Annotated in this window: 55 protein-coding genes and 2 pseudogenes (1 of these 57 running past the window's edge); 38 read left to right on the forward strand and 19 right to left on the reverse strand. The window is 71.0% G+C overall.

The annotated features are described in order from the left end of the window. The 7 genes from E6G06_03340 to E6G06_03370 all read right to left on the reverse strand — a co-directional run. Positions 1–248 (reverse strand): hypothetical protein (locus E6G06_03340; GenBank protein ID TML93097.1); only part of this gene is annotated, 248 nt, incomplete at its 3' end. Beyond that, positions 245–805 carry a gluconate 2-dehydrogenase subunit 3 family protein gene (locus tag E6G06_03345; GenBank protein TML93098.1) on the reverse strand — a complete coding sequence of 187 codons (561 nt, stop codon included), beginning with the start codon at positions 803–805 and terminating at the stop codon, positions 245–247. The genes E6G06_03340 and E6G06_03345, both read right to left, overlap by 4 nt. A 12-nt stretch (positions 806–817) precedes the next feature. Beyond that, the gene (locus E6G06_03350; protein ID TML93154.1) at positions 818–1,609 is read right to left on the reverse strand and encodes an enoyl-CoA hydratase/isomerase family protein; all 792 of its coding nucleotides are present in this window, start codon (positions 1,607–1,609) and stop codon (positions 818–820) included. Next, positions 1,609–2,787: a thiolase domain-containing protein gene (locus E6G06_03355; protein TML93099.1), complete on the reverse strand. Its 1,179-nt coding sequence runs from the start codon at positions 2,785–2,787 to the stop codon at positions 1,609–1,611. Before E6G06_03355 ends, E6G06_03350 begins: the two co-directional genes overlap by 1 nt. Beyond that, complete coding sequence (locus E6G06_03360) at positions 2,784–4,211, reverse strand: hypothetical protein (protein ID TML93100.1); 1,428 nt, start codon at positions 4,209–4,211, stop codon at positions 2,784–2,786. The genes E6G06_03355 and E6G06_03360 overlap by 4 nt, the downstream gene beginning before the upstream one ends. A 44-nt stretch (positions 4,212–4,255) precedes the next feature. Continuing rightward, positions 4,256–5,695: a nickel-dependent lactate racemase gene (larA, locus tag E6G06_03365; GenBank protein TML93101.1), complete on the reverse strand. Its 1,440-nt coding sequence runs from the start codon at positions 5,693–5,695 to the stop codon at positions 4,256–4,258. Beyond that, a complete protein-coding gene (locus E6G06_03370) occupies positions 5,509–7,536 on the reverse strand; it encodes a hypothetical protein (GenBank protein ID TML93102.1) in 2,028 nt (675 codons plus the stop codon). The genes larA and E6G06_03370 overlap by 187 nt, the downstream gene beginning before the upstream one ends. Between E6G06_03370 and E6G06_03375 the strand changes: the two are divergent. From E6G06_03375 to E6G06_03385, 3 genes and pseudogenes are all read left to right on the forward strand, one after another. Further along, positions 7,385–7,687, forward strand: a pseudogene (locus E6G06_03375) (hypothetical protein). The gene E6G06_03370 and the pseudogene E6G06_03375 sit on opposite strands and share 152 nt — an antisense overlap. 1,697 nt (positions 7,688–9,384) lie before the next feature. Then, entirely contained in the window at positions 9,385–9,912 is a 528-nt protein-coding gene (locus E6G06_03380) for a DUF1003 domain-containing protein (protein ID TML93103.1), read from the forward strand. 53 nt (positions 9,913–9,965) lie between these two features. Continuing rightward, the gene (locus tag E6G06_03385) at positions 9,966–12,536 is read left to right on the forward strand and encodes a hypothetical protein (GenBank protein TML93104.1); all 2,571 of its coding nucleotides are present in this window, start codon (positions 9,966–9,968) and stop codon (positions 12,534–12,536) included. On the opposite strand, the gene E6G06_03390 is transcribed toward E6G06_03385, so the two are convergent. From E6G06_03390 to E6G06_03415, 6 genes are read right to left on the reverse strand one after another with little or no spacing between them, the layout of a single operon-like run. After that, the gene (locus E6G06_03390) at positions 12,520–13,491 is read right to left on the reverse strand and encodes an NAD(P)-dependent oxidoreductase (protein ID TML93105.1); all 972 of its coding nucleotides are present in this window, start codon (positions 13,489–13,491) and stop codon (positions 12,520–12,522) included. The genes E6G06_03385 and E6G06_03390 overlap by 17 nt on opposite strands. Positions 13,492–13,546: 55 nt before the next feature. Next, on the reverse strand, positions 13,547–14,224 hold the full coding sequence (locus E6G06_03395) for a 5-deoxy-glucuronate isomerase (protein TML93106.1): 678 nt from the start codon (positions 14,222–14,224) through the stop codon (positions 13,547–13,549). Further along, a complete protein-coding gene (locus E6G06_03400) occupies positions 14,221–14,667 on the reverse strand; it encodes a hypothetical protein (GenBank protein ID TML93155.1) in 447 nt (148 codons plus the stop codon). Before E6G06_03400 ends, E6G06_03395 begins: the two co-directional genes overlap by 4 nt. A gap of 23 nt (positions 14,668–14,690) precedes the next feature. Next, positions 14,691–15,848: a lipid-transfer protein gene (locus tag E6G06_03405; protein TML93156.1), complete on the reverse strand. Its 1,158-nt coding sequence runs from the start codon at positions 15,846–15,848 to the stop codon at positions 14,691–14,693. A 24-nt stretch (positions 15,849–15,872) separates the two neighbouring features. Further along, positions 15,873–16,712 (reverse strand): enoyl-CoA hydratase/isomerase family protein, encoded by an 840-nt coding sequence (locus E6G06_03410; GenBank protein ID TML93107.1) that lies wholly within the window; start codon positions 16,710–16,712, stop codon positions 15,873–15,875. A 17-nt stretch (positions 16,713–16,729) separates the two neighbouring features. Continuing rightward, complete coding sequence (locus tag E6G06_03415; GenBank protein ID TML93108.1) at positions 16,730–18,880, reverse strand: acetate--CoA ligase family protein; 2,151 nt, start codon at positions 18,878–18,880, stop codon at positions 16,730–16,732. Between the two features lie 26 nt (positions 18,881–18,906). On the opposite strand from E6G06_03415, the gene E6G06_03420 reads away from it, so the two are divergent. After that, positions 18,907–19,308 (forward strand): hypothetical protein, encoded by a 402-nt coding sequence (locus E6G06_03420; protein ID TML93109.1) that lies wholly within the window; start codon positions 18,907–18,909, stop codon positions 19,306–19,308. A gap of 249 nt (positions 19,309–19,557) precedes the next feature. On the opposite strand, the gene E6G06_03425 is transcribed toward E6G06_03420, so the two are convergent. Genes E6G06_03425 through E6G06_03435 form a run of 3 tightly spaced genes read right to left on the reverse strand, consistent with a single transcriptional unit; the run spans position 19,558 to position 21,566 of the window. Further along, positions 19,558–20,295, reverse strand: a complete 738-nt coding sequence (locus tag E6G06_03425) for an HAD family hydrolase (protein ID TML93110.1) — start codon at positions 20,293–20,295, stop codon at positions 19,558–19,560. After that, entirely contained in the window at positions 20,252–21,184 is a 933-nt protein-coding gene (locus E6G06_03430) for an LLM class F420-dependent oxidoreductase (protein TML93111.1), read from the reverse strand. The genes E6G06_03425 and E6G06_03430 overlap by 44 nt, the downstream gene beginning before the upstream one ends. 1 nt (position 21,185) lies before the next feature. Then, the gene (locus E6G06_03435; GenBank protein ID TML93112.1) at positions 21,186–21,566 is read right to left on the reverse strand and encodes a DUF4440 domain-containing protein; all 381 of its coding nucleotides are present in this window, start codon (positions 21,564–21,566) and stop codon (positions 21,186–21,188) included. A 45-nt stretch (positions 21,567–21,611) separates the two neighbouring features. Between E6G06_03435 and E6G06_03440 the strand changes: the two are divergent. The 8 genes and pseudogenes from E6G06_03440 to E6G06_03475 all read left to right on the forward strand — a co-directional run bounded on the left by E6G06_03440 (position 21,612) and on the right by E6G06_03475 (position 29,821). Beyond that, positions 21,612–22,861, forward strand: a pseudogene (locus E6G06_03440) (phosphotransferase family protein). Continuing rightward, on the forward strand, positions 22,858–23,613 hold the full coding sequence (locus tag E6G06_03445) for a hypothetical protein (GenBank protein ID TML93113.1): 756 nt from the start codon (positions 22,858–22,860) through the stop codon (positions 23,611–23,613). The pseudogene E6G06_03440 and the gene E6G06_03445 overlap by 4 nt, the downstream one beginning before the upstream one ends. Before the next feature lie 43 nt (positions 23,614–23,656). After that, positions 23,657–24,313 (forward strand): NADPH-dependent F420 reductase, encoded by a 657-nt coding sequence (gene npdG / locus E6G06_03450; GenBank protein ID TML93114.1) that lies wholly within the window; start codon positions 23,657–23,659, stop codon positions 24,311–24,313. A 10-nt stretch (positions 24,314–24,323) separates the two neighbouring features. Next, positions 24,324–25,436 carry a cysteine--tRNA ligase gene (locus E6G06_03455; GenBank protein TML93157.1) on the forward strand — a complete coding sequence of 371 codons (1,113 nt, stop codon included), beginning with the start codon at positions 24,324–24,326 and terminating at the stop codon, positions 25,434–25,436. A 115-nt stretch (positions 25,437–25,551) separates the two neighbouring features. Further along, positions 25,552–26,787 carry a hypothetical protein gene (locus E6G06_03460; protein TML93115.1) on the forward strand — a complete coding sequence of 412 codons (1,236 nt, stop codon included), beginning with the start codon at positions 25,552–25,554 and terminating at the stop codon, positions 26,785–26,787. 22 nt (positions 26,788–26,809) lie between these two features. Continuing rightward, positions 26,810–28,783, forward strand: coding sequence for a threonine--tRNA ligase (thrS, locus tag E6G06_03465; protein ID TML93116.1), 1,974 nt, complete (start codon positions 26,810–26,812; stop codon positions 28,781–28,783). Then, positions 28,698–29,327, forward strand: a complete 630-nt coding sequence (locus E6G06_03470) for an HIT domain-containing protein (protein TML93117.1) — start codon at positions 28,698–28,700, stop codon at positions 29,325–29,327. The genes thrS and E6G06_03470 overlap by 86 nt, the downstream gene beginning before the upstream one ends. Beyond that, complete coding sequence (locus E6G06_03475) at positions 29,324–29,821, forward strand: hypothetical protein (protein ID TML93118.1); 498 nt, start codon at positions 29,324–29,326, stop codon at positions 29,819–29,821. Before E6G06_03470 ends, E6G06_03475 begins: the two co-directional genes overlap by 4 nt. A 1-nt stretch (position 29,822) precedes the next feature. Here the strand turns inward: E6G06_03475 and E6G06_03480 are convergent, their stop codons facing one another. The 3 genes from E6G06_03480 to fusA are packed head-to-tail and all read right to left on the reverse strand — an operon-like array spanning position 29,823 to position 33,018. After that, positions 29,823–30,449 carry a DinB family protein gene (locus E6G06_03480; protein TML93119.1) on the reverse strand — a complete coding sequence of 209 codons (627 nt, stop codon included), beginning with the start codon at positions 30,447–30,449 and terminating at the stop codon, positions 29,823–29,825. Next, entirely contained in the window at positions 30,379–30,915 is a 537-nt protein-coding gene (locus tag E6G06_03485; protein TML93120.1) for a DinB family protein, read from the reverse strand. Before E6G06_03485 ends, E6G06_03480 begins: the two co-directional genes overlap by 71 nt. A gap of 18 nt (positions 30,916–30,933) precedes the next feature. Further along, the gene (gene fusA, locus E6G06_03490; protein TML93121.1) at positions 30,934–33,018 is read right to left on the reverse strand and encodes an elongation factor G; all 2,085 of its coding nucleotides are present in this window, start codon (positions 33,016–33,018) and stop codon (positions 30,934–30,936) included. Positions 33,019–33,138: 120 nt separating this feature from the next. Here fusA and E6G06_03495 point away from each other — a divergent pair, with 120 nt between their 5' ends. The 26 genes from E6G06_03495 to E6G06_03620 form a co-directional block, all read left to right on the forward strand. Continuing rightward, positions 33,139–33,876 (forward strand): CDP-alcohol phosphatidyltransferase family protein, encoded by a 738-nt coding sequence (locus tag E6G06_03495; protein ID TML93122.1) that lies wholly within the window; start codon positions 33,139–33,141, stop codon positions 33,874–33,876. Next, a complete protein-coding gene (locus tag E6G06_03500) occupies positions 33,444–34,763 on the forward strand; it encodes a phosphatidylinositol mannoside acyltransferase (GenBank protein TML93123.1) in 1,320 nt (439 codons plus the stop codon). Before E6G06_03495 ends, E6G06_03500 begins: the two co-directional genes overlap by 433 nt. A gap of 483 nt (positions 34,764–35,246) precedes the next feature. Further along, positions 35,247–36,053, forward strand: a complete 807-nt coding sequence (locus tag E6G06_03505) for a protocatechuate dioxygenase (protein TML93124.1) — start codon at positions 35,247–35,249, stop codon at positions 36,051–36,053. A 156-nt stretch (positions 36,054–36,209) separates the two neighbouring features. After that, the gene (locus E6G06_03510; GenBank protein TML93125.1) at positions 36,210–37,877 is read left to right on the forward strand and encodes an ABC transporter substrate-binding protein; all 1,668 of its coding nucleotides are present in this window, start codon (positions 36,210–36,212) and stop codon (positions 37,875–37,877) included. A 7-nt stretch (positions 37,878–37,884) separates the two neighbouring features. After that, positions 37,885–38,817: an ABC transporter permease gene (locus tag E6G06_03515; GenBank protein TML93126.1), complete on the forward strand. Its 933-nt coding sequence runs from the start codon at positions 37,885–37,887 to the stop codon at positions 38,815–38,817. Then, positions 38,657–39,715: an ABC transporter permease gene (locus tag E6G06_03520; GenBank protein ID TML93127.1), complete on the forward strand. Its 1,059-nt coding sequence runs from the start codon at positions 38,657–38,659 to the stop codon at positions 39,713–39,715. Before E6G06_03515 ends, E6G06_03520 begins: the two co-directional genes overlap by 161 nt. A gap of 25 nt (positions 39,716–39,740) precedes the next feature. Then, the gene (locus tag E6G06_03525) at positions 39,741–40,199 is read left to right on the forward strand and encodes an Rrf2 family transcriptional regulator (protein TML93128.1); all 459 of its coding nucleotides are present in this window, start codon (positions 39,741–39,743) and stop codon (positions 40,197–40,199) included. Positions 40,200–40,257: 58 nt separating this feature from the next. After that, on the forward strand, positions 40,258–41,343 hold the full coding sequence (locus E6G06_03530; GenBank protein ID TML93129.1) for a glycosyltransferase family 4 protein: 1,086 nt from the start codon (positions 40,258–40,260) through the stop codon (positions 41,341–41,343). 105 nt (positions 41,344–41,448) lie between these two features. Then, entirely contained in the window at positions 41,449–42,000 is a 552-nt protein-coding gene (locus tag E6G06_03535; protein TML93130.1) for a LemA family protein, read from the forward strand. A gap of 19 nt (positions 42,001–42,019) precedes the next feature. After that, on the forward strand, positions 42,020–42,931 hold the full coding sequence (locus E6G06_03540; protein ID TML93131.1) for a zinc metalloprotease HtpX: 912 nt from the start codon (positions 42,020–42,022) through the stop codon (positions 42,929–42,931). Next, positions 42,547–43,959, forward strand: coding sequence for a DUF3048 domain-containing protein (locus E6G06_03545; protein ID TML93132.1), 1,413 nt, complete (start codon positions 42,547–42,549; stop codon positions 43,957–43,959). The genes E6G06_03540 and E6G06_03545 overlap by 385 nt, the downstream gene beginning before the upstream one ends. Positions 43,960–44,008: 49 nt before the next feature. Continuing rightward, positions 44,009–44,899 (forward strand): pyridoxal 5'-phosphate synthase lyase subunit PdxS, encoded by an 891-nt coding sequence (gene pdxS / locus E6G06_03550; protein TML93133.1) that lies wholly within the window; start codon positions 44,009–44,011, stop codon positions 44,897–44,899. A gap of 63 nt (positions 44,900–44,962) precedes the next feature. Further along, the gene (gene pdxT / locus E6G06_03555; GenBank protein TML93158.1) at positions 44,963–45,526 is read left to right on the forward strand and encodes a pyridoxal 5'-phosphate synthase glutaminase subunit PdxT; all 564 of its coding nucleotides are present in this window, start codon (positions 44,963–44,965) and stop codon (positions 45,524–45,526) included. 1 nt (position 45,527) lies between these two features. Then, positions 45,528–46,277 (forward strand): YebC/PmpR family DNA-binding transcriptional regulator, encoded by a 750-nt coding sequence (locus tag E6G06_03560; protein ID TML93134.1) that lies wholly within the window; start codon positions 45,528–45,530, stop codon positions 46,275–46,277. After that, the gene (locus E6G06_03565) at positions 46,274–46,729 is read left to right on the forward strand and encodes a redoxin domain-containing protein (protein ID TML93135.1); all 456 of its coding nucleotides are present in this window, start codon (positions 46,274–46,276) and stop codon (positions 46,727–46,729) included. Before E6G06_03560 ends, E6G06_03565 begins: the two co-directional genes overlap by 4 nt. Positions 46,730–46,783: 54 nt before the next feature. Then, positions 46,784–47,356 carry a crossover junction endodeoxyribonuclease RuvC gene (gene ruvC, locus E6G06_03570; protein ID TML93136.1) on the forward strand — a complete coding sequence of 191 codons (573 nt, stop codon included), beginning with the start codon at positions 46,784–46,786 and terminating at the stop codon, positions 47,354–47,356. After that, positions 47,287–47,949, forward strand: coding sequence for a Holliday junction branch migration protein RuvA (gene ruvA / locus E6G06_03575; GenBank protein ID TML93137.1), 663 nt, complete (start codon positions 47,287–47,289; stop codon positions 47,947–47,949). The genes ruvC and ruvA overlap by 70 nt, the downstream gene beginning before the upstream one ends. Positions 47,950–47,985: 36 nt before the next feature. Further along, positions 47,986–49,140 carry a Holliday junction branch migration DNA helicase RuvB gene (ruvB, locus tag E6G06_03580; protein ID TML93138.1) on the forward strand — a complete coding sequence of 385 codons (1,155 nt, stop codon included), beginning with the start codon at positions 47,986–47,988 and terminating at the stop codon, positions 49,138–49,140. Positions 49,141–49,157: 17 nt separating this feature from the next. After that, positions 49,158–50,174: a tRNA preQ1(34) S-adenosylmethionine ribosyltransferase-isomerase QueA gene (gene queA, locus E6G06_03585; protein TML93139.1), complete on the forward strand. Its 1,017-nt coding sequence runs from the start codon at positions 49,158–49,160 to the stop codon at positions 50,172–50,174. Further along, on the forward strand, positions 50,171–51,274 hold the full coding sequence (gene tgt, locus E6G06_03590; protein ID TML93140.1) for a tRNA guanosine(34) transglycosylase Tgt: 1,104 nt from the start codon (positions 50,171–50,173) through the stop codon (positions 51,272–51,274). The genes queA and tgt overlap by 4 nt, the downstream gene beginning before the upstream one ends. Before the next feature lie 126 nt (positions 51,275–51,400). Beyond that, positions 51,401–51,745 carry a preprotein translocase subunit YajC gene (gene yajC, locus E6G06_03595; protein ID TML93141.1) on the forward strand — a complete coding sequence of 115 codons (345 nt, stop codon included), beginning with the start codon at positions 51,401–51,403 and terminating at the stop codon, positions 51,743–51,745. Between the two features lie 19 nt (positions 51,746–51,764). Beyond that, positions 51,765–53,231, forward strand: a complete 1,467-nt coding sequence (gene secD, locus E6G06_03600) for a protein translocase subunit SecD (protein TML93142.1) — start codon at positions 51,765–51,767, stop codon at positions 53,229–53,231. A 31-nt stretch (positions 53,232–53,262) separates the two neighbouring features. Further along, positions 53,263–54,450: a protein translocase subunit SecF gene (secF, locus tag E6G06_03605; GenBank protein ID TML93143.1), complete on the forward strand. Its 1,188-nt coding sequence runs from the start codon at positions 53,263–53,265 to the stop codon at positions 54,448–54,450. A gap of 52 nt (positions 54,451–54,502) precedes the next feature. After that, positions 54,503–55,033 carry an adenine phosphoribosyltransferase gene (locus E6G06_03610; GenBank protein TML93144.1) on the forward strand — a complete coding sequence of 177 codons (531 nt, stop codon included), beginning with the start codon at positions 54,503–54,505 and terminating at the stop codon, positions 55,031–55,033. Positions 55,034–55,040: 7 nt separating this feature from the next. Further along, positions 55,041–57,254 (forward strand): bifunctional (p)ppGpp synthetase/guanosine-3',5'-bis(diphosphate) 3'-pyrophosphohydrolase, encoded by a 2,214-nt coding sequence (locus E6G06_03615; GenBank protein ID TML93145.1) that lies wholly within the window; start codon positions 55,041–55,043, stop codon positions 57,252–57,254. 213 nt (positions 57,255–57,467) lie between these two features. Beyond that, on the forward strand, positions 57,468–57,671 hold the 5' portion of the coding sequence (locus tag E6G06_03620; GenBank protein TML93146.1) for a calcium-binding protein. 588 nt of this gene lie beyond the right edge of the window; only the first 204 of its 792 coding nucleotides appear in the window; its start codon is at positions 57,468–57,470; its stop codon lies off the right edge, out of view.

Here is a 57,671-nt window from a genome sequence, read left to right on the forward strand (position 1 = left end):
CTGTCGTCGCGGCGGAACGTGCGCGGCTCGAGCAGAGGGTCGGGCCCGAGGAACCACCGGCTCATGAACTTCAGCTCGTCGTTGCTGTAGTCCGCCATCAGGCGATGCGGGTCGTCGAGGTCGATGAGGTGGTTGCGTCCCTTCTCGACGATGACGACGCTCCACCCCGCGGCGGTGAGCACGTCGGCCGCGGTGGAGCCCCCGGGCCCGGACCCGACGATGACCGCATCGAGGTCGCTCGCGCTCATGCCCGCTCCACCTCCTCATCGGTGTAGCCGCGCGGCTGCACGTCGCCCTCGTAGCCGATGTAGCGCCAGCCCACCAGGCCCTGGTTGCCCCCGTACTCGGGCGCGCCGTACATGCCTTCGCACGCGTGCTCGTAGAGCAGCGCGGTGAACTCGGGGGTCCGCTCGAGGCGCGCGCGTCGCTCCTCGTCGGTGACGGCGGCGAAGTCGGGGCCGAGCGCGGCGACGCCGGCGCGGTAGCGCTCCTGCAGGCCGACGACGGGGCCGTTGATCTCGCGCTCCGGACGGCCGCGCGATCCCTCGATGCGGGTGCGCCAGGCGAGCTCGTCGAGCGGAGTCAGGCGGTGGAAACGCACGAAGCCCTGCGCACCACCGTGGCGCCCAGAGAACGGCCCGCCGGCCCAGATGCGCGGAGGGTCGAAGCTGAACGCGCCGAGCAGACCGTCGATGTAGTCGACGACGCGTGCCTCGGTGGCGCCGGGGTCGTCATCGGTGGGGATGAGCATCGCGCACGCGGCGTCGACGACGGCGTACTCGTCGTCGGTGAAGAAGACGGGCATGACGCCGGTGCGCTACTCGCCCGTGAAGCGCGGGTCGCGCTTCTCTCTGAACGCGGCCATGCCCTCGGCCAGGTCGCCGCTCGTGGTCGCGAGCGACTGGTACGCGCCCTCGAGGTCGAGCGCGGCCGCCAGGTCGGTCTCGAAGGTGCGGTTGAGCAACCGCTTCGAGAGCCCGAGCGAGCGGGTCGGGCCCGCGGCCAGGCGCGCCGCGAGCTCGTGGGCGGTGGCGTCGAGCTCGTCGCTGGGCACGCACTTGTAGGCCAGCCCGTCGCGTACCGCGTCCTCTCCGGTCGCGCCGTCTCCCAGCAGCACCATGGCCTTGGCGCGCGGAAGCCCGACCAGACGGGGGAGCAGGTATGCCCCGCCCGCATCGACCACGAGCCCCCAGCGTGCGAACGACCAGAGAAAGCGGGTGCGCTCGTGCACGAGCACGAAGTCGCACGCCAGCGCCAAGTGGGCGCCGGGGCCGACGGCGGTGCCGTTCACCGCCGCGACGGTCGGCTTGTCGAGCTCCCACAGCTCGCGGATCATCGCCTGCACGCCGACGCGCAGCGCCTCCGACGTCGAGCGGGTGTCGAAGCCCTCGGCGCCGGCCCGGGCCACGGTCGACGCGCCGAGGTCCATGCCGGCGCAGAACGCGTCGCCCGTGCCCGTGATCAGCAACGCCCGCACGTCGGTGTCGGCCCGCGCCCGGCGGAGCGCGGCGACGAGGTCGTCGCGCATCTGCACGCTCAGGGCGTTCTTGGCCTCGGGCCGGTCGAGCGTGACGCAGGCGACGTGATCGTCGCCGACATGGACGCGAATCACGAGGCGTTGGTGGTCAGGATGTTGACGACGCTGACGCCCGAGCCCCGGCCACCGACGTTGTGCTGCAGCGCGAAGCCGTTGCGGATCGCGACCTGACGGCCGTCTGCCTCGCCGCGCAGCTGCCACCAGCACTCGGTGAGCTGGGCGACGCCGCTCGCCCCGATGGGGTGGCCCTTCGCCAGCAGCCCGCCGGACGGGTTGACGGGTATGCGGCCGGTCAGGGAGGTCTCCCCCTCGATGGACACGATGCCGCCCTTGCCCTTCTCGCAGAAGCCGAGGTCCTCGATGTCGAGGATCTCGGTGATGGTGAAGCAGTCGTGCACCTCGGCCAGGTCGAGGTCGGCCGGGCCGATGCCGGCCATCGCGTACGCGCGCGCGGCCGCCTTCACGGTGGCAGGGAGCCCGGTGAACGTCGTCTTCTCGTGCAGGTACGGATGGTCGGTCGCGACGCCGAAACCGGCGACGTAGACAGGTTTGTCGGTGAACTCGCGTGCGCGCTCGGCGTTGACGAGGATGGTCGCCGCCGCGCCGTCGGTCTGCGGGCAGCAGTCGAGCAGGTGCAGCGGGTGACACACGGGCGGTGCCTTCAGCACCTGGTCGACCGTGACCTCGCTCTGGAAGTGCGCGTACGGGTCGAGGGTGCCGTTGTGGTGGTTCTTCACCGCGACTGATGCGAGCATCTCGCGGGTGGTGCCGAACTCGTGCATGTGGCGGGTGGCGAACGGCGCGAAGAGCACCGGCGCGCTCTCGCCTCGGGTGTACACGGGATGGCCGCTCGCGGCGCGCGCGAGCAGACCCTCGTCGGTGGACTTGTCGCGCATCTTCTCGACGCCGATCACGAGCACGACGTCGTGCACACCGCTCGCCACCGCCATGGCGCCGATGCGGAACGCGTCGGATCCCGAGGGACAGGCGTTCTCGATGCGCGTGCACGGGATGCCGGCGATCCCGAGCGCGGTCGGGACCGTGTTGCCGCCGATGCCCTCCTGTCCCCAGAGCGTGCCCCGCTGGGTTGCGACCATCGCCGCCTCGACCTGGACGGGCTCGAACCCCTTGTCGACGCTCGCCATGGCGGCGGCGAACGCGCCCGCCGCCATCTGCTCGTAGCTCTGGTCGAAGAGCTCCCCGAATTTGATGAGCCCCGCGCCCACGACCGCCACCCGGTCCCAGCTCATGATCTCTCGACTTCCTCCGACCTCTCGGCCTTCTGCACCTTGAACCCGTACACCGGTACGCCCCGCTCGACCGTATAGCGGCGCAGGACGAGCTCGACGCGGTCGTCGATGGCGAGCGTGGCCGCGTCGTCGGACGTGCCCTGCAACATGATCCGCGCGCCATCGTCGAGGTCGACGACCACGAGCGGGAGGGGCGCGACGAACGGCGCAGGCATGGTGTGGTTGACGACGAAGGTGTGCACCGTTCCCGTCCGGGCGAGCGCGACCTCCTCCAGCTTGGCTCCGCCGCATCCCGTGCACGCGGGATGCACCGACGGAGGAGTGCTGATCGTCGCGCAGTCGATGCACCGGGCGCCGAGCAGGCCGATCATCTCGAGCCCGCCGCGCACGAACGCGGCGCTGCCCGGGGGCACGGCCATCTCGACCGTCTCCCCGGACGGCACCAGCTCGCCGCGGGCGCGCAGCACCTCGGCGTACGAAGCGGGACGGCCGGCCGCGAGGGCTCGAGCGAGGTCGGCCGCACCGGGCACCGCCGCCCCGACCTCGATCGTCACGCCCGACATCCGACCGCCGCCGTAACCGACCATGGCCACCACGCCCGGCGCCGCCAGCGCGCCCACCGCCCCGAGGAGCGGCGCCGCGGAGCCCGTGTCGCCCGCCGCCGCGTAGGCGTCGGCGGACGCGACGGACGACGCACCCACCCGTCGCGCCGCCGCGGCACCCAGGCGGCCATCGGGGTCGGGGAGCGACCAGGTGTCGACGCCGTCGCTCAGTGCGGCCGCGATGCCGTCGACGAGCGGCAGGAAGATCTCCTCGCGGAAGAGACGCGGGTCGTAGAGGTCGCGGGTCGCCGGCTCACGATCGCCGCGGTAGCGGTCGAGGACGGGCCGCCCGCGTGTCGCCCGGTGGGCGAGCGCGGCCGGGCCGTCGCCGGCGCGGAGTACGAACGCGGCCGCGCCGGCTCCGGCCCAGGCTTCGAACGCGGTGCCGAGCCCGGGTCGCAACGCGTCGGCCCCGACGACGAGGGAGACGCGAGAAGAACCGGCGGCGACGGCATCCCACGCGCTCAGCAACGCGTCGATGCCCGCGAGGGTCGAGCCGCTGTTGAGCGCGCCGGCGATGTCGTCGCGCAGCCCGAGCGCGGCGGCGAGCATCGAGAGGCTCGGCCCCTCCGCGAACGGCGGCCGGCTGGTGCCCCACCACAGGCCGTCGACGTCGGTGGGCTCTACACCCCCGGCGGCGAGCGCGCGCGCCGCGGCATGCCACGACACCGTCAGGACGTCTTCGTCGGGCGCGCACACCGCGGTGGTGCCGCGCCGTGGCCCGGCGCCCCACGTCGCGGTGACGTCGGCGGCGGTGAGGCGCAGCGACGGCAGGGCCGCGCCGACGGCGACGATCTTCACGGTGGGGACCGCGGCGGCCACGAACCTGACTCTAGCGTCAGCCTCGACGCATCAGGCTCAACCCGTCAGGCGCGCCCGACGGGCGTGGCGACCGTGAGCGGGCCGAGGGGCAGCACGCACACAGAAGCGCGCGGGCCGGCGGCGTGCACCGCGCGGGCGACGGCCTCGGTCACGTCCGCCACCGGCTCGAGGTGCGCGGCTCGCACCTCGTCGTCGGAAAGGCCGTCGGTGCGGAGTTGCACCCGCGCACGCTGCAGGACGCGCCCGAGCACCTGCGCCTCCCAGCGGTCGAGCTCCGGCGTGGCGTGCGGCGAGACGAGGTCGTCGGGCGAGCGCGCCTCCGCGAGCAGTCGGCCGAAGCCGCCCTCGGCCGGCAGCCCGTCGGCGCACGCCGCGGCCATGACGATCGTGCCACCCCGGGCAACGACGCGTTCGGCCGCGGCCATGCCCTTGACGGCCTGGTAGAGGTTGCGGTCAAGGGGATGGCCGCTGTTGGTCGACAACACCACATCGAACCGGTGGGGCACCCGTTGCACGGCGGTCCGCTCGACGAACGCGCACGCGGCGCGGTGCGCGTCAGGAAGGGTGCCCGCGAACACGGCCGTCACCTGGCGCGCGTTGTTGATCGCCACGTCGAGCGAGAGCGCGGGCGGTGCGAGTGCGGTGGCGGCTCGCACGAAGTCGTGCACCGGGTTGCCTTCGGTGACGGTCCAGGTGGCGCGCGGATCGGCGATGCGGCGCGGGCTGTGCGCCTCGAGGATGGTCTCCAGCGCCGCGAGGCCCGGGCAGACGGCCTTGGGCCCACCGCTGAAGCCCGCGAAGAAGTGCGGTTCCACGAACCCGGTGACGATGCGGACGTCGGCCTCGACGTAGCGGCGGTCGATGCGCACGGGCACACCGTCGACCCGTCCGACGTCGACGTGATCGGGATCGGTGGCGGCATGGTCGTGCACCCGATAGCGGCTCACCAGGTCGGGGCCGATGAGCGCAGCCATCTCGTCGGACGTCGCCAGCCGGTGGCTGCCGTTGGCGCACAGGAGGCTGACTCGGTCGGGGCCCACGCCGAGGCGCGTCAGCTCGTCGAGGAGCGGGGGCAGCACGGTGCGGTTCGGCATGGGCCGCGTGATGTCGGGGAACACGACTGCGACCCGACACGTCGCGTCGATGATCTTCCCGAGCGGAGGGCCCGCGTGCGGGGCCCGGAGCGCCTGGGTGATCGCATCGCGCTCGTCGTCGAGCCCGGGCAGGTCGGTGGGCAGGACGACGTGGGCGTCGTCGGGCACCGTCGCCACCAGCCCGCCCGACCCGTAGGCGAGGGTCACGTCCACCCCGCGCTCCATTCGCTGAGGTCGAGCCCGAGCACGCCGTCGGCGACACGGTCGACGAGCGGTCGGATCTCGCGGTAGCGCTTCGCCAGGGACGGGTCCGGCCGGGCCGTCGTCACGACCGGGTTGATGCGGTCGAGCTCGAGCGGCATGCCGACCGCTCGACCCGCGAGCAGACATGCACCGGCCGACGCCGCCTCGCCGGAGCGCCGCAGCACCACGGGCCGGCCGGTGACGGCCGCGAGCAGCTGCACCCAGAGCGGCCCGGCGACACCCCCGCCCGTCGCCGCGACGGTCGCGATGTCGGCTGCGGTCGAGAGCGCCTCCAGGCTCCGTGCCACGTCGAAGGCGACCGCTTCGTACAACGCCCGGGCGAGGTCACCGGGTCCGTGGGCCGGCGTGAGGTTGAGGAACGCGGCCCGCGCGCCCGGCCGCCACCAGGGCGCGCGGGCGCCGTTGAGCCAAGGCAGCGCGACGACGCCGCGGGCGCCGGGCTCGGCTGCGGCGGCGGCATCGACGAGCGCGAGCTGGTCGAGACCGGTCAGCTGCTGCAACCAGGCGAGCGCGGCGCCGCTCGCCGAGAGCCCTGCCTCGAGCAGGTGGCCATCGATCGCGGCCCGCGACGCGACGAATCCCGGAGGCAGCGGGCTCGGCAGCGTCGACCTCGGGAGTGAGACGTTGGCGGTCGTCCCCCAGGAGACCACGGGGGTGGTCTCGGACGCGCCGGCACCCAGCACCTCGCACGGGCGGTCACCCGCACCGAGCACCACGGAGATGCCCGCGGGGAGGCCCGCGCCCTCGCCCGCGAGCCCGACCGACGTGGTCGGCGCCATCACGGGCGGCAGCAGACCCTCGATCCCGGCCGCGGTCTCGGGTGCGACCGTGCCGTCGCGGGCGTAGAAGCCGCTGCGGCTGGCGAGGGTCGCGTCGGTGGCCACCTCGCCGGTCAGCCGCCAGAAGACGAGGTCGCGCGGGCCGAGGAGCCAGCGCGCGCCCAGCAGACGGTCGGGTTGGTGGGTGTGCAGCCACGCCGCCTTGGCGACGGTCGAGCCGGCATCGACCACGATGCCGATCCGGTCGCGCAGCGCATCGACCCCGCCCGCCGACGCGACGAGCTGCGCCGCCTCGGCCCGCGCGCGCCGGTCCGACCACACGAGCGCGCGTCCGAGCACCTGACCGTCCGCACGGACGGGCACGAACGTCTCGCGTGCGGTCGCGAACCCGATCGCGGACACCTCGCCGAAGCGCCGCTCGTCCTGGGCTCGCACCTGCGCGCACGCGTCGAGCGTCGACGACCACCAGTCGTCGGGGTCCTGTTCGGCCCAACCCGGCTCGGGGTGGAAGGTGGGCACCTCGGCCCGGCCCATCGCGACCGGGCCGTCATGGTCCCAGAGCACCGCTTTGGTCGCGCTGGTGCCGAGGTCGACCGTGAGGAGCACCCCTCCAGCTAAGCCGCTTGCGGTCAGCCGATCTTGATGCTCGCCTCGTCGAGCGAGCCCTGGAAGAACTCGGAGCCGGGGCGGGCGCCGATCACGACGGCCTCGCTGTTGGCGATCGAGCCGACGTTGGCGGCCTGCGTGAAGGTCTGTCCGTCGACCACGACCTTGATCGCCGACGACGTCTTCACGCACTGCACCGTGTGCCAGCGACCATCCTTGAGTGACGGTCCGGCGATCAGCTCGCTGTAGCCCGATGATCCTTTGAAGCCGCACGACGCCTGGCCCGAGGGCTGGTACTCCATCTTGAACTCGCCACCGCTCGTCGTGTAGAGGCCCTTGCGGATGAGATCCCAGTCGGGCGACGCCGGCGCGCTCGTCGTCTTGAGATGGATGGTGATGGTGATGTCCTTGCTGCCGGGGTTCAGGTCGGCGGCCGACGGGACGGAGACGTAGCCCGACCCGCCGAACCCGTAGGCAGTGCCGAGGTACCCCGGCTGGCCCACCTGGACGGAGTGGAGCGTGCCGGTGTGGCTCCCGACCGCGTCGTTCATCGAGGTGCCCGAGGTCTCGTCCATGTGCCACAGCGCGGCCAGCCCGGCCGTGGATGCTTGCACGACCGCGGTGGGGTTGGAGGTGGCCGTGCCGTTCGGCGCCACACCGTTGGCGGCGGTCACCACCACGCGCATCCTGTGATCGACGTCCGCACCGGTCAGCGCGTAGGTCCCGGTGGTGACACCGATCGACGCGCAGTTGGCGCCGGCGCTGTCGCAGCGCTGCCAAAGGTAGCTGTAGGTGATCGGCGCGGTGCCGGTCCAGGTGCCGGGCGCGGCGGTGAGGGTCTGGCCGGCCTGAGCCGTGCCCGAGATGGTCGGGGGCGACGTGTTCACCGGGGCCGTGCCCGACGTGCCGGACACCGCTGCGGTCGGGAGCGACCCGAGGGTCGCGGAGCCGCCCGCGTTGCTCGCGGTCACGAAGACCCGAAGGGCGTGCCCGACGTCGCCCGGTCCGGGCACGTAGGTTGTCGCCGTCTGACCCACGATGTCGACGCAGCTCGCGCCGGTGCTCGTGCACTGGCGCCACTGGTACGCGTAGGTGATCGGCTGCGTCCCGCTCCACGAACCCGGGTTGGCGGTGAGCGTCTGACCCTGCTGGGCGGTCCCGCTGACCGAGGGACGCACGGTGTTGGTCGGGGCCGTGGCCGACGTGCCCGAAACGGCAGCGGTCGGCAGCGAGCCGAGGGTCGTGGACCCGACCGTGTTGCTCGCGGTCACGAACACCCGAAGGGCGTGCCCGACGTCGGCCGGTCCGGGCACGTAGGTCGTCGCCGTCGCACCCACGATGTCGACGCAGCTCGCGCCGGTGCTGGTGCACTGGCGCCACTGGTACGCGTAATTGATCGGCTGCGTGCCGCTCCACGAACCCGGGTCGGCGGTGAGCGTCTGACCCTGCTGGGCGGTCCCGCTGACCGAGGGACGCACGGTGTTCGTGGGAGCCGTGGCCGACGTGCCGTCGGCCACGACGATGTTGTCGGCGATGATCGTGAACGTCTGTGACGACGTGTTGTTACCGATCTGCACCGAGGCGATTCCCGCCGAGGAGATGGTGGCCGTCGACGCGTGGTACACGGAGGTGCCGTTCAGCGAGACGTCGACCGTGCCCGTCGCCGCGCCCGTCACGACCACGTGGACCTGCAGCTGCGCCCAGGTGTTGAGGGGGAGGTTGGCGAAGGTGGCGTTGTAGGTGTTGTCGTACCAGACCCAGATGCCGCCGCTCCCGCCGTTCTGGCGGTAGAGGCTGACCACCTTGGTGCTGGTCGGGTCGAACAGCCGGAAGATGGGCACGTTGCCACCGCCGGGTCCCTCGGCCTGCACCTGGAAGTCACCCGTCACGGTGAGGTCGGTCTGCGCGCTCGTCAGCGACTTGCGGGCGTAGGCGAAGGAGCCGGCCGCGGCGGTGGCCGAGAGGCGCGCCGCTTCGGTGCCCGTCTTCACGACCGCGCTCTGCACGGTGGCCGACCCGTCCGCGCCGGTCTGGACCGTCGTCCACGCCGAATAGTCGCCCGACTCGAACCCGTCGCTGAAGGTGGTGGCGGCACTCGCGGCACCGGCTCCCGCCACGAGCGTGACGGCAAGGGCGACGCTCACCGCCGCCATTCCCGAGAAGGCTCGCCTCGTGGCCGCTCCGCAACGATGTCGCGAGCGACGCACCCGTGTGGTCGCAAACGACTGCTGATGTCGCACCTGGCTCCCCCGCTGTTCCGCGAAACGCTATGCCGCACGCGCGGAGACACCTATGGGCCGCTCGACTCATTTGTCGACCTGCTTCGCAAACGGTTCGTGGTATTACGCGGCCGCCGTACACGAAGTGTGGCGACGCGTGCCGAGTCGAGGGTGACGGGCGATGGCGCGTCGGGCGTGCCACCGTTGGCCCATGGCTACAACCGATTCACCGCTCAGCTGTCCCGCCTGTCGGATCATCGACCAGGCGGACGGGGTCGAGGACGGCAACCTCTTCAAGGTGGAGCACTACCAGACGCGCAACGAGCGGAAGCTGGTCGGTGCCCTCATGCGGGCCCAGGACAAGGCCGCCGACCGGATCACGGCCTTCGCCGGCTCGCTCAACTTCGTGTACATCCACTCCGTCTGGTTCGGCATCTGGGTCCTCCTGAACATCGGGGTGCTCGGGGCATCGCTGAAGTTCGACAAGTTCCCCTTCGGCCTCCTAACGATGATCGTGAGCCTGGAGGCGATCTTCCTCTCGACCTTCGTCATGGTCAGCCAGAACCGGCAGGCGGCGAGGGCCGACATCCGCAGCGAGCTCGACTTCGAGACGAACCTCCGGTCGGAGATCTGGTCGGTGCACATCGGCCAGGCCCTCGGGGTCGACCCCAGCCATGTCGAAGACGTCGTGCGCCAGGCGATCGAGGGCTCGCGCACCCAGCTGGACACCGGGAGCTGACGCAGGGGCATCGACTGGTTCCGCGTGCGAGACTCTGCGTGGGAGGGTGACCAATGCGCAGGTTGAGGAATCGCTTCGGTCTCGGGGCGCTCCTGGCGCTGATCCTCGGGGCCACGCTCGCCCTGATCGCGCCGCCGCCCGCGGGAGCCACCGGGCCTCTCGCCACCGTCCGGCAGCTGGCGGGGACGATCCCGATCCCCTACGACGAGCCTCGGGGCGTCGTGCCGGTCGGGGGCGTGCTGTTCGTCACCGACCGCAACGCGATCGACCGCGTCGACGGCACTGCGTCGACCCTGACGATCCTCGCCGGGGTGCGGACGGTGACGGGGTCGAGCGACGGCGCCGCCGGCGCGGCCCGGTTCAACGACCTCCAGGGCATTGCCACCGACGGCACCAACCTCTACGTCGCCGACTCCGGCAACCACACGATCCGCCGTGTCGTGATCGCGACCGGCGCGGTCACGACGGTCGCCGGGACCGCGGGTGTCCCTGGGAGCACGGACGGCACCGGGGCGGCGGCGCTCTTCAACCAGCCATACGGGCTGAGCCTCGCCGGTGGCGACCTGTGGGTCACCGACCGGGGCAACCAGACGATTCGTCGCCTGACGCTCGCGACCGGCGCGGTCACGACCGTCGCGGGCAGCGCGGGGATGTCGGGCACCGCCGACGGCACCGGCTCGGCGGCCCGCTTCAGCGACCTGCGCGGTATCGCGGTCGGCGACACGACGGTGTGGATCTCCGACCACGACCGCATCCGGCGCCTCGACGCCGGCACCGCAGTCGTCACGAGCGTGGCCACCGCGTCCTCCTGCCCCGCCTTCTGGGCCGTCAGGCTGTACGGCGCGGTGGCGACCGGCGGCTTCGCGTACTTCGGCCAGCTGTGCGACGACGGGGACGGCGACCTGATCGCCAACCTCCTCCGGCTCGACACCGCGACGGAGGTCGTTGACGCGGTCGGCACGGCCACCGTCGCGGACGGACTCGGGACCGACGGGACCACGCTCTACAGCGCGGGCCACACGGGCGACTTCGGTTCGCGGTCGCTGGTCGCGGCCGCGATCGCGACCGTCATGGCGAACGGCTTCACCAAGGTCGGCAACTTCGGCGACCAGGGAACGGCTGACGGCGCGGCGACCGACGCCCGCTTCGGCGGAGGGTCGATCGCGAGCGACGGCGGCTCGCTGTTCATCGTGAGCGGCGCCTCGATCCGCAAGGTCTCGATCGCCACCGGACAGACGACCACGCTCGCCACCGGGGTCGGCGGGAACGGCGTCGTGCTGTACGGCCCGTGGCTGTTCACCGGCTCGGGACGAACCCTGTTGCGCATCGACCGCTACACCGGCGCGTCAACCGCGTTCGCGACCGTCGGCGGCACGAGCAGCGGCATCAACGGCATCGCGTCCAACGGCGGCGACCTCTTCGTGGCGACGCGTGACTGCGCCATCTACCGGGTCGACCCGTCGACCGCTGCGGTGTCGCTGTTCGCCGGCTTCCCGACCGTGTGCGACTCGACCGACGGCACGGGCCCGAACGCGCGCTTCGGCCTGCACAACGCTGGTGGGACCGGACCGACCGACCTGACCGCGGACGGCACCACGTTGTGGGTCAGCGACTGGGAGAAGGTCCGGAAGATCGACATCGCCACCGCGCAGGTCACCACGCTGATCGCGACGAACCCGCCCTTCTACCTCATCCCCCGTGGCATCGCGGAGTCCGGCCCGGACCTCTACGTCGCCAGCTCGGGCACCCTCCTCCGGATCTCCAAGGCCACCGCCGCGGTGACCCAGCTCGACGCATCCGATCCCTCGACGCCGCTCGGGTACGCGCCGACCCCGCTGTCGTCGACGTATTCATGGGCCGGTGATGTCTACGTGGACCACAACGGCAGCCGCATCTTCTTCACCCATTCGAGCGGCGTCGGCGTGGCCGAGGACCCGCCGACCGCGCTGTCGATCGGTGACAGCACCGTGGTCGAGGGGAACGCCGGAATGGGTCTCGCGGTGTTCACCGTGCGATTGGCGCGTTCGATGCGCAACGACGTGCGCGTCACGTGGCTCACCAACGACGGCACCGCGACCGCCGCGTCGGGTGACTACGTGGGCCAGTCCGGCAGCTTGACCATCCCTGCGGGCGACACCGAGGGGCGCATCAAGGTGACCGTCAACGGCGACACGACCGCAGAGCCGAACGAGGGCTTCAAGGTGCGGCTGGTGAGCCCGCAGGGCGGAGCCACGCTCACGCGCTTCCTCGGTCAGGGGACGATCCTCAACGACGACCCGCCGGGCGCCCCGTCCCTCGCGATCGGCGACGTCGGCGTCGTCGAGGGTGACGAGGGGACGTCGCTCGCGGTGTTCCCGGTGCGGCTCTCGTCCGCGCAGGGATCTTCCGTGACCGTCGCGTTCGCGACAGCCGACGGCAGCGCGGTGGCCGGCAGTGACTACGAGGCGCGCGCCGGCACGCTCACGTTTCCGGCGGGCGTCACCTCGGCGACGATCTTCGTGAAGGTGTACGGCGACACCGCAGTGGAAGGCAACGAGTCCTTCACGCTCGTGCTGTCCGGCTCGACCGGCCCACCGATCTCACGCACCACCGGCACCGGCACGATCGTCAACGACGACGCGTAGGCGGTACCTGCTGTTCCGACAGCAGGTACGCGATCGCCTCGCGGAGCCATTCGTTCGCCTCGCCGTGCGCGGCGGGCTCGAGGAGCAGCTTGGCGAGCGCGGAGAAATCCTCGCGTCCGTAGCCGGCAGCCGACGCCGCGGCCAGCACGTGGCGCGACAGCGCGGTCATCGCCAGCGGCACGCCCGCGCCGGCGGCGTAGGTGAGCGCGAGCCCCACGTCCTTGCCCATGAGGTCGGTCATGAAGCCGGGCTTCCAGCCGTTGGAGGCGGGGCTGTCGGGGATGAGGCCTTCGACCGGCAGGCGCGTGCGCACCGCCACGCAGTCACCGGTGGCATGGGTGAGCACCTCGTACAGCTTCGCCATGTCGACGCCCGACCTCTGAGCGAGGGTGGTGGCCTCCGCCGTCGCGACCATCTGCGCCGCGTAGATCAGGTTGTTGCACAGCTTCACCACCTGGCCCATGCCCGGTCCGCCACAGTGCACGATGCGCGCCGAGAACGGATCGAGCGCGGGCCGGGCCCGCTCGAGCGCGTCCGCCTCGCCGCCGACCATGAGGGTGAGGGTGCCGTTCTCGGCGCCCACGGTGCCACCCGACAACGGCGCCTCGAGATAGCGCGCACCCGTGGCGGTTACCCGCTGGTGCTGGGCCCGCTCGACGTCGGGGTCGATCGTCGAGCAGTCGACGACGACGTGGCGCGTGCCCAGCGCCGCGAGCATGGCGTCGACCACCTCGACGACCTCGGGCGAGTTGGGGACGCAGATGATGACGGTCTCGCTCGCGCGCGCGACGCCCGCCGGGTCTCCACCGTCGACCGCACCCAGCTTCAGGGCCGCGTCGACCGGGCCTCGGCCGCGGGACGCGACGGTCACCGTGTGACCGGCTTCGAGCAGGTTGCGGGTCATGGGCAGGCCCATCGCGCCGAGCCCGACGAACCCCACCTTCGACGTCGTCATCTCAGGCCCTGTCTCCGCTCCCGGCCGCTCAGGCCCTGTCTCCGCTCCCGGCCGCTCAGGCCAGCCATTCGTGCACCGGGTCGTACGACGGCGTGAGCGTCGGGCTGGCTCCTGCCAGCGCCCACAGGTAGCACATGGCGTAGCCGGGTGCGGCGACGACCGGGTGGTAGCCCGACGCGATCCGCTGCACATGGCCGTCGTGCACGATCGTCGCGTCGCTGCGCGCGTCGTCGTAGTTCATCGCCACGCCGAACCCCTCGGCCGGGTCGAAGCGGTAGACGTACACCTCTTCGTGCTCGTGCCGGTGGGGCGGGTAGCTCGACCAGCCGCCGGGCGGGTTCAGCGTCTCGCCCGCGATCAGCGGTCCCTCGGCGAGGTAGGTGCGCACCCGCCGGTGGTCGGCGCCGCGGCCCCGGTCCTCCTCGGCGACGTCGGCCGGGTCGATGATCCGCGCGTTCACGTCGTACGAGCCGGGGCGGAACACGATCGTCGTCGTCACGGTGCCGTCGGTGGTGATCGTCGTGCCACGCGGAGCCACCGCCGACCAGCCCGGGCCCTCGAACACGCCGGCCCGCCCACCCACGTCGGCCGACTGCCCGTCAACGGTCAGGTGGCCCTCACCCGATTCGACCACCACCCATGCGATCGCGTCGCCGACCTCGTGCACCACGTCGCCCGCCGTGCGGATGACGCCGAGGCGGTGGTCGGCCGGCTCGAGCAGCACCTCTTTCATGGCGCGTCTTCTACTGCGATCCAGCGGGGCAGGGCGACGTCGTCCGCCACGCGTTGGAAGACGACGCGGACCGGTTGCCCGATCGCGATGGTGCCCGGGTCGACCTCGTTGATCGGACCGTCGGGCGACGCGACGAGGTTGCCGACCATGCGCAGCGTCGCGTCTTCGTCGAGCTCGACCACCACGACGTTGAAGGGCGCGAGTGGCATGAAGGCGGGCAGCAGGGGCGGGTGGGGGACCACGAAGGACCACACCGTGCCGCGCCCCGACATCAGGCGCCACTCGTGCTCGAGCGACTGACAGTTCGGGCACATGGGTCGGGGCGGGAAGCGCAGCCGGCCGCACGCCGTGCACGCCTGCATCCGCAGCTCGCCCCGCAGCGCCGCTTCCCAGAAGGGCGCCGTCACCGAGTCGATCTTCGGCAGCGGCGCGGCCGCCACCATGTCGCCCGGAACCGTGTCGCCCATCAGCGATCGCCCGCGCGCAACAGGAGGGCGCTGGTGGGAACGCCCTCGCCGCTGGTGACGAGGCCGGTGTCGGCGCGGTCGACCTGCGCGGTCGACGTGCCCCGCACCTGCCGGACCGCCTCGGCGACCAGGTTGAAGCCGTGGACGTAGGCTTCCGACATCCCACCTCCCGACGTGTTCACCGGCAGCGCGCCATCGGGCCACTCGATGTTCCCGTCGTTCGTGAACTCCGCCCCCTCACCTCGCTTGCAGAACCCGTAGCCCTCGAGCGACAGCGGGATGAGCGGGCTGAAGGCGTCGTAGATCTGGGCCACCTTCACGTCGGCGGGGCCGAAGTCGGCGTGTCGCCACAACACTTCGGCACACGCCCATGCCGGCCCCATGAGCGGATCGTCGCGGTGGTAGTTCGTCATCGTCTGGTGCTGGGTGTTGAGGCCCTGCCCGAAGGCATGGATCAACACCGTCGGCTGTGGGAGCTCGGCGGCGCGGGATGCGTCGACGATCACGGCAGCCACTGCGCCATCCGACTCGAGGCAGTTGTCGAACAGGCACAACGGCTCCGACACCCAGCGCGAGCGCATGTAGTCGTCGCGGGTCATCGGCTTGCCGTGCATCATGGCTGCAGGGTTGCGGTTGGCGTGCTTGCGGATGGCAATGGCAACGTTCGCCAGGTGGTCGCGGGTCGCGCCGTATTCGTGCATGTACCGACGGGCGAGCACGGCGATCTCGTCGACGGGGCGCAGCAGCCCCCATGGCCGCGACCACTGGCCGGTGCCGGCGACCCGCTCGCCGACCTGAGCCCACGGCCGGGCGGCGGCCGCGCCCCGCTTGCGCGACCGCCACGCCACCGCAACCCCGCACTGACCGGTCGCCACCGCCATGGCCGCGTTCCCGACCACGGCACATCCCGCGCCGCCGCCGTAGCCCACCTGGCTGAACCACGTGATGTCGCCCATACCGAGGTTGCGCGCCACCTCGACCTCCACGAACGGTTCGAGCGTGTACGACGACAGCCCGTCGACCTCCGACGGATGGATGCCGGCGTCGTCGAGCGCGGCCTTGATGGCCCGGCACGCGAGCACGAGCTCAGAGTCGGGCAACGACTTCGCGTACGCGGTCTGCCCGATTCCCGCGATGGCGGTACGGTCCTTCAGCAGCAGCGGCTCCACGTCGGGCGTGGCCTACCAGCCCTTGAACTCGGGCGGGCGGCGCTCGACGAAGCTGACGAGGCCCTCGCGCGCGTCCTCGGTGTGGTTCACGAGCTCCTGCGCGTACGCTTCGTCCCAGAAGGAACCGTGGCGGTCGGAGTCGAGGGCCCGGTTCGTGAGCCACTTGGCGAACCCGATGGCCTTGGTCGGCCCGCGGGCCAGGCGTTCGGCCCACTCGGTGAGCGTCTTCTCCAGCTCGGCCCGGGGAACGACCTTGTTGACGATGCCGATGCGTTCGGCATCGGTGGCGGAGACGTCGTCGCCGAAGAAGAAGAGCTCCTTGGCCTTCTGCGGGCCGACGAGGCGGGTGAGGAGGTACGCGCCCCCGGCGTCGGGTGCGATGCCCCGCCGGACGAACACCTCGATGAGCCGCGCCTCCTCGGCCATGATCACGAGGTCGCACGCGAGCGCGAGATGCATGCCGCCGCCGGCCGCGGTCGCGTTGACGCCCGCGATCACGGGCTTCTCACAGTCGAGGATCGAGCCCACCAGGCGCTGCCATCCGGTGCGGATCATCCGCGCCGCATCGCCGACGATGCGCTCCGGTACCCCCTCGGGTCGCGGCGCCGCCTGCGTGCGGCCGCCCCGCAGGTCGGCGCCCGTGCAGAAGCCCTTCTCGCCCGCGCCGGTGATGACGATGGCGCGCACGGTGGGGTCGCCGGACGCCTCGTCGAGCCAGTCGGCGATCTGGTTGCGCATCTCCGCCTTCATGGCGTTGCCGGCATCGGGACGGTTGAGCGTGATCCACAGCACACCGTTCTCCACGCGGCGCAGGACGTCGGCGGCTTCGGACGATCGCGCGTCTTCGGACAATCGGTCTCCTTTGGGGGCTAGCGAGGCACGGCGAGCGCGTCGAGCGCGACCGCGCCCTTCGGCAGCACCGCGAGCGGGTTGATGTCGAGCTCGGCCAAGTCGGCGTGGAGGTCGACCGCGAGGCGCTGCACCTTCATGATGACGTCGACCAGCGCGGTCACGTCGGCCCTGGGCCGCCCGCGCGCGCCGCGCAGCAACGGGTAGCCCTGCACCTCCTCCACCATGCGCCGGGCCTCGTTCCGGCCGAACGGGGGCACGCGGAAGGTGACATCACGGAGGACCTCGACGAACACGCCTCCGAGCCCGAACATCACCACCGGACCGAACAGCTCGTCGTGGGAGACGCCCACCACCGTCTCGACGCCGTCGTCGACCTGTTCGCACACGAGCACGCCCTCGACATCGGGTGCCTGCTCCATCATCGCCGCGTACGTCGCCCGTACCCGCTTCGGCGACCTGACGCCCACGGCCACCAACCCCGCATCGGACTTGTGCTGCAGGTCGCGCGACGACACCTTCAGGACGACGGGGAACCCGAGGGCCTCGGCGGCGCGCACGGCCTCCTTCTCCGAGGTGACGAGCACGTCGCGCGTGATGGGAATCCCGTAGGCGGCGAGCACCTGCTTCGACTCGAGCTCCGAGAGTGCGGGTGCGGCGCGGAGGATGGTCCGTGCCGGCGCGGCGGCGCGCAGGGGGCGGCGCACCATGCGGGTGAAGGGCGACAGGTACCGGGCGCGGAACGCGTGGTAGCCGAAGTAGGCGCGGGCCGCCGTGACCGCGTTGGCGAACGTACGGAAGACCGGCACGGCGCTGGCCAGCAGGATGTCGTGGTAGGCCTCCTCGTCGCCGACCGGCGATCCCCAGACGACGAACACCGGCTTGTCGGTCGTGGCGGCCACGTCGACGAGATCTTTGGCGAGCCGGTTGCCCATCGAAGGAAGCGCGCCCGTGATCGGGCAGATCAGCATGCCGACGTTGGGGTCGGCGACGATGGCGTCGAGGATCTTGCGCCCGCGCCAGTCCGCGGAGGGAGCACCCCCGTTGTCGACCGGGTTCGACACGCGCAGGTAGGAGGGGATCCACTCGTGCAGTTGCCGCTGCGTCTCCTCGGTGAGCTGGGGGAGCTTGAGGCCCGCGGCTGCGAGCATGTCGGCCATGTGGGCGCCGGTGCCGCCCGAGATGGAGTAGACGCAAACGCCGTCGACGATGGTGTTGACGGCGCCGTGGGCGCCCTCGACGCGACGGGGAGGTTCGGTGCGGGCGAACATCGCCGCGGTGTCAAGCAGCTCGTCGAGACCGTCGACGCGGGTCACGCCGAACTGCCGGAAGGCGGCCGACGTCACCGCGTCGGAACCGGTGAGGTGGCCGGTGTGGGCCTTGGCCATCGAGCGTCCCGCGTCGGTTCGGCCCACCTTCACGCACACGATCGGGACGCCGTGGCGCGCCGCCTCGTCGGCGGCGAGGAGCAGCGTGCGCCCGTTCTTGAAGCCCTCGATGTAGCAGGCGATCGCTCCGACCTCGGGCCGGGTGGCGAAGAAGGTGGCGAAGTCGGCGAACTCGAGGTCGGCCTCGTTGCCCGTGGGTGCCCAGTGCGAGAGGCGGATGCCGAGCTCTTGTCCCTGGAAGACGGGCCGGCCCTGATGGCCGCTCTGGGTGATCAGCGCGATCGACCGCCCGGGCAGGTCGTCCCGGAATTGCTCGAAGGCGTTCAGGTTGGTGTTGGGGCCGAGCAGGTGCATGTCGCTCGTGGCGACGAGCTCCTCCATCTGCCGTTGGAGCTTCTCGCCCTCGGCGCCGACCTCGGCGAAGCCGGCCGCGAAGACGACCGCGAAACGGGCTTTCTTCTCGATCGCCTCCTCGAGCGCGGGCAGCGCATCGCCGACGAGGATCACCGCCAGGTCGACGTCGACCGGCACGTCGAGCACCGAACGGTGGCACGCGACGCCGTCGATCTGGTCACGGTTGGGGTTGACCGGGAACACCCGGGCGCCGGCCGCCTCGGCCCAGGCCGAGATCTTCTGGTACATGGCGGTGTTCGGCCGCTGCGGCGTGTCGGAGGCGCCCACGACCGCGACCGTGCGAGGGCTGAAGAAGACGTCGAGGTCGAGCGCACGGGGCGAGACGGGGCGCCCGGTCACGTCGCACGGGGTCTCCGACACGCGTGTCAGGTTATCCGTCCGGGTACGTTCCGCTCATGGAGACGACCGAACTCACGCTGGAGACGCGCGCCGACCACGTCACCGACGTCACCGAGCGGGTCGCCCGCTTCTGCCGTGAACGCGGCGACGGACTGGTGCACGTCTTCGCACCCCACGCGACCGCCGGTGTGGCGCTGATGGAGACGGGCTCGGGCTCCGAGGCCGACCTCGACGAGCTGCTCGACCGGCTGCTCCCGCGTGACGACCGTTACCGCCATTCGCACGGCTCACCGGGCCACGGCGCCGACCATCTGGTGCCGGTGCTGGTGAGCCCGTCGCTCGTGCTGCCCGTGCTGTCGGGGCGGATCGCGCTGGGGACGTGGCAGCGCGTGGTGCTCGTCGACCTCAACGCCGACAACCCCCGCCGGACATTGCGCCTGAGTTTCCTGCGCGGCTGAGCTCCCCGGGCCTGCGGGGCGGAGGGAACCGCCGACGACGGCGCGCCCCCCCGAACGCGCCGCCGTACCGGTGATGCGGTTGCGCCGCCGAACCCCCGTCGCCGGCAACAACGCGACGCCGGTGGCGCGAGCGGGTTTCATCCCCACCCCCTCCAGGTGGGCACGTCATGATGCACCCGACGACCACGGAGCGGTAGGCCCATCTGGGAGGACGATGACACTCCTGGTCATCGAGCGCGAGGTGGCGCGTCAGAGCAGGTCGAGGAGCTCGAGCAGATCGCGCACCCGGTGCGCGCCAGCGGGAAGAGGCGGCGGATCGAGGTCGCCGCGCCAGACGTGGACGGCACGAATGCCCACGTTGAGTGGTCCTTGCACGTCACAGCTCATCGAGTCGCCGACGAACAGGGCGTCCTGCGGCGCCACCCCGCAGCGGCCGAGCGCGTGCCCGTAGATGTGCGGGTGGGGCTTGCGGACGCCGGCGCGCGCCGACGTCACCTGGTGGTCGATCAGATCGGCCAGTCCGGTGGCGGTGAGGGCCCGGTCGAGGTCCCAATCCCAGTTCGAGCACACGGCCACGACGACGCCGCGCTCGCGCAGCTCCCGGAGCGCGACCGCGGAGTCGTCGTACGCGGTGAGGGTGAACTCCTTGCCCGCGGCGTCGAGGTCGGCCACGAGGGCGTCGAGGTCGTCAGGCCCGACCCCGGCCCGGCGGGCTAGTGCCCGTAGGCGCGCGAGCTCCCAGGCGCGGTAGTGGTCACGGCTGCGGGAGTGCTCGTGGTGCTCCTGGCCGTCGTAGAGGCCGTCGTCGCTCAGCCAGCCCTGCAGCGAGACGCCGGTCCGGTAGCCGTGGCGGGCCAGCACCTGGTCGTGCGTCGCGCCCCATGCGGTGGCGCGGGCGAGCGTGCCGTAGAAGTCGAGGAGCACCGCCGCGGTCACGCTCACGCTACGCGAGGTGGGGCGCCACCTCGGCCGCCAGCAGCCGGACATGGTCGAGGTCGTCGATGTCGAGCAGCTGGAGGTAGGCGCGTTCCGCGCCTGCGTCGGCGTAGGCGCGCAGCTGCTCGACGACCTCATCGGGGGTTCCCGTGGGGCCCGCGAGCCGCGAGTGTTCGACCGTTCGCCCCGTGGCCTTCGCCCGCCGCTCGACCTCGGCCTGGTCGCTGCCGCACACGACCGTGACGGCCGTCGAGTACACGATCGACCCCGGATCGCGGCCGTTGGCCTCGCACGCGCCGCGCACGTTGCCGACCTGGCGGGTGAAGTCGGCGACCGAATGGAACGGCACGTTGAACTCGTCGGCGAAACGCGCCGCGAGCTCGGGGGTGCGCCTCGGGCCGGCGCCGCCGAGGATGAGCGGGGGGTGCGGGCGCTGGACGGGCTTGGGCAGGGCAGGTGAGTCCCGCAGCGTGTAGTGGCGGCCGTCGTAGTCGAAGGTCGCGCCATCAGCGGTGGACCACAGACCGGTCAGGATCTCGAGCTGCTCGGTGAGGTGCTGGAAGCGGTCGCCGAACGTGCCGAACGGGATGCCGTAGGCCGTGTGCTCCGCGTCGAACCAACCCGCGCCCAGTCCCAGCTCGACGCGGCCGTTGCTCATGGCGTCGACCTGGGCCACGGAGATCGCGAGGGGCCCGGGCAGGCGGAACGTCACCGCGCTGACGAGCGTGCCCAGGCGGATGGTCGAGGTTTCGCGGGCCAGGCCCGCGAGCGTGATCCACGAGTCGGTCGGCCCCGGCCGTCCGTCGCCCCCGCCGAAGTTGAGGTAGTGATCGGACCGGAAGAAGGCGTCGAACCCCTCGTCCTCGGCGACCCGGGCCATGGCCAGCTGCTGCTCGTAGGTGGCGCCCTGCTGGGGCTCGGTGAAGATGCGGAGGCGCACGTCAGCTCAGCGGGCGCATCGCGGCCGCGTCCCAGTAGGCGCGGAGCCCGGCGATCTGCCCCTGGTCGTCGAACTCGAGGATGTCGACACCGTCGAACACCATCCCGCCGTCGCCGAGGCGCACCGTGCCGGTGAACACCATGGCCGCTTCGTCACCACAGACGTGGAGGTGATGCACGTCGAAGACGAGCGCGTCGGCCATGCCTATGGCGCGGTCCCAGAAGGCGCCGATCGCATCGCGGCCCACGTTGGGGGGCGTGCCGACCGGGTCGATGTGCACCGCATCGGGAGCGAACAGACCCATCCAGCTGTCCCGGTCCGCGCGCGCGAGCGCGTCGACATACGCGTCGATGGTCTTGCGGATCTGCTCCTGAGTCGCCATTGCCGCACAGTAGCGTCGGCGCTCGTGGAGGATCTGGCCGACGAGCTGCGTCACACGCTCGCGGGGGTGTGGGGCGACGACGTTCGGGTCGACGGACTGCGCCGCCTATCGGGCGGAGCGACAAGCGAGACGTGGTCGTTCGATGCGGTGGTGGCCGACGAGTCAGTCGAGCGCCTGGTTCTGCGTCGGACGCGCGGGCAGGCGGTCGACGAGGGTGCGCTGTTGCGTGCCGCCGCGGCTGCGGGTGTTCCCGTCCCCCGCGTGATCGCCTCGGTCGAGGGGGGCCTCGTCGTCGAGCGGATCGAAGGCGAGACCATTCCGCGGCGCATCCTGCGCGAGGAGTCGCTCGCTGCCACCCGCACACGCCTGGCGGCGCAGTGCGGCAGCATCCTGAGCCGCCTCCACCGCATCCCCGTCGACGCGGTTCCGGGGCTCGAGCAGCCCGACCCCCTGCCGACCTGGCAGGCCATGCTCGACGGTCTCGCGCAACCGCACCCGGCCTTCGAGCTCGCCCTTCTGTGGCTCCGCGAGCACCAACCGCCCAGCTCGGCCACGACCATCGTCCACGGCGACTTCCGCAACGGCAACCTCGTCGTCGGGCCCGAGGGCGTGCGCGCCGTGCTCGACTGGGAGCTCGCGCATCTCGGCGACCCGATGGAGGACCTGGGCTGGTTGTGCGTGAAGGCCTGGCGCTTCGGGGTCAACGACAAGCGCGTCGGCGGCTTCGGTGACGAGGACGACCTCTTCACGGCCTACGAGGACGCCGGAGGTGGTGCGGTCGACCCGAGCGTCGTGCGCTGGTGGGAGGTCCTCGGCACGCTCAAGTGGGGGATCATGTGCATCGTGCAGGCGCTGACCCATCTCTCGGGCGCGACTCGTTCCGTGGAGCTCGCCGCCATCGGCCGCCGCGTGTGCGAGAACGAATGGGACCTGTTGGAGCTGATCGCGTGACGGCTCCCCACGACGTCCCCGGCGCCGACGAGCTCGTCCGTGCCGTGCGCGAGTTCATCGAGCGCGACGTCATGGACGCGACCGAGGGACGCGTGCGCTTCCACGCCCGCGTCGCGGCGAACGTTCTCGGCATCGTCGAGCGCGAGATGGCCATGGGCCCGGACCAACGCGATGCGCACGCCTCCGCGCTGGCGCAGCTCGGGGTGGCCGACGAGGCCGAGCTGGCCGCCGCGATCCGCGACGGCACCCTCGATGACCGGCGGGCCGAGGTGATCGAGGTCGTCCGCGCGACGGTCAGCGCGAAGTTGGCGGTCGCCCATCCCGGGTACACCGACCGGCCGTGAGCGAGGACCGAAACGAACCCGTGAGCGAGGACCGCAGCGAGCTGGGCGAGGCGATCGGCGACCTGGCCGGTGGCCGCGAGACCTCGGCGGGCGGGTTGGCGCGAGCCGCGCGCCTGGCCGTCGACTCCATGCGTCAGGCCGGGACGCGTGCCGTCGCGTCGGGTCGCTGGCTCGCCGACGCGTTGATCGACGCGGCGCCGCGTGTGCCGGTGCGCGACCTCGCGCTGCTGCGCCAGCAGTACCCCGCTCTGGGGCCGCCGGAGCTCGCCGAGACCCTGATCCACAACGCGTCGCGGGTGACCGCCGGGATGGGCGCAACTGCCGGGGCGCTGGTCGCGGCGGAGGAGTTCAGCCCGCCGAGCTGGCTCGCCATACCGGTCGAGCTCGTCGTCGAGACGCTGGCCGTCGCCGCCGTCGAGATGAAGCTGATCGCCGAGCTGCACGAGGTGTACGGCCGGCCGGTCCCGGGACGAGGTCGCGACCGGGGCCTGCTCCTCGCGCGCGCGTGGGCGGAGGGCCGGGGCGTCACCGCGGCCGCGCTCGCCACCCCGACGGGCCTGTCCGCGCTGTTGAGCGTTGGCGCCCGCCGGCAAGCCGCACAGCTGGTGCGCCGCCGTCTGGTTCGACGCACCGCTCGCAGCCTCACCGCGCTGGCCCCGTTGCTCGCCGGTGCGGTGGCGGGTGCGGAGGTCAATCGCCGGGGCACCCGGGCCCTCGCCGCGGGCGTCCTCAGAGATCTCGCCACGACCTGACGTCCGGCGCGCCAGGAACGCGGGCTGTGCCAGTGTTTCGCCCGTGCAAGTGGCGATCCTCGGAGGTACCGGTCCGGCCGGACGCGGCCTGGCCGCGCGTCTGTCGTCGGTGGGCGTCGAGGTCATCATCGGGTCGCGCCACAAGGAGCGGGCCGCCGAGACGTGCGAGCGCATCAAGGCACAGTGGCCCGACCGCGACCTCCCACTCGCCGCCGCGGACAACGAGCGGGCCTCGCGGGCCGACATCGTCATCGTGGCGACGCCGTGGGACGCGGCCGCCGGGACTGCGGCGTCAGTGGCCCACGCGCTGAAGGGCAAGGTCGTCATCTCCATGGCCAATGCACTGGCGCGCGTCGGCGACGAGTTCCAGCCGCTCGTGCCGCCACGCGGCTCGGTCGCGGCGAGCGTGCAGGCGGAGGTCCCCGGCGCGCTGGTCGCGGCCGCCTTCCACCATCTTCCGGCCAAGGAGCTGGCAAACCTCGACCACCCGATGGAGAGTGACGTGCTGATCTGCTCCGATCACCGTCTCGCCACCAAGGTCACGGCCGACCTCGTCGACCTCATCCCCGGGCTGCGCCCGCTCGACTCGGGCAGGCTCTCGAACGCGGCCCCGATCGAGGCCTTCGCCGCCGTGATCCTGCAGTTGAACGTCCGCTACAAGACCCGCGCCGCGGTGCGGCTCACCGGCATCGACGTCTGAGCCCGTGAGCATGCGGCTCTACGACACGGCGCGGCGCGCGATCGTCCCCTTCGAGCCGGGCCCGGTGGTCACGATGTACACGTGCGGCATCACCCCGTACGACTCGACGCATCTCGGCCACGCGGCGGCTTACGTCACCTACGACGTCCTGCAACGGCGCCTGCGCGATCTCGGCCACGAGACGCAATGCGTCCGCAACGTCACCGACGTCGACGACGACATCCTGCACAAGGCGCGCGAGCTCGGCGTCCACTACCTCGACCTGGCCGCCGAGGAGATGGCCCGCTTCGACGCGGACATGCGCGTCCTCAACACGCTGCCGTGCTTCAGCGAGCCGCGCGCCACGTCGGCCATCCACGACATCCTCGGCTTCATCGGCATGGTGCTCGACCGTGGCCACGCGTATCAGGCCGGCGGAGCCGTGTACTTCAGCGTGAGCTCGTTCGAGCGCTTCGGTCAGCTGAGTCACTACGACCGCGACCGGATGCTCGAGCTGGCCGCCGAGCGCGGGGGCAGGCCCGACGACGCCAACAAGCGCGATCCGCTCGACTTCGTGCTCTGGCAGCCATCGGCGCCGGACGAGCCTTCGTGGGAGTCGTTGTGGGGGCCGGGCCGCCCGGGCTGGCACATCGAGTGCTCCGCGCTCGCCTTGCGCGAGCTCGGCACGACCATCGACCTGCACGGCGGCGGCACCGACCTGATCTTCCCGCACCACGAGTGCGAGGCCGCCCAGTCGGAGGCCGCAACCGGGCAACTGTTCGTGCGGCACTGGATGCACCAGGCGATGGTGCGCATGGACGGCGAGAAGATGTCGAAGTCGGTGGGCAACCTGGTGTTCGTCAGTGAGCTGGTGAAGGAGTGGGAGCCGATGGTCGTGCGCATCGCGATCGTCTCCCACCACTACCGCGACTCGTGGGAGTGGAGCACCGCGCTGATGCCCGCCGCGGCCGCGCGCCTCGCTCGCTGGCGGGCCGCCGGCACTGGGAGCGCTGCGCTCGACGATGTGCGCGACGCGCTCGACGCCGACCTCGACACGCCCGCCGCGATCGCCGCGATCGACCGGGCGGCTGCCGCGGGCGGCGGCGTCTCCGAGGCCGCCGCGCTGCTCGGCATCGATCTCTGACCGGCCCCACCGCCCCGGTTCTCTGAACGATCCGCGTTGCGCTGACCACCCCGATCGTTCAGAGAACGGGTCGGGGGCGCGCGCCGCGGCACCCGAAACGGTCCACCATGGAGGCATGAACGCACCGGGGCGCGTCCTCCTGGGCCTGAGCGTCGCGGCCGCGACTCTCGCCGCCCACGCTGCCGCGCCGTCGTCGACGACGGCGCCTGCCCCGCCCGCCGCGCTGGCCGAGGTGCAGCGCGTCCTCGACGCGAGGGTCGACGCGGTCCGGCGCGGCGACCGTGAGGGGTTCCTCGCCACCGTCGACCCGGTCGCGCCCGCTGGGTTCCGGCTCGCGCAGGCGTCGTCGTTCGACGGTTTGCGGTCGCTCCCGCTCGCGTCGTTCTCCCTCACCGCCCGGCTCGACGACACGGGTGACCTCGGCGCCGACCTCTCCCCGCGCTACGGCGGCGCGCCGACGTTCCTGCCCGAGACCCGCATGCGGATGCGCTTCGTGGACTACGACGACCGCGACGATGTCGAGTCGCTGTTCCTCACGTTCGTGCGTCGTGGCGACCGTTGGTACGTGGCGGCCGACGCGGACCTGGCACCGCTGGGCGTCGACGGCTTCCGCGGCCTGTGGGACCAGGGACCGGTCGCGGTGCAACGCACGGCCCATTTCCTGGTGCTCAGCCATCCGCCCGACGCGGGACGGGCGCGCAACCTGGCCGCCGTCGCCGAGGAGGCCATCGCCAGGCTCGACCAGCGGTGGACCGAGCCCTGGTCGCACCGCGTGCCGTTGATCCTGCCCGCCTCGGTCGACGAGCTGGGGCTCATCCTGCAGTCGACGTTCGACCTCGACAACTTCGTCGCGTTCGTCGCGTACGGCGCGGTCCGCGACCGCGACTGGGAGGCGACCGCCCCGCGCATCTACATCCAGGACCGCAACCTCAGCCGCTACGGCCGCGACGACCAGGTCCGCACGCTCACCCACGAGCTCGACCACGTCGCGGTCGCGCCCATCGCGGGGCCGTCGATCCCGTCGTGGGTGCACGAGGGCGTGGCCGACTGGGTGGCGCTCGGCCGCCGTACCGACGAGCGCGATCCTGCGGGGAGCGACGGCCATCTTCCGCTCGACTACGAGTTCACGGTGGGCGGCCGCGACGCGATCAACCTGAGCTACGCGGAGAGCCGTTCGGTGATGTCGTTCCTCGCCGCCCGTCGGGGTGTGGGGGCTCCGGCCGAGCTCATCCGCACGTTGGGCGCGGAGAAGGTGGTGCCTGGTAGCGAGGAGCTGCAGGTCGACCAGGCGCTGACGCGGGTTGCCGGCCTCGACACTGCGCAGCTCGAAAAGGAGTGGGCCGCGCGCTGAGCGCCGGTACCATCGCCCGGCGATGGCCAGCACCAGCGGCGGGATCACCGTCACCCTCCCCGACGGCTCCGCACGCACGCTGCCCGGTGGCAGCACGGCAGCCGACTTGGCCGCGTCGATCGGCCGAGGGCTCGCGAAGGCCGCGGTCGCGGCGATCGTCGACGACCGGCCGCACGATCTCAACCGTCCGCTTCCCGACGGGGCGACAGTGGCCATCATCACGGCCGACACCGACGAGGGACGCGCCGTCCTCCGCCACTCGACCGCGCACGTGATGGCCCAGGCCGTCCTCGACCTCTGGCCGGGAGCGAAGTTCGCGATCGGCCCCTCCATCGAGGACGGCTTCTATTACGACTTCGACCTGCCCGACGACGCGCGGTTCAGCGACGACGACCTCGAGCGCATCGAGGCACGCATGCGCGAGATCGTGGCCGAAAGGCAGCCCTTCGAGCGCGAGGAGCACAGCCGCGACGAGGGCCTCGCCCTGTTCGCGGACCAGCCCTACAAGCGAGAGATCATCGAGGGGATCGACGCGGCCGGCGACGACCTGGCGACGTCGGAGGGAGCCGGCGACGGGGTGGTGAGCGCGTACCGCAACTCGCCCACGTTCGTCGACCTCTGCCGGGGCCCCCACGTGCCCGACACCGGACGGCTCGGCGCGTTCAAGCTCATGCGCGTCGCCGGCGCCTACTGGCGCGGCGACGAGAAGCGACCGCAGCTGCAGCGCATCTACGGCACCGCGTGGGAGTCGCAGAAGGCGCTCGACGACCACCTGCACCGGCTGGCCGAGGCGGAACGGCGCGACCACCGCAAGCTCGGCGCGGAGCTCGACCTCTTCTCGTTCCCGGAGGAGCTCGGGCCCGGGCTCGCCGTCTGGCACCCCAAAGGCGCGATGGTGCGCAAGCTGATGGAGGACTACTCGCGTGCCGAGCACGAGGCGGCCGGCTACCAGCTGGTCTTCTCACCGCACATCGCGAAGTCGCTGTTGTGGGAGACGAGCGGGCACCTCGGCTTCTACGCGGAGAACATGTACCCCCCGATGGAGATGGAGGGGGCGAGCTACTACCCGAAGCCGATGAACTGCCCCTTCCACCTGCTCATCTACCGGAGCAGCCTTCGGTCCTACCGCGACCTGCCGCTGCGGCTCTTCGAGCTCGGCACCGTGTACCGCTTCGAGCGCTCGGGCGTGCTGCACGGCCTGCTGCGTGTGCGGGGCATGACCCAGGACGACAGCCACATCTTCTGCACCCCCGAGCAGATCGTGCCCGAGCTGAAGTCGCTGCTGGAGTTCGTGCTCCGACTCCTTCGCACGTTCGGCTTCGACGACTTCGAGGCCGAGATCTCCACCCGACCTGCCGCCAAGTCGGTGGGGAGCGACGACGACTGGCAGCTCGCGACGGCCGCGCTCTTCGAGACCATCGAGTCGTCGGGTCTCGCCTATGAGGTCGCTGACGGAGAGGGCGCGTTCTACGGTCCGAAGATCGACGTGCACGTCCGCGACGCGATCGGGCGCAGGTGGCAGCTGTCCACGCTGCAGGTCGACTTCCAGATGGGGAAGCGCTTCGGCATCACCTACTCCGGCGAGGACAACGCCCGCCACTCGCCGATCATGATCCACCGCGCGCTCTTCGGCTCGATCGAGCGCTTCTTCGGCATCCTCGTGGAGCACTACGCCGGCGCGTTCCCCGTCTGGCTCGCACCCGTCCAGGCCCGGGTGCTGCCCGTGCGCGACGACCACGACAGCTACGCGTTCCGCATCGTCGACCGTTTGATGGCCGAGGGCTTTCGAGCCGACATGGTGCCGGCGTCCGAGAAGCTCCAGCCGCGCATCCGCAAGGCGAAGGTCGAGAAGGTCCCGTACGTCCTCGTGGTGGGCGACGACGACGTCGCCGGCGGCACCGTCGGTGTCAATGCCCGCGACCGCGACGTCGAGCGCGGGGTCGCGGTCGACGAGTTCGTCGAACGCCTGCGAGCCGACGTCCTCGCCCGCGCCTGATGCTCGTGACGCGCGAAACGACTGTGACGCGCGAACGGCGGTGACGCTCGAACGGCTGTGGGCCGGATGGCGCAGCGACTACGTGGGCTCGGCGTCCGGCGCGGAGGCGGATCGCGGCTGCGTGTTCTGTCGCATCCTCGCCAGTGAGGAGCCCCCGGAGCAGACGTACCTGCTGTGGCGCGACGACACCTGCGCGGCGGTGCTGAACGCCTTTCCCTACACGAGCGGCCACCTCATGGTGCTGCCCGTTCGGCACGTGGCCGAGCTCGAGGACGTGCGGGCGGACGAGGCGAGTGCGCTGTGGGGGTTGCTTGCGGTCGCCGTGCGCGCGCTGAAGACCGCGTATTCGCCCCACGGCTTGAACGTCGGCGCCAACCTGGGTCGGGCCGCCGGCGCAGGCGTGCCGGGCCACTTCCATGTGCACTGCCTGCCCAGGTGGGAAGGCGACACGAACTTCATGACCTCGCTCGCGGAAGCGCGCGTGCTGCCCGAGTCCCTGCCCGCCACGTACGCGCGCCTGGGGAAGGTGTGGCCCCGGTCATGAGCGACGAGCATCGCGACGAGCTGCCGGCCGACCTCGACGTCAGCGGCTATGTCGGCCAGTACACCTTCCCCGACATCCGCCGCCGGCGGATCCCGGGAATCATCTACCTGACGCTTGCCGTAGGGTGCCTCGCCCTCTGGGCGACCCACCGTGGCGACGACCGTGTCCTCGTCAACCACGGCACGCTCGTCGCGGGGGTCGCGCTGCTGCTCATCGGCTGCTACCACGTGGCCACCGCGTGGCCGCTGGCCGTGCGCGACACCGACGCGCTGGTGGCTGCCGTGCGCGAGGTGGGTTTCCCCGTGGGCCACGCCTCGGCGCAGCTCGGTTGGCGCGGCATGCGCAGTCGCCCGACGTGGCGCATCCTCCTGTACTCGGCGGAGGACCCGCCCGAGCAGCGGGGCTATGTCGTCGTCGATGCCGTCGACGGACGCGTCGTCGGCCACTTCGTGGAGGACAACCCCGAGGACTGGGTCGCGCTCAGCGGAGGCTGACTCACGCGGGGGGCGGGGGGTGGCCGACGACGGCCCGGAGGACGCGGTCGACGTCTCGCAGGTGGTGAGCGCCCTCGTGGACCGCGTTGCGCGCCATCGTGAGCATGTCGCGACTGCCCCACGGGAAGTCGCCGAGCCGGCCCCAGTCGCCCGCGTCGACGTCGCGCAGCACGACCGCCAGCCGGTCGGCGGCGGCCGTCAGCCCGTCGAGGACGCGAACCGGGTCCTGGTCGTTGTAACGATCGGCGAGCGCGCGCTTGTCGGGGTCGAACCAGTCGACGGTGGGCTCACGCTCGTGGTTCATGCGCCGGATCGCGTCGGCCATCCACTCGAGCATGTCGCGGACGTGCGCGGTGTACTCGAGCGCAGACCAGACGGACGGCTCGGGCCGGCGCCGCACGACCGCGTCGAGATCGTCGGCGGTGTCGTCGGTGAACCCGAGGAGCTTCTCGCGGTAGCGCCGGGGGAAGGAGCGCACCGCAGCGACCGCGTCTGACGGCGAGATCGTGTCGTAGTCGAGCCCGCACTCAGGGCAGACGTAGCCGCTCACGGCTGGCTCACTTGCCGCGCACCGATCGCAGGACGCGGCCGATGTCGAGGAGGTGGTGGCTGCCCTCGTGCACCGCATTGCGCGCCATCCACAGCAGGGTGCGCGGTGCCGGCTCGGGGTAGGGATTGACCGCAGTGCGCTCCCAGTCGCCGGCGTCGACACCGTCGAGCAGACCCGCGAGCCGCTCCGCGTTGGACGCCAGTTGGTCGGCCACCGCGCCCGGGTCCTGCTCGTTGTAATGGTCGCGCTCTGCGCGTCCGTCGCGGTCCATCGACTCGAACGTCGGTGTGTCCTCCACCAACGTCCGCTCCACCCGCACCGCGTAGACGTCGAACACGTCGCGCACGTGGCACGCGTACTCCAGCGCCGACCAGGTCGAGGGCTCGGGTCGCTGTCGCACGATCGCGTCACCGTCCTCGGCCGGGAGGAAACGGGTGAGCGGGGCGCGATAGCGCCGGGCGAAGCTCCGCAGTGACGTGGTCGCGTCGGCGGGGGACAGGGACTCGGCGTCGAAGCCGCACTCCTCGCAGGCGGACACGCTCACCTACCAGCCCGCGCCCGATTACTTGGCGCTCTCGGCCATGGCTTTCGTCACCCGGTCGGTGAGGTGGGACGGCAGGAGGTCGTAGTGGTCGTGCTCCAGGGTGAACCGGCCGCGGCCGCCCGTGAGCGAGCGGAGGTCGATCGCGTAGCGCATGACCTCGGAGGTGGGGACCAGGGCGGTGATGATCTGCTCGCCGGTGCCGGCCGACTCGGTCCCTTGCACGCGCCCGCGACGGGCGTTGAGGTCGCCCATGACGTCGCCCTGGTGGGCCACGGGGACGACGACCTCGAGCATCGATATCGGCTCGAGCAGCACCGGGCTGGCCTTCGCCATCGCCTCCCGGAACCCGAGCGAGCCCGCCATCTTGAAGCTCATCTCCGAGGAGTCCACCGGGTGGTACTTGCCGTCGAAGCACGTGACCCGCACGTCGACCACCGGGAACCCGAAGACACCGCCCGTCGCCATGGCCTCGGCGATGCCCTTCTCGACCGCGGGGATGAACTGGCGAGGGATCGAGCCACCGACGATCTTGTCGACGAACTCGAAGCCGGCGCCGCGGTCGAGCGGCTCCACCCGCAGGAACGCGACCCCGAACTGGCCGTGACCGCCCGTCTGCTTCTTGTACTTGCCCTCGGCCTCGGCCTGCGCGGTGATCGTCTCGCGGTAGGGGACGCGCACCTCCTCGGTGTTCACCTCCACACCGAACTTGCGCGCCAGCCGTTCGGTGACGATCGAGAGATGGGTCTCGCCCATCCCCGAGAGCAGGGTCTGCTTCGTCTCGTCGTTGCGGCTCACCCGCAGCGCCGGGTCCTCGTCCTGAAGGCGGTGGAGACCGATCATGAGCTTGTCCTCGTCGCCCTTGGACCGGGGGACGATGGCGATCGACAGCGCGGGCTCGAGCGCCTGGATGGTGGGCACCACGACGGGTGTGCCCTTGGGGGCGAGCGTGTCGCCCGTGCCCGTGTCGGACAGCTTGGCGACCGCGCCGATGTCGCCGGCGGGAACCTCGGAGAGGGTGTCCTGCTCCTTGCCGCGCATCGTGAACAGGCCGTGCAGGCGCTCGTCGGCGTGGGTGCGCGGGTTGGTGAGCTGCGCGTCCGGCCGCACCGTGCCCGAGAGCGTCTTGAAGAACGTCACCTTGCCGACGTAGGGATCCGCGACCGTCTTGAACACGAAGGCCAGGGCCGGGCCGTCCGGGTCGCTCGCGATCTCGGTCTCGCCGTCGCCGGCCCGCACCTTGACCGGGGGGCGCCTCTGCGCCGAGGGCCCGATCTCACAGATGAACTGGGCGAGCCGGTCGATGCCGACCAGCTTGACCGCCGAGCCGCACACGACAGGGAAGACGGAGGCCTGGTCGACACCGAGGGCCAGCGTGTCCTCCAGCTCCTTCGGCGAGATCGTCTCGCCCTCGAGATAGCGCTCCATCAGGTCGTCGTCCGCCACGACGATCCCCTCGACCAGGTTGTCGTGCACGGTGTGCTCACGGTCGGCCATGTCATCGGGGATGGTGCCGGGCGTGGCCCTTCCCTTCGCGTCGGGCCCTCCCTCGTAGAAGTAGGCGGTGTCGGTGAGGAGGTCGGCGACGCCCCGGAACGAGAGCTCCTCGCCGATCGGCAGCTCGAGGGGCGCCACCCCTGCGCCGAACTTCTCGCGCAGCTCGTCGAGCGTGCGCTCGAAGCTCGCGCGCTCGCGGTCGAGCTTGTTGACGAAGATCATGCGGGGCACGTCGAGCTGGGCGGCGATGCGCCACGCCGCCTCCGTCTGGACCTCGACGCCCTCCACTGCGCTCACGACGAAGACCGCGAGGTCCGCGACGCGCAGCGCGGCGTGGACGTCGCCGACGAAGTCGGCGTAGCCCGGGGTGTCGAGCAGGTTGATCTTGTAGCCGTCGTGCTCGAACGGAGCGAGGGCCAATGACAGCGAGATCCCGCGCTTGACCTCCTCGGGATCGAAATCGGTCGTCGTCGTGCCGTCCTCCACCCGGCCCTGACGGTTGATCGCGCCCGAGCAGTAGAGCAGCGCCTCCGCCAGGGTGGTCTTGCCGGCTCCGCCGTGCCCGACGAGGGCGACGTTACGGATCCTGGCCGGGGGAAAGCTCTTCACCGGGCGCCTCGCTCACGTTGGAGGATTGGGGACGGAATGTCGCCAGATTAGTGGGGTGTCCTGTAGCGTGGAGCAGCCAACACAACCGCAATCGACAGCCAGTACGAACAGGGAGCTCCGATGTTCGACGGACGCTGGCGGACGCGCGTCGAACAAGGCCTCGTGCCTGTCGGCACGAACCTCCGTCGCACCGGCATCAGCGCCGATCACCTCACCGCCGCCGGTCTCGTGCTGGCGGGGGCGGCAGCCGTCACGATCGGCGCCGGGTGGCTCGGGCTGGGAGTCGTGTTGCTCGTCGCCGCCGCGCTCCCCGATCTGCTCGACGGCGCGGTCGCGAAGGCCTCCGGCACCGCGTCGGTTCGCGGCGCCTTCTTCGACTCGGTCGCCGACCGTGTCACCGACAGCCTCGTGCTCGGGGGCGTGGCGTGGTACCTCGCCACCTCGCGACCCGGCAGTCGCATCGTCGTCCTCGCGGTGGCGGTGCTCGCGTCGTCGTCGCTGATCTCTTACCAGCGGGCCAAGGCCGAGTCGCTGGGTCTCGACGCACGCGGCGGCCTGATGGAACGTGCGGAGCGGATCATCGTCCTCGCCTTCGGGCTCGCGTTCAGCGTCCTGCTCGTTCCGGTGCTGTGGGTCATGCTCGTGCTCACCCTGATCACCGCGGTCCAACGCTTCGTCAAGGTCTGGCGGCAGGCGTCGGCACCCCCCAAGGTCAAACGCCCGGTCGGCCGGTGGCGGAGCTGGCGGCCGGTGGCCGGCGTCGCGAGCACGGGCGACTGGCGCCGGCGTCGCCTGCCCCGGGCCGATCGTCCGCGCGTGCCGTCGGCGTGGAGACGGCGGGCCCACACGCGTCCCTGACCGCCTGGCGCGAGCGAACCCCCTACTACGCGTACCGCACCGCGGGCGCGATCGCGGAGGCGATGCCCGCGCGCGTCGCGTCGGGCGCGGCCTGGGTGCTCGGCAAGACGCTCGCGCGCACCATGCGCCAGCGGCACCGCATGATCGGCCGCCACCTCCAGCGGGTGCACGGCGGCACGCTCGACGAGCGGGCCCTGCGCCGCGAGGTGCAGCGGGCGTTCGACTCCTACGCCCGCTACTGGATGGAGGCGTTCCGACTGACCCGGTACTCGCCCGAGTACATCGACGCGCACGTGTCGAGCGAGGGGATGACGTACCTCGACGACGCGCTGGGCCACGGGAAGGGCGTGATCGTCGCCATCACCCACCTCGGGAACTGGGACTTCGGCGGCGCCTGGTTGGCACGGCGAGGCACGCCGTTGCTCGCGGTCGCCGAAGACCTCCAGCCGCCGGAGCTGTTCGAATGGTTCGCGGGCGTTCGACGCGCGGTGGGCATCGAGATCGTGCGCCTCGGCCCGGAGGCGGGCACGGCGGTCCTCCGCGCGCTCAAGGCCAATCACATCGCGCTGCTCATGTGTGACCGTGACGTCGCCGGCGGAGGCGTCGAGGTCGACCTCTTCGGAGAGCGCACCACGCTCCCGGGCGGCCCCGCGACGCTCGCGCTGCGCACGGGCGCGGCGCTGCTGCCGGCCGCCGTCTACTTCGACGGCCACGACGGCCACCACGCCTTCGTGCGCCCGCCTGTGTCGCTCGCGCGCACGGGGCGCATGCGTTACGACGTCGGCCGGGTGACGCAGGCGCTGGCCCACGAGATCGAGGTCCTCGTGCGGCGCGCGCCCGAGCAGTGGCACATCTTCCAGCCCAACTGGCCCAGCGACCTCGAGTAGGCCGCTGTCGTCGGGCCCCGACGGGATCGGCCAGGATCGGCGTCAGAAGTCCGTGAGCTCCCGGAAGAGCAAGCCGGCCGCGATCAAGAGCGTGCTACCGACCACGAGCTTCTCGGTCGTCGACGACGAGCTGCCATGGCCCGAAGTCGCGATCGGCGCGCTCTGAACAGGTGAGGCAGCGGGCGCGGCCGCCTTCGCACGTCCCGGACGCCGGGCCGGCGCAACCCGTGATCGGGTTGCCCTCGCGGTCGAGGCGTGCGGACGCGAGCGGGCAGCCGCCGAGGCCGGAGCCGCGAGCAGGATGACCGTCAACGCTGCCGGCGCCGTCAGACGCGCGACGGCGAGACGAATGGTCACACCCCTGTTCTAGTACGCGCTCGGCCTGACGCATGCGCGGGACCATGCTGGGCATCACGGTGCGGCAACCTTGTGTGTTCGCCCGGGCCGTCCACGGTCACGGACAACGAGCAGGAGGAGAACGAGATGCCGCTCCAGCCGATCCATCGTCGACGCGCGCTGGGCCTGCTCGGTGCCGCCGGCGCCGGCGTCGTGCTCGCCGCGTGTGGGGGCTCGAAGGACGACGCCTCGTCGAGCACGGTCGTGCCGTCGAAGGCGACCTCGACCGACGTCGGCCGTACGACCGGCACGACCGGCACGACCGGTGCCGTCAGGCCGGACATGTTCGACGATGCCGCCCGGTGCACGGTGACGCCCGTCGCGATCGAGGGCCCGTACTACATCGACGTGGACAAGATCCGCAGCGACATCCGCGAGGACCGTGAGGGGCGGAAGCTGCGGGTCGCCGCCCGCATCCTGGCCTCCGACGGTTGCACGCCCGTCAGAGACGCCGTCTTCGAGATCTGGCATTGCGACGCGGCGGGGCTCTACTCGGGTTTCGAAGCGGCGTCGACCGGAGGCGGGGGAGGCCCCGGCGGCCCGCAGGGAGGTCGCGCGACGACGACCGATGCAAAGCGCTATCTCCGCGGCGCGCAGGTCACGAACGCGGACGGCATCGCCGAGATCACCACCATCTACCCGGGCTGGTATCGGGGGCGGACGGTGCACATCCACGCCAAGGTCTTCATCTCCAGCCGCGAGGTCTTGACGACGCAGCTGTACTTCGACGACGCGCTGAACGGCACCGTGTTCGCCTCCGCGCCCTACACGGCGCACCCGGGTCGTGACACCTTCAACGACGACGACAGCATCTTCAGCGACCAGACGATCCTGACGGTGTCGAAGGACGGCGACGGTTACCTCGGCCTGATCGGCATGGGCGTGAAGTCGTAGTTCCGCGGGCGGGTGGGGGTCGGTCGTCTCGACTGCTCGACCACGCCCGGGCCGGGTCGGGCCGACGCGAGGGGCAGCCGCCGTGACGCTTTGGGTAACCTGCGCGGGCGATGTGTGACGCCGGTCACGGATCGTCCAAAGGCAAGGGGAGGGCGCATGAACCGTCGTGGGCGACTGGGGCGCATGACCGTGGTGGTCGCGATCGGCCTGATGCTCGTGGCGGCCTCGTGCTCGAGCAGCAGCGACACCAAGACCGCCAAGCCCGGCGCCACCACCGATGGTGCGGGCCCGAAGGGCCCGCCCAAGCGGGGTGGAACGCTGCGGTACGGCCTGGAGGCCGAGACCGACGGGCTCAACCCCACGACGAACCGGTTCGCCGTCTCCGCGTACATGATGGGCGGCGCCGTCTTCGACCCGCTCGCCGAGCGCGACAGCACCGGCGAGGTGAGGCCGTATCTCGCGGAGTCGATCACGCCGAACGCGGCGTACACTTCGTGGACCGTCAAGCTCCGTCCGAACATCAAGTTCCACGACGGCACCCCGCTCACGTCCGAGGCGATCAAAGCCGGCACGGATGCGGTGCTGGCCGACCCGCTGATCAGCAACGCGGCGAGGCCGATCCTCGCCCCGACCAACCAGGTCGAGATCGTCGACAACCTGACCGCGCGCATCAACCTCTCGGGGCCCATCACGCGCTTCCCGTTGTACCTGACGAGCCAGCTGGGCTTCGTCGCCTCGCCGAAGTGGTTGAGGGAGGCGAAGGCCAACCCCGACCTGAATCAGAAGCCGGTTGGAACCGGGCCCTTCAAGTTCCAGAGCCGCACGCAGGACCAGAGCACCAAGTTCGTGCGCAACGACGACTATTGGAACGGTCCCGTCTACCTCGACGGCATCGAGTTCGTCATCCAGACCGATTCCGCCCGTCGGGCCGACCAGCTCCTCGCGGGAGAGCTCGACGCGATGCACACGAGCGACCCCCAGACCGTCAAGCAGCTGCGCGGCGAGAAGGGCATCAACCGCTTCGAGAACTCGACCGGCGAAGAGGGCTTCGTCATGATCAACTCGCAGTCCCCGCCCTTCGACGACATCCGTGTGCGCAAAGCCCTCACCTTGGCCACCCCGAAGAAGGACTACCTCGAGATCATCGGGCAGGGCATCCTCACTCCCGCCGACAGCATGTTCATCAAGCAGAGCAAGTACAACAACCCGAACGTGAAGCAGGAGGCCGACGATCCGGAGGGCGCGAAGAAGCTCGCCGCCGAGTACTGCGCGGAAAAGCCGGCCATGTGCCAGGGCGGCAAGATCAAGATGGAGTTCAAGTACACCGGACCGAGCGCCACGAACCAGTTGGTCGCCGACACCTTGACCAACGGTTGGAAGCAGGTGTTCGACATCAAGTCGTCGCAAGTGTTGCAGGACGACTACATCATCCAGGTGGCGTTCGGCCAGTATCAGGTCGTCACCTGGCGGCAGTTCGGCAGCGACGATCCCGAGGGTGAGTTCGTCTGGCTCGACTGCCGCAACGTCGGCAAGCCGGGCGCGCTCGGGATCAACTGGCCCCGGAACTGCAACCCCGACACCCAGGCCGCACTCGAGGCGCAACGCAAGAGCACCGACGAGGCCGAGATCGTGAACGCTTGGAAGCGGATCGCCCAGAACATCAACCACGACTACATCTACATCTTCCTCAGCCACACGATCTGGCAGATCGCGGCCAAGTCCGACGTGGGCGACGTGGTCGAGGGCAAGTTCCCCGGGGGCGGGCGCACCCGGCTCTCGAGCATCGGGTCGCACAACGTCGGCCAGATGTGGCTCGACCGGTAGGCGCGTCGTGCTGCGCAGGGTCCGCCAGCTGGTCGTGGTCCTCTTCGCAGTCACCCTGCTCACGTTCCTTTCGCTGAACCTGCTCGGCGACCCGCTGAAGTCGATCCTCGGCCCCCTGTACGCGGACCCGCAGGTGCGGGCGCAAGCGCGCGCGGACCTGCGCCTCGACGACCCCATTCCGACCCGGTACGTGCGGTGGCTGGGCGACGCGCTGCACGGCGACCTCGGGCGCTCCTACAACAGCCGCGAGAGCGTGAGCTCCATCCTGGGCAAACGCATCCCGGTGTCGCTGTTTCTGATGGGCTACGCGCAGGTGCTGGCCCTCGTGCTGGCGCTGCCGATCGCGGTGTGGAGCGCCTACAAGGCGGAGAGCTGGTTCGATCGATCGTCGACGACCGCGTCGTTCGCGTTGATATCGGTGCCGAACTTCGCCCTCGGCGTGCTCCTCCTGTACTTCCTGGCCGTGCGCACCCAGGCGTTCCCCGCGCGCTATCTCGACGACACCCTCTTCGATCGCGTGCACTCGATGTTCCTGCCTGCGCTCACGCTCGCCCTGCCGGCGGCGGCAACCTACATGCGCCTCCTGCGCACCGACCTCATCAAGACGCTGCAAGACGACTTCATCACCACCGCCCGGGCCAAGGGCCTGCCCAGCTGGCGCATCCTCGTGCGTCACGCGCTGCGACCGTCGAGCTTCTCGCTCGTGACCGTCGTGGGGCTGCAGGTGGGCGCGCTGCTGGGAGGCGCGCTCGTCGTCGAGAACATCTTCTCGATACCGGGTGTCGGCAAGGCGGTGGTCGACGCCGTCTTCCGCAAGGACTACCTCGTCGTGCAGTCCGTGGTGCTCCTCATCGCCACGACCTACGTCGTCGTCAACTTCCTCGTCGACGCGTTCTACGTCGTCCTCGATCCCCGGGTGCGAAGTGTCCGTACAGGCTGACGTAACCGCGGCAGCGGCCCCCGCAGGTGCCGCGACGCTTCCGGCGCCCGGTGCGCTGGAGCGGCCGGTGCGTGACCGCCGACGCCTCGGGCCCGGATTCTGGGCCGCGGTCGCGTGGGTGGTGGTCGTGGTCGCCGTGTGCGCGCTGGCCCCGCTGCTCCCGCTCGCGGACCCGAACCAGACGCTGCACGGACCTCGCAACGGGGGCTTCACCTACCACAACTGGTTGGGCACCGACGACGGCGGACGCGACCTGCTCTCGCGCACGATCTGGGGCGGCCGCGTCTCGCTGCTCATCGGTTTCGTGTCGGTCGCGTTCGGCCTGGCCATCGGCGGCACGATCGGCCTGATCGCGGGTTTCTACCGCGGCAGGATCGACCGCTTCGTGATGTCGATCTTCGACATCTCCCTCGCCTTCCCCGCGGTGGTGCTCGCGCTCCTGCTCGTCACGTTCCTCGGTCAGAAGCTCCAGTGGATCCTGCTGACCATCGGCATCCTCGCCATCGCGCCCGTCGGCCGCCTGGCGCGGGCCAACACGTTGGCGTACTCGCAACGTGACTTCGTCACCGCGGCCCGCGCCCTGGGCGCCAAGAGCCTGCGGATCATGGTGCGCGAGATCCTGCCCAACATCCTCGTGCCGATGGCGGCCCTGGCACTGCTGGGCACCGCGCTGGCGATCGTCGCGGAGGGGTCGCTGGCGTTCCTCGGGCTGAGCGTCGCCGGATCGACGAACACGTGGGGGAAGATGATCGTCGCTGGCTCGTCGGGCAACACGCTGCGGGAAGCGCCGCTGATGGCGTTCGTGCCGATCGCCGCCATGTTCTCCACCCTGCTGTGCCTGAACCTGATCGGCGATCGGCTGCGCGCCCACTTCGAGGTGCGAGAGTCGCTTCTCTGAGGGTCGTGCGGGTCACAATGGACCCGTGAACATCTCGGCCAAGGCGGACTACGCGATCTGCGCGGCCGTGGCCCTGGCTGCGACCGACAGCGATGCGCCGGTGAAGGGCGAGGCGCTCGCGCGCAGCCAGGACATCCCCACCAAGTTCCTCGAGAACATCATGAGCGACCTCCGGAAGGCGGGGATCGTCTCCAGCCAGCGCGGCGCGGTCGGCGGCTACTGGCTGGCCCGCCCGGGCGACGAGGTGACGCTGGCCGACGTCATCCGCGCGGTCGACGGGCCGCTCGCGAACGTGCGCGGTACCCGGCCGGAGCAGACCGCGTATCACGGGGTCACCGAGGCCCTGGTCGAGGTGTGGATCGCGGTCCGGGCCAGCCTGCGCTCCGTGCTCGAGGCGGTCACGGTCGCGGACGTGGCCTCCGGTCGCCTACCCGCGAAGGTCGCGCGCATGGCGCGCGACCCCGAAGCGTGGCTGCCCCATTGAGGCACCGTTCCTTTTGAAAGGCCCCCCTGTGAAGCGGCCCAGGTAGGCTGACGTGCCAATGCGCATCGCGCTGGTGTGCCCTTACAGCCTCACGTTGCCCGGCGGGGTGCAGACCCAGGTGCTCGCCTTGGCCCGGGCGCTGCGTGCCCTCGGCCACCCCACCCGGGTGCTCGGCCCCTGCGACGGGGCGCCGCCCGACGTGGGCATCACCCCCCTCGGTAACAGCGTTCCTCTGGCCGCCAACGGATCGATGGCTCCGATCGCGCCCGACCCCGCCTGCGCCCTACGGACGATCCGCGCCCTGCGCGACGAGCAGTTCGACGTCGTGCACCTGCACGAGCCGCTCGTTCCCGGGCCCACGATGACCGCCCTCCTGTTCGACGCCGCGCCGATGGTCGGCACCTTCCACGCCGCGGGGGGGAGCGCCGCCTACAAGTGGCTCCGGCCGGGCACCCGGTACGCGGCCCGCCGGCTGAGCCTGCGGTGCGCGGTCTCCGAGGACGCCCGGTGCATGGCGCAACATGCGCTCGGTGGCGAGTACGTGCTCGTGCACAACGGCATCGACGTGGCGCGGTTCGCCAAGGCGACACCGTGGCCCACGGAGGGCCCGACGATCTTCTTCGTGGGTCGCCACGAACCACGCAAGGGCTTGTCGGTGCTGCTCGAAGCGATGTCGAGCCTCCCCCCGGAGGTCCGACTCTGGGTGGGCGGCGACGGCCCGGAGACCGACGTCCTCCGGGCCCGCACGCGCCGCGACGACCGCATCGAGTGGCTCGGCGCGATCCACGACGACGAGAAGGCGCGCCGGCTCCGCGGCGCCGACGTGTTCTGCGCGCCGTCCCTCTACGGTGAGTCGTTCGGCGTGGTGCTCCTGGAAGCCATGGCGGCGCACGCGCCGATCGTCGCCAGTGACCTGCCCGGCTACTCCAACGTCGCCCGCAGCGGCGTCGACGCGGTGCTCGTGCCGCCCGGCGATCCCGAAGCGCTCGGGAACGCGCTCCGAAGCGTGCTGGCCGACAGCCGGCTCGCCGAGACGGTCGCGGTCGCGGCGGATGCCCGGGCCGCGGAGTTCGCCATGGACCGCCTGGCCGAGCGCTACCTGGAGCTCTACGCCGAGGTCGCAGGCCGGGCTCGCAAGCGCTGACGCCGAGAACGGCGCCAGGCACCAGCGTGCCGGGGGAGCGGAGGGCGGGCATCCTATGATGAGGCGGCCGTATCCCCCGCACCGTCCCTCGAATCGGAGGACCCAATGATCGCCGTGTGGATCGTGCTTGCGATCCTCGTGCTGCTGCTCCTCTACGTGATCGTCTCCTACAACTCGCTGGTGCGCGTCCGGAACCGCACCGACGACGCGTGGTCGCAGATCGACGTGCAGTTGCGCCGCCGCTACGACCTCATCCCCAACCTGGTGAACACCGTGAAGGGCTACGCGGCGCACGAGCGCCAGACGTTCGAGGCCGTCACGCAGGCGCGGACGCAGGGCATGAACGCCCAGGGCGTCGCCGAGCAGGCGCAGGCCGAGAACATGATCACCGGCGCCTTGAAGTCGTTGTTCGCCGTGGCCGAGGCCTATCCCGAGCTGAAGGCGAACCAGAACTTCCTGGCGCTGCAGGAGGAGCTCACCGCGACGGAAGGCCGGATCTCCTACGCCCGCCAGTTCTACAACGACACCGTCCTCAAGCTGAACACGAAGGTCCAGACCCTCCCGACGAACATCCTCGCCGGCATGTTCGGCTTCAAGACCCGCGAGTACTTCGAGGCCGACGACACCTCGCGCGGTCCCGTGACGGTGCAGTTCTGAAGCAGCCGGGAACCTTCTTCTGTACGAGCAGATAGCTGCGAACAAGCGCCGATCGGCGCTGCTCATCGCCGCCTTCGTCGTCCTGGTGCTGGCGGTCGCCTGGGCGATCGACGTGCTGCTGGGCTACGGCGTGGCCGGTCTCGTCATCGCGCTCGTCGTCGTCGTGATCGGCACGTTCGGCGCCTACTGGAAGTCCGACGCCGTCGCGTTGGCGATGAGTCACGCCAAGCCGGCGGATCCGGTCGAGTACGCGCGTCTGCACAACCTGGTCGAGGGGCTCTGCATCGCCGGCGGCCTGCCGAAGCCACGCGTCTACGTGATCAACGACCCTGCGCCGAACGCGTTCGCAACGGGCCGCGACCCCCGTCATGCCGCGGTCGCGGTCACCACCGGGCTGCTCGAGAAGATGAACCGGGTGGAGCTCGAGGGCGTGCTCGCCCACGAGCTGAGCCACGTGAAGAACTACGACATCCTCGTGTCGACGCTCGCGGTGACCCTCGTCGGGGTGATCGTGGTCATGGCGGACTTCTCCCTGCGGTTCTTGTGGTGGGGCGGCCCACGTTCGCGCGACCGCGAACGCGACGGCGGTGGCGGCCCGCAGGCCATCCTCGCGCTCGTCGGGATCGTGCTCCTGCTGTTGGCGCCGCTCGCGGCGCGGCTCATGCAGTTCGCGGTGAGCCGTCGACGCGAGGCGCTCGCCGATATAAGCGGCGTGGCGATGACCCGCTACCCGCCCGGGCTGATCGCCGCGCTCGAGAAGCTGAAGGACGACACCACCGTCGTGGAGTCGTCGTCGCGGGCGACGGCCCACCTCTGGATCGAGTCACCGCTCGCCCGCACCAGGGAGGAAGGCCGCCTGTCGCGGCTGAACCGCCTGTTCGAGACCCACCCGCCACTCGAAGAGCGCATCCAGGCGCTCAAGGAGCTCTGAGCCATACCGTGCGTCGCCCCATCGCCGCCGTCGTCGCCCTCGTGCTGGTCGCGGGAGCCTGTGGTGGCAGCAAGAAGAAGGACGTCGCGCGCGCCCGGCCGAAGCCACCGCCGACCACGACCACCGTGCCCGCGCAGTACCCGTTGACCGGTCTGCCCGTGACCAACGCCGCCACGGCCGCGCGCCCGGCGCTGACCGTGAAGATCGAGAACGCGCCGGAGGCGCGCCCGCAGGCGGGGCTCAACTCGGCCGACGTGGTGTACGAGGAGCAGGTCGAGGGCGGTCTCACGCGGTTCCTCGTCGTCTTCCAGTCCACCGACTCCGATCTGGTCGGGCCCATTCGCTCGCTGCGCCCGACCGACCCCGACGTGGTGCGACCGTTCGGCGGGTTGTTCGCGTACTCGGGCGGCACCAAGAAGTTCATCGGCCTGCTGCACGCCACACCGCTGCAGGACATCGGCTACGACAACCTGCCGAAGCTCTACGAGAAGCGCCCGGGCAAGAGGGCTCCACACAACGTCTACTCGTCGACCGCACGCCTCTACAGCGCGGCTCAGAAGAATCTGAAGCCCCCGCCGCCCCTGTTCACCTTCCTTTCCTCGGGCCAGCCGTTCGCGCCCACCGCGCCTCCGGCCGTGCACCTCACGGTGCCCATGGGGCTCACGAAGGCCGATTACGACTGGGACCCGGCCGCAGGCAACTGGAAGCGCACCACGAACGGCACGCCGCACCTGCTCGAAGGTGGCGCGCAGCTGACGTCGACGAACGTGATAGTGCAGTTCGTGACGTACCGGACCAGCCCCGGCGACTTCGATGTGCTCCACAACCCCGTGTCGGTTGCCAACGTGGTCGGTACCGGCGACGCCTGGGTGCTCGCCGGCGGCAAGGTCGTCATGGGGAAGTGGTCGAAGGCGTCGCCGGAGGCGATGACGGCGTTCACCGACGCGGCCGGCTCGCCGGTCGCGTTGTTGCCGGGACGCACGTGGGTGCTGCTTGCACCGGCCGGAACCGCAGCCGTGACGCGGTAGCCGACAAAGAGCGGTGGGGTAGGCCGTCCTCCCCAATACAATGTGCGACATGCCCGAGCCCAGCCGCACCACCGGAACCGATCGCGTCAAGCGGGGCCTGGCCGAGATGCTCCGTGGGGGCGTCATCATGGACGTCGTCACGCCCGAGCAGGCCGTCATCGCGGAGGACGCGGGCGCAGTCGCGGTGATGGCGCTCGAGCGGGTTCCCGCCGACATCCGTCGCGACGGCGGCGTGGCGCGCATGAGCGACCCGGCCATGGTCGAGGGCATCAAAGCGGCCGTGACGATCCCGGTGATGGCCAAGGCGCGCATCGGCCACTTCGCCGAGGCGCAGGTGCTCGAGGCGCTCGGCGTCGACTACGTGGACGAGAGCGAAGTGCTCACGCCCGCCGACGAGGCGCACCACATCGACAAGTGGGCGTTCACGGTGCCGTTCGTCTGCGGCGCCACCAACCTCGGCGAAGCCCTGCGGCGCCTGTCCGAGGGCGCGGCGCTGATTCGGTCGAAGGGCGAAGCGGGCACGGGCGACGTGAAGGAAGCGGTGCGCCACCTGCGGTCGATCCTCGGCGACATCCGCAAGCTCACGCAGGCGGACTCGGCCGAGGTGTTCGCGTGGGCCAAGGAGCTGCGCGCCCCGATCGGCCTGGTGCAGGAGCTGGCCGAGACCGGCAGGCTCCCGGTGCCGCTCTTCTGCGCGGGCGGCATCGCCACGCCGGCCGACGCCGCGCTCGTCATGCAGTTGGGAGCCGAGGCCGTGTTCGTCGGGTCGGGCATCTTCAAGAGCGCAGATCCCGCGCCGCGCGCCAAGGCCATCGTCGAGGCCACCGCCCACCACACCGACGCGCACATTGTCGCCAAGGTCAGTCGGGGCCTGGGCGAGCCCATGCGCGGCACCGAGGCCGACAAGGTCGAGATCAAGCTCTCCGAGCGGGGCTGGTAGACGTGGGCGCGCGGCGGAGGCCGCCAGGTGACGGGCGCAGTCAGGGGCACAGTCGGCGGCAAGATCGGCGTGCTCGCGCTCCAGGGCGACGTCAGAGAGCACGTCCAGGCGCTCGCTGAGCTCGGCGCGCACGCGGTCGAGGTGCGCGTGCCGGAGGACCTCACGGCCGTCGACGCGCTCGTCCTGCCCGGCGGCGAGTCGACCACCATCGCCAAGCTGCTCGACTTCTCCGGTCTCTTCGGGCCGGTGGCCGAGCGCCTCGACGCCGGGATGCCCGCGTTGGGGACATGCGCGGGGATGATCCTGCTCGCGAGCGAGGTGCTCGACGGGCGGCCCGACCAGCGCAGCTTCGGCGCCATCGAGCTGGCCGTGCGCCGCAACGCCTTCGGGAGCCAGGTCGACTCGTTCGAGGTCGACCTCGACATCGCGGGGATGGCCGGTGGCACCTACCCCGCGGTCTTCATCCGTGCGCCGTACGTCGAGCGGGTCGGCGACGACGTCGAGGTGCTGGCGGAGGTCGACGGCCACCCGGTGCTGTGCCGGTCGGGCCCGATCATGGTGGCATCGTTTCACCCGGAGCTCGCCGGTGACTTGCGGCTCCATCAGCTCTTCATGGAGGGTGTGTGAGATGTCGGGCCATTCGAAGTGGGCGACGATCAAGCACAAGAAGGGCGCGGCCGACAAGGCGCGGGGCAAGCTGTTCGCCAAGCTCATCCGCCAGGTCGAGGTGGCAGCACGCGAGGGCGGGGGCGACATCGAGTCGAACGCGACGTTGCGCACCATGTTCCAGAAGGCGCGCGACGCGTCGGTGCCGACCGACACCATCGAGCGGGCCATCAAGCGCGGCACCGGCGAGCTCGAAGGCGTGCGCTACGAGCCCATGTCGTACGAGGGCTACGCACCGTGTGGCGTCGCGGTCTACGTCGAGTGCCTCAGCGACAATCGCAACCGGACCGGCGCCGAGGTGCGGAACCTCTTCACCAAGAACGGCGGCTCGGTGGCCGAGCCCGGCGCGGTCGCGTGGCAGTTCGAGCGGAAGGGCGTCGTGATCATGGGCAAGCGGGCGTCCGAGGACGACGTGATGCTCGTCGCGCTCGACGCCGGCGCGGAGGACCTCCGCGACCAGGGCGACACGTTCGAGCTCACCTGCGCGCCCGGCGACCTGGCGCGGCTCCGTCAGGCGCTCGACGACGCGGGCCTCGCGTTCGACTCCGCCGAGGTCACGATGGTGCCGTCCAACGTCGTTCCGCTCCAGACGGAGAGCGACGCGCGCAAGGTGCTGCGCCTCATCGACGCGCTCGAGGAGCACGACGACGTGCAGGGCGTCTACGCCAACTTCGACATCCCCGACGCCGTGCTCGAGGCGGTGGAAGCGTGATCGCGGTAGGGGAGGCGGCTCCCGACTTCAGCCTGGAGGGCACCGGCGGCAGGCGCTACACGCTCGCGGAGCACCGGGGCGCGCCGGTCGTGCTCGCGTTCTACCCGGCCGACGGTTCCCCCGTGTGCTCGATCCAGCTGCCCGACTACTCGCTCGACATCGGGGCCTTCCGCGAGCTCGGCGCCACCCTGCTCGCCATCAGCCCGCAGGACGTCGCGAGCCACGAGGACTTCGCCCGTCGGGTCGGCATCGCATTTCCGTTGCTCGCGGATCCCGACCGGGCCGTGGGGCGGGCCTACGGCATCGTCGGCCCCCTGGGCTTCTACCGGCGGGCGGTGGTGGTCGTCGACGGCGGTGGCATCGTGCGCCATGCTCGCCGCACGCTCGGCTACGCCTACCCGTCGAGCGAGAGCGTGCTGAACGCGACACGCGAGGCGCTCGTCCCCGCCTGAGCGGGCCGCGGGGTCCGCGTCGCGCCGGCCGGCGTCCGCTAGCGTTGCGAACGCATGTTCGTACTGGGCGTCGATCCGGGTGTGTCGCGCTGCGGCTACGGCTGCATCTCGAGTGACGGCATCTCCAGTGACGGGCCGGGCTCAATCGGTTCACTGAACGGGAGGGGCAGGGGCAGGGGGGAGCTGTCCGTGGTCGCGATGGGTGTCGTCACCACGCCGGCGCCCGACGAGCTGCCCAGCCGGCTGGCGGCCCTCGATGCCGAGCTGCGCCGCCTTCTCGCCGAGCTGCGGCCCGACGCGGTCGCGGTCGAGCGCCTGTTCTTCCAGGCCAACGCCCGCACCGCGATGTCGGTGGGTCAGGCGAGCGGGCTGGTGCTGGCGGCCGCGAGCGCCGCCGGCGCGCAGGTCGTGCAGTACACGCCGAACGAGGTGAAGCAGGCCGTCGCCGGCTACGGCGCCGCGCCGAAGGAGCAGATGCAGCGCATGGTGCAGGCCCAGCTGAGGTTGCCCGCCAAGCCCGAGCCGGCCGATGTCGCCGACGCGCTCGCGCTCGCGCTGTGCCATCTGGCGATGGCGCCCCTCCAGGCGCGCATCCGAGCCGCGTCCGGCTCGGGGGTGGCGCGGTGATCGGCTCGCTCCGCGGCACGGTGCTCGACCGGTCGGCGGCAGGGGAGGCGCTCGTCGAGGTGGGCGGCGTGGGTTACCGCGTCACGGTGGCCCCGGGGACGCTCGCCGGGTTGGGCGACGTGGGGGCTCCGGTCTTCTTCTGGGTGCACCACCACGTGCGCGATGACGCGGTCACGCTCTACGGCTTCACCGCCCGGCCCGAGCGCGACTGCTTCGAGGCGCTCATCGGAGCCCACGGCGTCGGCCCGGCGCTGGCGCTCGCAATTCTCTCCGTCCACACGCCGATGACGCTCCGGCGCTGCCTGCTCGACGGCGACCTCGACGCGCTCACGCTGGTGCCCGGTGTCGGCAAGAAGACCGCGGCGCGACTGCTGATCGAGCTCAAGTCCCGGCTCGACCTGCCCGAGCTCGACCTGGTGGCGTTCGAGGGCGGGGCCGACGGTGCCTCGGCCCGCTCCGAGCTGCGGGCCGCGCTGGCCGGCCTCGGCTACGAGCCCGACGAGGTCGGCGCCGTGCTCCGGCGCCTGCCGGCCGACGGCGAGGTCGAGCCGATGTTGCGAGAGGCGCTCAAGCTCCTCGCGGTCGAGCGATGAGCGAGGACCGAAGCGAAGCGGAGGACCGCAGCTCCCATGTGGCAGAGCGGTGCAGCGGCCGAGGCACGAGGACGGTGCACCGATGAGCGAGGACCGAAGCGAAGCGGAGGACCGCAGCTCCCATGTGGCAGAGCGGTGCAGCGGCCGAGGCACGAGGACGGTGCAACGGTGAGTCGCAACGAGCTGCTCGTGACCGCGGCGGAGCCCGGCGACGCGGTCGAGGAGGTCACGCTCCGGCCGCGGCGCCTCCACGAGTTCGTGGGTCAGGCCGCGCTGAAGGAGCACCTCGAGATCCTGCTGGAAGCGGCGAGGCGACGACAGCAACCCGTCGACCACCTCCTCTTCGCCGGACCGCCGGGCCTCGGCAAGACCACGATGGCCGGCATCGTCGCGGCCGAGCTGGGCGTGAGCCTCCGGGTGACGTCGGGGCCCGCGATCGAGCGCGCCGGCGACCTGGCCGCGCTCCTGACCAACCTCGACGAGGGTGAGGTCCTCTTCATCGACGAGATCCACCGTCTGAGCCGGGTGGTGGAGGAGGTCCTGTACCCGGCCATGGAGGACTTCCAGCTCGACATCGTGATCGGCAAGGGGCCGGCCGCCCGCTCGTTGCGCCTCGACCTGCCGCACTTCACGCTCGTCGGCGCGACGACGCGCACCGGGCTCATCACCAGCCCGCTGCGCGACCGGTTCGGGTTCGTGGCCCGTCTCGACTTTTACGCGCCGGACGAGCTCGAGCTCATCGTCGAGCGCGCGGCGCGGATCCTCGACGTGCGGCTCGAGCCGGAGGGCGCCGACGAGGTGGCGCGGCGGGCGCGGGGCACCCCGCGGATCGCCAACCGGCTCCTGCGCCGCGTGCGCGACTTCGCCGAGGTGCGCAGCGACGGCGTGGTCACCCGGGCGGTCGCGCGCGAAGCGTTGACGTTGTTCGAGGTCGACGAGCAGGGGCTCGACAAGGTCGACCGGTCGATCCTCGGTGCGATCTGCCACCGGTTCGGGGGTGGCCCGGTGGGCCTGTCCACCCTCGCGATCAGCGTCGGCGAAGAAACCGACACGGTGGAAGACGTGTACGAGCCCTACCTCCTGCAGCTCGGCCTGCTCAAGCGCACCCCGCGAGGCCGAGTGGCCACGCTCGCCGCGTTCGCCCATCTCGGCCTTCCCCCGCCCGAGCGGCTGCCAGCGCTGTTCGACTGAATCTACGCTCCAGCACCGTGGGGCCGGACGCGTTCGACTATGACCTGCCCGCGGCGGCAATCGCCCAGGTGCCGGCCGAACCGCGCGACGCGGCGCGCCTGTTGGTGTCGCTCGAGGCCGGCGGTGCGGCCGCGCACTTGCAGGTCGCCGACCTCGCCGAGCTGCTCGGTCCGGGCGACCTCCTCGTGCTCAACGACACGCGCGTCCTGCCTGCCCGGCTGCGGCTGCGCCGAGCCACCGGAGGGGCCGTCGAGGTGCTCCTGCTCGAACCCGACGACGAGCCGCGCACGTGGACCGCGCTCGTGCGACCCGGTCGCCGGCTGCCCCCGGGCACGCGCGTCGAGGGCCCCGGCCTCGCGGTGGTGATCGGTGAACGGATCGACGGCGGGCGCCGGCGGGTCGAGGTGCAGGGCTCGATCGCGGAGCACGGCGTCGTGCCGCTGCCGCCGTACATCCACGCGACACTGATGGACCCGGAGCGTTATCAGACCGTGTACGCGCGGCGGTCGGGCTCGGTCGCGGCGCCGACGGCCGGGCTCCATCTGACGTCCGCGTTGCTCGACCGCTGCCGGGCCGCGGGAGCCGAGATCGCGCGGGTCGACCTCGCGGTGGGCCTCGACACGTTCAAGCCGCTCGCGGTCGACGACCTCGACGCGCACGTCATGCACACCGAGCGCTACTCCGTGCCGGCGGCGACGATGGAGGCGTGCGGGCGCGCCCAGCGGGTGATCGCGGTCGGCACAAGCACGGTGCGCGCGTTGGAATCGGCGGCGCGGGGCGACCTCGAAGGGCGCACCGACCTCTTCATCCGCCATCCGTTCGAGTTCCGGGTCGTCGACGTGCTCCTGACGAACTTCCACGTTCCCCGCTCGACGTTGCTCGTGCTGCTCGACGCGTTCATCGGCGCCCGTTGGCGAGACCTCTACGCACGCGCGCTCGACGACGGCTACCGGTTCCTCTCCTTCGGGGACGCGATGCTCGTTGGTCGGCGTCCCGCCGAACGCATCGTTGGTCGGCGTCCCGCCGAACAATGACCCTCGCCTTCGAGCTCGACGGACTCGACGGGACGGCGCGAGCGGGCCGTGCGACGACGGCTCGAGGCACGTTCACGACGCCGTGCTTCATGCCCGTCGGCACGCGGGGTGCGGTGCGCACCGTGTCGGCGGTCGACCTCGAGGATCTCGGTGCGCAGGTGGTGCTGGCGAACACGTACCACCTGATGCTGCGACCGGGCGTCGACGTGGTGGCCGCGGCCGGCGGGCTCCACGACTTCACGGGCTGGCCCGGTCACATCCTCACCGATTCCGGCGGCTACCAAGTGTTCTCGCTGTCCCCGGCGGTCGACGACGACGGCGTCACGTTCCGCTCCACCTACGACGGGTCCGCCCATCGCCTCACACCCGAGTCCGCGGTCGCCGCCCAGGAGGCGCTGGGGGCCGACATCGCCATGGTGCTCGACGTGTGCCCGGCGCTGCCGGCCCCCGCCGACGTCGTCCGCCGGGCCGTGGACCGCACCGCGGCGTGGGCCGCCCGCTCCCGGCGGGTGCACAGACGCGAGGGCCAGGCGCTATTCGGCATCGTGCAGGGCGGCACCGACGAGCTGCTCCGGGCGGACAGCGCGCGCCGCACGATCGAGGTCGGGTTCGACGGCTACGCCGTCGGCGGGCTCTCGGTCGGCGAGTCGCGCGCGGCCATGCTCGATGCGCTGGCGGCCGCCGTCGCCGAGCTCCCGACCGAGCGACCCCGCTACCTCATGGGGGTCGGCGACCCGGCGGGACTGGTGGAGGCGGTCGGCCTGGGCGTCGACCTCTTCGACTGTGTGCTCCCGACCCGGCTGGCCCGCCATGGAACCGTGCTGACCGCCGAGGGACGCCTCCACCTGCGCAACGCCGCGTACCTTCGTGACGATCGGCCCCTCGACCCGACCTGTACGTGTCCGGTGTGCGCGCGCTGGTCGCGCAGCTACCTGCGCCATCTGCACCAGGTGGGGGAGCCGGGCGCGGGCCGCCTCCTGACCATCCACAACCTGGCATGGACGTTCGCGTTCGTGGCTTCGCTGCGCGGCAGCGTGCTCGACGGCACGTTCGGCGCCCGGCGGGCGGCCGTGCTCGCGACCTGGGCTCCGGCCGCGTGACGCAAAGCTCACCGACCGGGGTGTCATCGGGGCAATGAGGGGTGTCATCGGGGCAAGAGAGCCCTCGCGCTAACCTCAGGTCCGTCTCGAAACGCGTTTTCTCGAAGCACAGCCTTTTCACCCCTCATGGGCATTCTTCTCTTCCTTCTTCCGGTCATCGTCCTGGTCCTGCTCATGCGCCAGCAGCAACGTCGTCTGCGTCAGCACCAGGCGCTCGTCGCGAGCATCGAGGTCGGTGACGAGGTGGTCACGACCAGCGGCATCTTCGGCACGATCACCTCGCTCGACGACGAAACCGCCCAGCTCGAGGTCGCACCCGGGCTCGCCCTGAAGGTGGCCAAGCGCGCCATCGGAGGGATCGTGGGCCCGGTGAACACGGCCGACGACGACGCCGCCGACGACGACGACGCCGACGACGCCGACGAGGCGGACGAGCGACCCGAGGCGGGGCCCGTGCAGGACGCGTCGTAGTGCCGGGGGACGTGCGCTGATGCGCCGCTCCCAGCTCGTGTCGCTCGTCGTTGTCCTCGCCGTTGCCGTGGGAGCGCTGCTGGCGACCCTCGTGGCGGGCAACTCACCCCAACTCGGGCTCGACCTGCAGGGTGGCGCGTCGGTGGTGCTCGCGCCGAAGAACAAGGTCGACTCCGGTGTGCTCGACCAGTCGATCGAGATCATCCGCAGTCGCGTCGACGCCATCGGCGTGGCCGAACCCGACATCAGCCGGCAGGGCAACTCGATCGTCGTCCAGCTGCCCGGCGTGAAGAACAAGGACCGGGCGCTGCAGCTGGTCGGTACGACCGCGCAGCTCTTCTTCCGTCCCGTCATCCAGGCGCTGCCGGCCAGTGACAAGACGCCGGTCACCACCACCACCGCGCCGCGGGCCACGACCACGACGGTCGCGGGTGCGACGACCACCGCACCGGCGACCACCACCACCGCGCCTGCCAACGACGTGAGCACCAAGACCACGCCGCGGGAGGACGACAAGCCCGGGGCCACCGTCGTGCTGCCCATGAAGGACCGCCACGGCAATGTGACTCAGCGGCTGCAGCTGGGCCCCTCCGAGCTCACCGGTCGCGCGATCAGCTCGGCGCGTGCGAACCTCGATGCCAACGGTCAGTGGCTGGTCGAGTTCACGCTGACCGGCAAGGGATCGACCGCATTCGACGCGCTGGCGGCCAAGTACGTGGGTCGACAGGTCGCGATCGACCTCGACGGAGTCGTGAAGTCCGCCCCCACCATCCAGCAGGCCAAGTTCAACGGCCGCGGGCAGATCACGGGCGACTTCACCCAGGGCGAGGCCAAGGATCTCGCGCTCGTGCTGCGCTACGGCTCGCTGCCCGTGCAGCTCGAGCGTCAGTCGGTGCAGACCGTGTCGGCCACGCTCGGCAAGGACTCGCTCTCGGCCGGCCTGGCCGCCGGTGCCATCGGTCTCGCGCTCGTGGCGCTCTACATGCTCGCCTACTACCGGGCGCTCGGCCTCGTGGTGTGGCTGGGCTTGGGCGTCTCGGCCGCGCTCATGTACTCGATCGTCACGTATCTCGGACAGTCGAGCGGGCTCGCGCTGACGCTGGCGGGGACCACCGGGATCATCGTGTCGGTCGGCGTCACCGTGGACTCGTACATCGTCTACTTCGAGCGGCTCAAAGACGAGGTCCGCGCGGGCAAGACCGTGCGCTCGTCGGTCGATCGAGGCTTCAGTCGCGCCTACCGCACGATCCTCGCGGCCGACACGTCGTCGTTCATCGGCGCCATGCTCCTCTATCTGCTCACCGTCGGACCGGTGCGCGGCTTCGCGTTCTTCCTCGGGCTCTCGACGTTGCTCGACGTGGTCATCGCCTACTTCTTCACCCGCCCGATGGTGATCCTCCTCGGGCGCAGCCGCCTGTTCACCGAAGCCCGTTGGGTGGGCGTCGCCCGCGGCCTGGCCGTGCAGCCGGCCGAGGAGGTTGCATGACGTCCGCGATGCGGCGGCAGGGTCCGTCGAGATGAGCGAATCGGGCAAGTCCAGCATCTGGCACCGGCTGTACCACGGCGAGACGTCGTACGACTTCGTCGGTCGTTGGAAGCTGTGGTTCATGATCTCGGGCGCGGTGATCGTCGTCGGCATCGCTTCTCTGGTGCTGCAAGGCCTGCACCTCGGCATCGACTTCAAGGGCGGCACGGTCTGGGAGGTGCCGGTCAAGAAGGATCTCGTCGACGCGGCCCGCAGCTCGCTCGCGGGCACCGGTCTCGGGGAAGCCAAGATCCAGCTCGCCGAATCGTCGTCCGGAAAGACACTGCGGGTGGAGGTGCGCCGCTTCACCGGCACCGACGCGGAGATCGCCGCCGAGCAGCAGACGGTCAGTCGACGGCTGGCCAAGCTGGCCGGAGTGAGCCCGAACGACGTGAACGTCAACGACGTGGGCCCGTCGTTCGGCCGCAGCGTCGCCAACAAGGCGCGCACCGCCCTCATCGTGTTCTTCATCGTCATCACCATCTACATCTCGTTGCGCTTCGAGTGGAAGATGGCGGCGGCCGCGCTGGCCGCGGTGGTGCACGACATCCTGGTGACGGTCGGCGTCTACTCGCTTTCGCGTTTCGAGGTGACGCCGGCCACCGTCGTCGCCTTCCTCACCATCCTCGGTTACTCGCTGTACGACACGATCGTCGTGTTCGACAAGGTCGAGGAGAACACCAAGGGGCTGTCGGCGTCGGGGCGCATGACCTACGCGGAGACCGTCAACCTGTCCATGAACCAGGTGATGATGCGCTCGATCAACACCTCGCTCGTGGCGATCATGCCCATTCTCTCGGTCCTGGTGATCGGGGCGTTCGTCCTGGGCGCGACGACCCTGAAGGACTTCGGCCTGGCCCTGCTGATCGGCCTCCTCACCGGCGCCTACTCGTCGATCTTCGTGGCCTCGCCGATCCTCGCCCTTCTCAAGGAGCGCGAGCCCCGCTACGCCGCCATCCGCCAGCGTCATGCCACCAGGGGAGCGGTCGCCACCGGGCCTCCCCTCACCCCCGCAGCCGCGGCGGCCATCGCGGGCGCAACTCCGGCTGCGAGCGACCGGGGTGACGGTGAACGGGTCGGCGCGCGCGCGCCGACGTCGGGCCGGCCCCGACCCGCGCCCGCGGCGCGGCAGGTCAACCGTCCGCCGCCGCGGCCGCGCAAGAAGGGCAAGCGCCGCTGAGGTGGCTCGGTCGTCCGAAGGGACCCCGCCGGAAGCAAGTACCTTGGAGCGCGTGGCCCCGGAATCATCCTGGCTGAAGAACCACATCCGCGACATCCCCGACTTCCCGCGACCGGGCGTCGTGTTCAAGGACATCACGCCCCTGCTGGCCGACGTCGACGCGTTTCGCTTCACGGTCGACGCGATCGCCGACCACTTCGCGGGGCGCACGGTCGACAAGGTCCTGGGGGTGGAGGCCCGGGGCTTCATCCTGGCCGCGCCGGTCGCGTACCGGTTCGGCGCCGGCTTCGTGCCCGTCCGCAAGGCGGGCAAGCTGCCGTGGCAGATCGAGAAGGAGGAGTACGAGCTCGAGTACGGCACCGACCTCCTCGAGATCCACCGCGACGCGCTGGGTCCCGGCGAGCAGACTCTGGTGATCGACGACGTCCTGGCCACCGGCGGCACCGCCGCCGCATCGATCCGCCTCGTGCGGAAGCTGGGCGCGTCGGTCGTGGGCTCCGGGTCGATCATCGAGCTGGGGTTCCTCGAGGGCCGGAGCAAGCTCGAGGGCGTCGACATCATCTCCCTGGTGAACTACGAGTAGGCGCCAGGTGGCAACCGTCGACCGCGTGCTTCCCTGGCGGCGCCAGCCGGCCGCGCCGGTCGAGCTGGGCCGGGTCCTCGACAGCTACCGGAGCCGCCACCCACGCGCCCAGACCGCGCTGATCACCCGGGCCCACGCGGTGGCCCGCGAGGCCCACGAGGGCCAGGTGCGCAAGTCGGGCGACCCCTACATCCAGCACCCGCTGGCGGTGGCCCTCATCCTGGCCGACCTGGGCCTCGACGACATCACGCTGGCAGCGGCGCTGCTGCACGACGCGGTCGAGGACACCGGCGTCGTCATCGAGCGCATCACCACCGAGTTCGGGCCCGAGGTCTCGTCGATCGTCGACGGTGTCACCAAGCTCGACCGGGTGCACTTCGACTCCAAGGAGGCCCAGCAGGCGGCGAGCATGCGGAAGATGCTCGTGGCGATGGCCAAGGACATCCGCGTCCTGCTCATCAAGCTGGCCGACCGGCTCCACAACATGCGCACGATCGCGGCGATGCCGGAGTGGAAGCAGCGGCGCACCGCGCAGGAGACGCTCGACGTGTACGCGCCGCTGGCCCACCGCCTCGGCATCCAGGACATGAAGTGGCAGCTGGAGGACCTGGCGTTCGCGACCCTGCACCCGAAGCGCTACGCGGAGATCGAGCAGATGGTCGCCACCCGCTCGCCCGAGCGCGACATCTACCTCGCCCAGGTGCTCGAGGAGGTCAAGGAGCGGCTCGGGGAGCTGCGCATCTCGGCTGACGTCACGGGTCGTCCGAAGCACTACTGGAGCATCTACGAGAAGATGGTCGTGAAGGGCAGGGAGTTCGACGACATCTTCGATCTCGTCGGCATTCGCGTGCTCGTCGAGAGCGTGAAGGACTGCTACGCCGCGCTCGGGTCGATCCACGCCACGTGGCTACCGGTGCAGGGTCGGTTCAAGGACTACATCGCGATGCCGAAGTTCAACCTCTACCAGTCGCTCCACACGACGGTGGTCGGGCCGCAGGGCAAGCCGCTCGAGGTGCAGATCCGCACGCGCGAGATGCACCACCGCGCCGAGTTCGGCATCGCCGCCCACTGGGGCTACAAGGAGCACTCGCCCAACGACGACGTCGCCTGGCTGCAGCGCATCGTCGACTGGCAGTCGGAGACCTCCGACCCGGCCGAGTTCATGGAGACGCTGAAGATCGACCTCGACCAGGACGAGGTCTTCGTCTTCACCCCGAAGGGCGACGTCATCACCCTCCCGGTCAAGTCCTCACCGATCGACTTCGCCTACTCCATCCACACCGAGGTCGGCCACCGCTGCATCGGGGCGCGCGTGAACGGCCGCCTCGTGCCCCTCGAGTCGCACCTGTCGTCGGGCGACACCGTCGAGATCTTCACCTCGAAGGTGGAGCACGCGGGCCCGTCGCGCGACTGGCTCAAGCTCGTGGCGAGTCCGCGGGCGCGCAACAAGATCCGGCAATGGTTCTCGCGCGAGCGCCGCGAGGACGCGATCGAGAACGGTCGCGACGACCTGCACAAGGCCATGCGGCGCGAAGGCCTGCCGGTGCAGAAGCTCGGCTCGTCGCCGGTGTTGTTGAACGTCGCCGAGGTCATGAACTACGTCGACCTCGACGCCCTGCACGCGGCGATCGGCGACGGGCACGTGTCGGCGCGCGCCGTCGCGCAACGCATCGCGCGCGAGCTCCGCGGTGGCGATCACGAGGAGCAGCTCCCCTCGACCGTCAACCAGCCGCGCAAGCCCAGCCGCAGCCGCCGGCAAGCGGTGGGCGTGCACGTGGAGGGCCTCGACGACGTGATGGTGCGCCTGGCCCGCTGCTGCACCCCGGTGCCGGGCGACGAGATCATCGGCTTCATCACCATCGGTCGCGGGGTGTCTGTCCACCGCTCCGACTGCGCCAACGCCGCCTCGCTCTCGACCGAGAAGGGCGATCGTCTCATCGAGGTGGAGTGGGATCGCGAGAGCGCGGGCGTGTTCGTGGCGTCGATCGAGGTCGAGGCCCTCGACCGGTCGAAGCTCCTGCGCGACGTGTCGACTGTGCTCTCCGACCACCACGTCAACATCCTGGCGTCGTCGTCACACACCGGCTCCGACCGCGTCGCCCGCCTGCGGTTCGACTTCGAGCTCGCCGACCCGTCGCACCTCGAGTCGCTGCTGACCACGGTGAAGAAGGTCGACTCCGTGTTCGACGCCTACCGGCTGCTCCCCGGTCAGAGGCGCTGAGCCGTAGCAGCCGTCTTCTCGGTCGAGGCTGAGCAGTCACGGCAGCGCCTCGGCGAGTCCCGGCACCACCACCACCACCACGGGGTCGGCACCACCTCGGTCCGGTCCTGGGGGTGACCAAACGGTAAGGCGGGCCTTCCCCGTGGAGCGCGATTCATAGCCGTCGGAGCGATAGGTCCCGAGCTCCCGTCGCCGGATGATCTCCGGGAAGGCATGAGTGACATGCCTCGACACCCGGAGGTGAGCACGATGGAGCTGAACAAGATCACGCGCAGCGTCCGACGGAGAGTGGCCCGGGTCGCAGCCGCGGCGATGGTCGTGGGAGCAGCGACGGTCTCGCTCGTCGGTTCCGCGGACGCGGCAACCGCCTATTGCTACGGCGCGAAGGTGACCATCCTGGGGACACCGGGAAACGAC

It is taken from the genome of Actinomycetota bacterium, from assembly GCA_005888325.1.
Lineage (GTDB): Bacteria > Actinomycetota > Acidimicrobiia > Acidimicrobiales > AC-14 > AC-14.

Coding starts and splice junctions, on each gene's coding strand:
- E6G06_03345 (TML93098.1), bottom strand. CDS start 805: ATGCCCGTCTTCTTCACCGACGACGAGTACGCCGTCGTCGACGCCGCG.
- E6G06_03355 (TML93099.1), bottom strand. CDS start 2,787: ATGAGCTGGGACCGGGTGGCGGTCGTGGGCGCGGGGCTCATCAAATTC.
- larA (TML93101.1), bottom strand. CDS start 5,695: ATGTCTGCTCGCGGGTCGAGCGGTCGGCATGCCGCTCGAGCTCGACCG.
- E6G06_03380 (TML93103.1), top strand. CDS start 9,385: ATGGCTACAACCGATTCACCGCTCAGCTGTCCCGCCTGTCGGATCATC.
- E6G06_03385 (TML93104.1), top strand. CDS start 9,966: ATGCGCAGGTTGAGGAATCGCTTCGGTCTCGGGGCGCTCCTGGCGCTG.
- E6G06_03390 (TML93105.1), bottom strand. CDS start 13,491: ATGACGACGTCGAAGGTGGGGTTCGTCGGGCTCGGCGCGATGGGCCTG.
- E6G06_03395 (TML93106.1), bottom strand. CDS start 14,224: ATGAAAGAGGTGCTGCTCGAGCCGGCCGACCACCGCCTCGGCGTCATC.
- E6G06_03400 (TML93155.1), bottom strand. CDS start 14,667: ATGGTGGCGGCCGCGCCGCTGCCGAAGATCGACTCGGTGACGGCGCCC.
- E6G06_03420 (TML93109.1), top strand. CDS start 18,907: ATGGAGACGACCGAACTCACGCTGGAGACGCGCGCCGACCACGTCACC.
- E6G06_03425 (TML93110.1), bottom strand. CDS start 20,295: ATGTCCGGCTGCTGGCGGCCGAGGTGGCGCCCCACCTCGCGTAGCGTG.
- E6G06_03435 (TML93112.1), bottom strand. CDS start 21,566: ATGGCGACTCAGGAGCAGATCCGCAAGACCATCGACGCGTATGTCGAC.
- E6G06_03455 (TML93157.1), top strand. CDS start 24,324: ATGCGGCTCTACGACACGGCGCGGCGCGCGATCGTCCCCTTCGAGCCG.
- E6G06_03460 (TML93115.1), top strand. CDS start 25,552: ATGAACGCACCGGGGCGCGTCCTCCTGGGCCTGAGCGTCGCGGCCGCG.
- thrS (TML93116.1), top strand. CDS start 26,810: ATGGCCAGCACCAGCGGCGGGATCACCGTCACCCTCCCCGACGGCTCC.
- E6G06_03470 (TML93117.1), top strand. CDS start 28,698: ATGCCCGCGACCGCGACGTCGAGCGCGGGGTCGCGGTCGACGAGTTCG.
- E6G06_03475 (TML93118.1), top strand. CDS start 29,324: ATGAGCGACGAGCATCGCGACGAGCTGCCGGCCGACCTCGACGTCAGC.
- E6G06_03480 (TML93119.1), bottom strand. CDS start 30,449: ATGCGGTGCACGAGGGCAGCCACCACCTCCTCGACATCGGCCGCGTCC.
- E6G06_03495 (TML93122.1), top strand. CDS start 33,139: ATGTTCGACGGACGCTGGCGGACGCGCGTCGAACAAGGCCTCGTGCCT.
- E6G06_03505 (TML93124.1), top strand. CDS start 35,247: ATGCCGCTCCAGCCGATCCATCGTCGACGCGCGCTGGGCCTGCTCGGT.
- E6G06_03510 (TML93125.1), top strand. CDS start 36,210: ATGAACCGTCGTGGGCGACTGGGGCGCATGACCGTGGTGGTCGCGATC.
- E6G06_03530 (TML93129.1), top strand. CDS start 40,258: ATGCGCATCGCGCTGGTGTGCCCTTACAGCCTCACGTTGCCCGGCGGG.
- E6G06_03535 (TML93130.1), top strand. CDS start 41,449: ATGATCGCCGTGTGGATCGTGCTTGCGATCCTCGTGCTGCTGCTCCTC.
- pdxS (TML93133.1), top strand. CDS start 44,009: ATGCCCGAGCCCAGCCGCACCACCGGAACCGATCGCGTCAAGCGGGGC.
- E6G06_03560 (TML93134.1), top strand. CDS start 45,528: ATGTCGGGCCATTCGAAGTGGGCGACGATCAAGCACAAGAAGGGCGCG.
- ruvC (TML93136.1), top strand. CDS start 46,784: ATGTTCGTACTGGGCGTCGATCCGGGTGTGTCGCGCTGCGGCTACGGC.
- ruvB (TML93138.1), top strand. CDS start 47,986: ATGTGGCAGAGCGGTGCAGCGGCCGAGGCACGAGGACGGTGCACCGAT.
- tgt (TML93140.1), top strand. CDS start 50,171: ATGACCCTCGCCTTCGAGCTCGACGGACTCGACGGGACGGCGCGAGCG.
- yajC (TML93141.1), top strand. CDS start 51,401: ATGGGCATTCTTCTCTTCCTTCTTCCGGTCATCGTCCTGGTCCTGCTC.
- secD (TML93142.1), top strand. CDS start 51,765: ATGCGCCGCTCCCAGCTCGTGTCGCTCGTCGTTGTCCTCGCCGTTGCC.
- secF (TML93143.1), top strand. CDS start 53,263: ATGAGCGAATCGGGCAAGTCCAGCATCTGGCACCGGCTGTACCACGGC.